This window comes from Paraburkholderia sp. GAS348 (assembly GCF_050434205.1).
In the GTDB taxonomy this organism is placed as follows: Bacteria; Pseudomonadota; Gammaproteobacteria; order Burkholderiales; family Burkholderiaceae; genus Paraburkholderia.
Genome location: NZ_JBNPVT010000001.1, coordinates 57,672 through 115,342 on the forward strand (window position 1 = coordinate 57,672; position 57,671 = coordinate 115,342).

General features: G+C 61.6%; 45 protein-coding genes (2 of these 45 cut by a window edge). 16 read left to right on the forward strand and 29 right to left on the reverse strand.

Features of this window, described 5'->3' with window-relative positions; genetic code table 11:
• Positions 1-984, reverse strand: the 5' portion of a protein-coding gene (locus tag P3T22_RS00250; protein ID WP_429323884.1) for a sugar ABC transporter substrate-binding protein. Its footprint begins 66 nt before the window's first position; the window shows 984 of its 1,050 coding nt (coding positions 1-984); its start codon is at positions 982-984; the stop codon falls past the left edge of the window.
• Between the two features lie 411 nt (positions 985-1,395).
• Between P3T22_RS00250 and P3T22_RS00255 the strand changes: the two genes are divergently transcribed.
• Both P3T22_RS00255 and P3T22_RS00260 read left to right on the forward strand, forming a co-directional pair.
• Positions 1,396-2,181 (forward strand): IclR family transcriptional regulator, encoded by a 786-nt coding sequence (locus tag P3T22_RS00255; protein ID WP_063498363.1) that lies wholly within the window; start codon positions 1,396-1,398, stop codon positions 2,179-2,181.
• A 76-nt stretch (positions 2,182-2,257) separates the two neighbouring features.
• Positions 2,258-2,803 carry a hypothetical protein gene (locus P3T22_RS00260; RefSeq protein WP_063498362.1) on the forward strand — a complete coding sequence of 182 codons (546 nt, stop codon included), beginning with the start codon at positions 2,258-2,260 and terminating at the stop codon, positions 2,801-2,803.
• A 124-nt stretch (positions 2,804-2,927) separates the two neighbouring features.
• Here P3T22_RS00260 and P3T22_RS00265 read toward each other — a convergent pair whose 3' ends face one another.
• Positions 2,928-5,432 carry a GNAT family N-acetyltransferase gene (locus P3T22_RS00265; protein WP_429323885.1) on the reverse strand — a complete coding sequence of 835 codons (2,505 nt, stop codon included), beginning with the start codon at positions 5,430-5,432 and terminating at the stop codon, positions 2,928-2,930.
• 353 nt (positions 5,433-5,785) lie between these two features.
• On the opposite strand from P3T22_RS00265, the gene P3T22_RS00270 reads away from it, so the two are divergent.
• Complete coding sequence (locus P3T22_RS00270) at positions 5,786-6,721, forward strand: LysR family transcriptional regulator (RefSeq protein WP_429323886.1); 936 nt, start codon at positions 5,786-5,788, stop codon at positions 6,719-6,721.
• A gap of 59 nt (positions 6,722-6,780) precedes the next feature.
• Here P3T22_RS00270 and P3T22_RS00275 read toward each other — a convergent pair whose 3' ends face one another.
• A complete protein-coding gene (locus P3T22_RS00275) occupies positions 6,781-7,650 on the reverse strand; it encodes a nucleotidyl transferase AbiEii/AbiGii toxin family protein (RefSeq protein WP_063498360.1) in 870 nt (289 codons plus the stop codon).
• Entirely contained in the window at positions 7,638-8,702 is a 1,065-nt protein-coding gene (locus tag P3T22_RS00280) for a type IV toxin-antitoxin system AbiEi family antitoxin (RefSeq protein WP_236721055.1), read from the reverse strand. Before P3T22_RS00280 ends, P3T22_RS00275 begins: the two co-directional genes overlap by 13 nt.
• A gap of 473 nt (positions 8,703-9,175) precedes the next feature.
• Here P3T22_RS00280 and P3T22_RS00285 point away from each other — a divergent pair, with 473 nt between their 5' ends.
• The 5 genes from P3T22_RS00285 (at position 9,176) to P3T22_RS00305 (ending at position 12,494) form a co-directional block, all read left to right on the forward strand.
• The gene (locus tag P3T22_RS00285) at positions 9,176-9,382 is read left to right on the forward strand and encodes a hypothetical protein (protein WP_063498358.1); all 207 of its coding nucleotides are present in this window, start codon (positions 9,176-9,178) and stop codon (positions 9,380-9,382) included.
• 52 nt (positions 9,383-9,434) lie between these two features.
• Entirely contained in the window at positions 9,435-9,659 is a 225-nt protein-coding gene (locus tag P3T22_RS00290; protein WP_429323887.1) for a helix-turn-helix domain-containing protein, read from the forward strand.
• Between the two features lie 373 nt (positions 9,660-10,032).
• Entirely contained in the window at positions 10,033-10,494 is a 462-nt protein-coding gene (locus P3T22_RS00295) for a hypothetical protein (protein WP_429323888.1), read from the forward strand.
• A gap of 227 nt (positions 10,495-10,721) precedes the next feature.
• Positions 10,722-11,111 (forward strand): helix-turn-helix domain-containing protein, encoded by a 390-nt coding sequence (locus P3T22_RS00300; RefSeq protein ID WP_429323889.1) that lies wholly within the window; start codon positions 10,722-10,724, stop codon positions 11,109-11,111.
• A gap of 114 nt (positions 11,112-11,225) precedes the next feature.
• The gene (locus tag P3T22_RS00305; protein ID WP_429323890.1) at positions 11,226-12,494 is read left to right on the forward strand and encodes a type II toxin-antitoxin system HipA family toxin; all 1,269 of its coding nucleotides are present in this window, start codon (positions 11,226-11,228) and stop codon (positions 12,492-12,494) included.
• A 70-nt stretch (positions 12,495-12,564) separates the two neighbouring features.
• On the opposite strand, the gene P3T22_RS00310 is transcribed toward P3T22_RS00305, so the two are convergent.
• From P3T22_RS00310 to P3T22_RS00330, 5 genes are all read right to left on the reverse strand, one after another.
• Complete coding sequence (locus P3T22_RS00310) at positions 12,565-14,166, reverse strand: peptide chain release factor 3 (RefSeq protein ID WP_063498353.1); 1,602 nt, start codon at positions 14,164-14,166, stop codon at positions 12,565-12,567.
• Positions 14,167-14,491: 325 nt separating this feature from the next.
• Entirely contained in the window at positions 14,492-15,625 is a 1,134-nt protein-coding gene (locus P3T22_RS00315; protein WP_429323891.1) for a fimbrial protein, read from the reverse strand.
• A complete protein-coding gene (locus P3T22_RS00320) occupies positions 15,622-18,342 on the reverse strand; it encodes a fimbria/pilus outer membrane usher protein (RefSeq protein ID WP_429323892.1) in 2,721 nt (906 codons plus the stop codon). Before P3T22_RS00320 ends, P3T22_RS00315 begins: the two co-directional genes overlap by 4 nt.
• 131 nt (positions 18,343-18,473) lie before the next feature.
• Positions 18,474-19,217 (reverse strand): fimbria/pilus periplasmic chaperone, encoded by a 744-nt coding sequence (locus P3T22_RS00325; RefSeq protein ID WP_429323893.1) that lies wholly within the window; start codon positions 19,215-19,217, stop codon positions 18,474-18,476.
• Between the two features lie 78 nt (positions 19,218-19,295).
• On the reverse strand, positions 19,296-19,844 hold the full coding sequence (locus P3T22_RS00330) for a fimbrial protein (RefSeq protein WP_429323894.1): 549 nt from the start codon (positions 19,842-19,844) through the stop codon (positions 19,296-19,298).
• Between the two features lie 690 nt (positions 19,845-20,534).
• Here P3T22_RS00330 and P3T22_RS00335 point away from each other — a divergent pair.
• Positions 20,535-21,083, forward strand: a complete 549-nt coding sequence (locus P3T22_RS00335) for a fimbrial protein (protein ID WP_429323895.1) — start codon at positions 20,535-20,537, stop codon at positions 21,081-21,083.
• A gap of 882 nt (positions 21,084-21,965) precedes the next feature.
• A complete protein-coding gene (locus P3T22_RS00340; protein ID WP_429324161.1) occupies positions 21,966-22,433 on the forward strand; it encodes a fimbrial protein in 468 nt (155 codons plus the stop codon).
• Positions 22,434-22,519: 86 nt separating this feature from the next.
• Here the strand turns inward: P3T22_RS00340 and P3T22_RS00345 are convergent, their stop codons facing one another.
• The 9 genes from P3T22_RS00345 to P3T22_RS00385 form a co-directional block, all read right to left on the reverse strand.
• A complete protein-coding gene (locus P3T22_RS00345; RefSeq protein WP_429323896.1) occupies positions 22,520-23,905 on the reverse strand; it encodes an MFS transporter in 1,386 nt (461 codons plus the stop codon).
• The gene (locus P3T22_RS00350) at positions 23,902-24,045 is read right to left on the reverse strand and encodes a hypothetical protein (protein WP_429323897.1); all 144 of its coding nucleotides are present in this window, start codon (positions 24,043-24,045) and stop codon (positions 23,902-23,904) included. Before P3T22_RS00350 ends, P3T22_RS00345 begins: the two co-directional genes overlap by 4 nt.
• Positions 24,046-24,090: 45 nt before the next feature.
• The gene (locus tag P3T22_RS00355; protein WP_429323898.1) at positions 24,091-25,530 is read right to left on the reverse strand and encodes an NAD-dependent succinate-semialdehyde dehydrogenase; all 1,440 of its coding nucleotides are present in this window, start codon (positions 25,528-25,530) and stop codon (positions 24,091-24,093) included.
• The gene (locus P3T22_RS00360; RefSeq protein ID WP_429323899.1) at positions 25,527-26,564 is read right to left on the reverse strand and encodes an aldo/keto reductase; all 1,038 of its coding nucleotides are present in this window, start codon (positions 26,562-26,564) and stop codon (positions 25,527-25,529) included. The genes P3T22_RS00355 and P3T22_RS00360 overlap by 4 nt, the downstream gene beginning before the upstream one ends.
• 81 nt (positions 26,565-26,645) lie before the next feature.
• Positions 26,646-27,170, reverse strand: coding sequence for a formaldehyde-activating enzyme (gene fae / locus P3T22_RS00365; protein ID WP_429323900.1), 525 nt, complete (start codon positions 27,168-27,170; stop codon positions 26,646-26,648).
• A gap of 663 nt (positions 27,171-27,833) precedes the next feature.
• Positions 27,834-28,124 (reverse strand): H-NS family nucleoid-associated regulatory protein, encoded by a 291-nt coding sequence (locus P3T22_RS00370; protein WP_063498344.1) that lies wholly within the window; start codon positions 28,122-28,124, stop codon positions 27,834-27,836.
• Between the two features lie 404 nt (positions 28,125-28,528).
• The gene (locus P3T22_RS00375; protein ID WP_429323901.1) at positions 28,529-28,774 is read right to left on the reverse strand and encodes a hypothetical protein; all 246 of its coding nucleotides are present in this window, start codon (positions 28,772-28,774) and stop codon (positions 28,529-28,531) included.
• A 507-nt stretch (positions 28,775-29,281) separates the two neighbouring features.
• Entirely contained in the window at positions 29,282-29,542 is a 261-nt protein-coding gene (locus P3T22_RS00380) for a hypothetical protein (RefSeq protein ID WP_429323902.1), read from the reverse strand.
• 87 nt (positions 29,543-29,629) lie between these two features.
• The gene (locus P3T22_RS00385) at positions 29,630-31,111 is read right to left on the reverse strand and encodes a sigma-54 interaction domain-containing protein (protein WP_429323903.1); all 1,482 of its coding nucleotides are present in this window, start codon (positions 31,109-31,111) and stop codon (positions 29,630-29,632) included.
• A gap of 311 nt (positions 31,112-31,422) precedes the next feature.
• On the opposite strand from P3T22_RS00385, the gene P3T22_RS00390 reads away from it, so the two are divergent.
• Complete coding sequence (locus P3T22_RS00390) at positions 31,423-32,823, forward strand: GntP family permease (RefSeq protein WP_429323904.1); 1,401 nt, start codon at positions 31,423-31,425, stop codon at positions 32,821-32,823.
• A 97-nt stretch (positions 32,824-32,920) separates the two neighbouring features.
• Here the strand turns inward: P3T22_RS00390 and P3T22_RS00395 are convergent, their stop codons facing one another.
• On the reverse strand, positions 32,921-36,547 hold the full coding sequence (locus P3T22_RS00395; protein WP_429323905.1) for an ATP-binding protein: 3,627 nt from the start codon (positions 36,545-36,547) through the stop codon (positions 32,921-32,923).
• Positions 36,548-37,084: 537 nt separating this feature from the next.
• Between P3T22_RS00395 and P3T22_RS00400 the strand changes: the two genes are divergently transcribed.
• The 5 genes from P3T22_RS00400 (at position 37,085) to P3T22_RS00420 (ending at position 42,205) form a co-directional block, all read left to right on the forward strand.
• A complete protein-coding gene (locus tag P3T22_RS00400) occupies positions 37,085-37,336 on the forward strand; it encodes a hypothetical protein (RefSeq protein ID WP_007178686.1) in 252 nt (83 codons plus the stop codon).
• Positions 37,337-37,680: 344 nt separating this feature from the next.
• Positions 37,681-38,673: a DedA family protein/thiosulfate sulfurtransferase GlpE gene (locus P3T22_RS00405; RefSeq protein ID WP_063498187.1), complete on the forward strand. Its 993-nt coding sequence runs from the start codon at positions 37,681-37,683 to the stop codon at positions 38,671-38,673.
• A 93-nt stretch (positions 38,674-38,766) separates the two neighbouring features.
• Positions 38,767-40,479 carry an FAD-dependent oxidoreductase gene (locus P3T22_RS00410; protein ID WP_063498186.1) on the forward strand — a complete coding sequence of 571 codons (1,713 nt, stop codon included), beginning with the start codon at positions 38,767-38,769 and terminating at the stop codon, positions 40,477-40,479.
• A gap of 130 nt (positions 40,480-40,609) precedes the next feature.
• A complete protein-coding gene (locus P3T22_RS00415; protein WP_429323906.1) occupies positions 40,610-40,891 on the forward strand; it encodes a hypothetical protein in 282 nt (93 codons plus the stop codon).
• Between the two features lie 90 nt (positions 40,892-40,981).
• Positions 40,982-42,205 carry a winged helix-turn-helix domain-containing protein gene (locus P3T22_RS00420; protein ID WP_429323907.1) on the forward strand — a complete coding sequence of 408 codons (1,224 nt, stop codon included), beginning with the start codon at positions 40,982-40,984 and terminating at the stop codon, positions 42,203-42,205.
• Positions 42,206-42,303: 98 nt separating this feature from the next.
• On the opposite strand, the gene P3T22_RS00425 is transcribed toward P3T22_RS00420, so the two are convergent.
• The 10 genes from P3T22_RS00425 to P3T22_RS00470 all read right to left on the reverse strand — a co-directional run.
• On the reverse strand, positions 42,304-42,561 hold the full coding sequence (locus tag P3T22_RS00425; protein ID WP_063498183.1) for a hypothetical protein: 258 nt from the start codon (positions 42,559-42,561) through the stop codon (positions 42,304-42,306).
• Positions 42,562-42,691: 130 nt separating this feature from the next.
• Positions 42,692-44,737 (reverse strand): hypothetical protein, encoded by a 2,046-nt coding sequence (locus tag P3T22_RS00430; protein WP_420488528.1) that lies wholly within the window; start codon positions 44,735-44,737, stop codon positions 42,692-42,694.
• 393 nt (positions 44,738-45,130) lie between these two features.
• Positions 45,131-45,742, reverse strand: a complete 612-nt coding sequence (gene tssJ, locus P3T22_RS00435; protein ID WP_429323908.1) for a type VI secretion system lipoprotein TssJ — start codon at positions 45,740-45,742, stop codon at positions 45,131-45,133.
• 42 nt (positions 45,743-45,784) lie between these two features.
• The gene (tssG, locus tag P3T22_RS00440) at positions 45,785-46,864 is read right to left on the reverse strand and encodes a type VI secretion system baseplate subunit TssG (protein WP_429324162.1); all 1,080 of its coding nucleotides are present in this window, start codon (positions 46,862-46,864) and stop codon (positions 45,785-45,787) included.
• Between the two features lie 89 nt (positions 46,865-46,953).
• A complete protein-coding gene (gene tssF / locus P3T22_RS00445; protein WP_429323909.1) occupies positions 46,954-48,753 on the reverse strand; it encodes a type VI secretion system baseplate subunit TssF in 1,800 nt (599 codons plus the stop codon).
• Between the two features lie 38 nt (positions 48,754-48,791).
• Positions 48,792-50,369 carry a type VI secretion system protein TssA gene (gene tssA / locus P3T22_RS00450; RefSeq protein WP_429323910.1) on the reverse strand — a complete coding sequence of 526 codons (1,578 nt, stop codon included), beginning with the start codon at positions 50,367-50,369 and terminating at the stop codon, positions 48,792-48,794.
• A gap of 25 nt (positions 50,370-50,394) precedes the next feature.
• Positions 50,395-54,114, reverse strand: a complete 3,720-nt coding sequence (locus tag P3T22_RS00455; RefSeq protein WP_429323911.1) for an ImcF-related family protein — start codon at positions 54,112-54,114, stop codon at positions 50,395-50,397.
• Positions 54,107-55,390, reverse strand: coding sequence for a hypothetical protein (locus P3T22_RS00460; protein ID WP_429323912.1), 1,284 nt, complete (start codon positions 55,388-55,390; stop codon positions 54,107-54,109). The genes P3T22_RS00455 and P3T22_RS00460 overlap by 8 nt, the downstream gene beginning before the upstream one ends.
• A 9-nt stretch (positions 55,391-55,399) precedes the next feature.
• Positions 55,400-55,654, reverse strand: coding sequence for a PAAR domain-containing protein (locus tag P3T22_RS00465; protein ID WP_429323913.1), 255 nt, complete (start codon positions 55,652-55,654; stop codon positions 55,400-55,402).
• Positions 55,655-55,709: 55 nt separating this feature from the next.
• Positions 55,710-57,671, reverse strand: partial view of a hypothetical protein gene (locus P3T22_RS00470; protein WP_429323914.1) — the 3' portion only. It continues 297 nt past the right edge of the window; the window shows 1,962 of its 2,259 coding nt (coding positions 298-2,259); its start codon lies off the right edge, out of view; it ends in the stop codon at positions 55,710-55,712.

The window sequence follows — 57,671 nt, forward strand, 5'->3', positions numbered from 1 at the left end:
CAATTGATCTTCGAGAATGCCTGGCGCCAACTGGATGATGTTGCTGCCGTGATCCGTCGGGCCCGGCTTGAAGGTCTGCCCGGCCAACGCGGCCTTGATATAGAAGAGACCGTATTTCGCGTAGGAATCGGCGGGCTGGGAAACAGTAGCGTCGATATCACCGCGACGGATTGCGTCGAACTCCTGAGGAATGCCATCGTTACTGACGATCACGACGTGCTTTGGATTGCCGGCAGGAAACAGCATCTGCTTGCGGCGCAGGGTCTGCAGCGTGGGCGACAGATAGACGCCACCCGCCTGCATGTAGATTGCCTTCACGTCAGGATTCGCAGTGAGCAGACTGTCGAGCGCGGTGGCCGCGACATCGCCCTTCCAGGCTGCCGGAATTTCCAGCAGCGACAAACCCGGAAAGCCCTTCAAACACGAGCGGAATGCCTCAGACCGGTCACGCCCATTCACCGAAGCCAGGTCGCCCATGATCTGCACGACTTTGCCCGACTTCACGTGCTCGCCGATGTACTTGCACGCCTTCTCGCCGTAGGCATGGTTGTCGGCGCGCACCACCATCGCGACCTTGCCTTGCGTCGGCGCGACGTCGACGGCGACCACCGGCACGTTCTTCGCGGCGGCTGCATCGAGCGCGCGGCTGATCGCCGCCGAATCCAGCGGGCCGACCACGATGCCCTTCGCACCGAGGTTCAGCAGGTTGTTCATGTCGGTAATCTGCTGGGCGGGATCGCCGTTCGAATTGACCGGCGCGAGGATATCGATGCCCATGTCCTTCGCGTACTTCGGCAGATAGTTGTTGTACGACTGCCAGAACGGCGACGTGAGGAGCGGCAGACCGAGGCCGATCTTGCCGGCTTCGGCGGCTTGTGCCGCACCGCTGACGGCGAGACCGGCTACGCAAGCTGCTGCCGCAATGGCAAATAGCGAACGCTGGAACAGACGGCGAGCCGCGTGCGGCCCTTTTGCGAACGACATGGTGTTGTCTCCTTTGTCGGTCCGGAGTTAGCGCTTTAGCTGTCGATCGGAGTTCGCGTGCCGGCTGGAGTTAGCGCTTTAGCGCTTACTCCAGCCCCATAGCGCGCTACTCCGATTCCATGCAAAGCACTTACTCCGGCCCCATGCAAGGTAAGGCGTTATTGAACTGCATGAACCCGCCATGCGAGTGGCGGGCACTTCGTCCGGCGCTTTCTTATCGTGTTCGTGTATTGGCGCGATTCAATTCACCAATGAACGCATTATTCATATACGAACTTTACGAAGTCAAGGAATGTGCACTGCACCATGCGTCAGTGTTTCCCCTAGACCCGCGCCATCTCGCACTAGATTCACCCCGCACTTACACTCATGCGCCAGATAATGAGAACAACACCCGGAACCTCGCCCACGATGGACGCAGAAGACAAAGACGACGACCGTTACCGCGCCCCCGCGCTGGACAAGGGCCTCGACATCCTCGAACTGCTCGCCGAGCAGAAGGAAGGGCTGACGCGCGCCGAAATCACCAAGCTGCTGGGACGCAATGCGAGCGAGATGTACCGGATGCTAGAGCGACTGGTCGCGCGGCAGTACGTCGTGCGCTCGGCGGCAGGCGACCGTTTTTCGCTGAGTCTGAAGCTCTATGCACTCGGGCATCGTCATCCGCCGATGAACCGGCTGATTTCCGAGGCGCTGCCGCTGATGCAGCGCTTTGCCGATACAGCCGAGCAATCCTGTCATCTGGTGGTGTACGACCGCGGCAATTTGCTCGTGATCGCGCAGGTGGATGGACCGGGCACGTGGGGCATGTCGGTGCGGCTCGGTTCACGGGTGGGCCTGATCGATACGGGTTCGGGCCGCGTGATGCTGGCGTTCCAAAGCTTCGAGCAGCGCGAACGGATGCTGGCCGAGCACACCAAGGTGAAGGGCGAAGTCACGATCGACCGTGATGCGTTGGAACAGGCCTGCGAGCGGATTCGTGCGGCGGGTTTTTCGCAAAAGGACAGTCAGCAGACGTTCGGCGTGACCGACGTCACGGTTCCGATCCAGGGACCGTCCGGTCAGGCCATTGCGGTGCTGACCTGCCCGTACTTGCGGCGCATCGACGAATACGTCGCGCCGACGTTGGAAGCGGCGACGGCGTTGCTGCGCGAGACGGTGCAGGCGCTGTCGATGTTTCGGGAAGAGGCTGTCTAGCGCACATGGTTTAGAATGGCGACCCCCTCAAAAATCACGCCGCATGGGTCCCCTCATGCGCGCCCATCGATAAGCAATGGCGAAACTTCTGACCGATTCCGAATTCCAGCGTTTTTCCGAACTCCAGCAGAAGCAGTCGAGCTTCACGATCACGCCTGAAGAAGCCGACGAACTGCGCGACATCGTCGCTCATGCGCAAAAGCGCCGCGACGACCGCGCTGCGGCGATGCAAAGCATCGAGACCTTCATTCAGCAATTCGACATCAGCCCGGACGAGCTGTTTTCGGCCGAGCAGATCGGCGACGCCGCGCGCACCTTCGGCCTGATTCCGGCCGCGAAGAAAGAGCGCGTGCTGCCGCCGTCGTTCACGTACAACGGCAAGCCGTATCAATGGACGGCGCGTCCGCTGCCTGACGACATTCGCGTGCCGCTGTTCGACGCTTTCAAGGCAGGTGAATCGGTGAAGTCGTTCATCGCGACGCTGAAGGACGCGAACCGTTGCGCCGCGACGATTGCACGTCTGGAACGCGAGACAGGCGCTGTCTACGCTGAAGCGTTGCTGGAAGAGTTGTCCGTGACCCGCACGCAGGTGGATGAAGCCGCGGCGAAGCTACCGGCCTGAGGCTCAGGTCCTGGCATCGAGGTGCGCGAATCGCCGCGGACACTCGTCGGCGCGGATGGCCTTGCATTCGGCTGCGGCTCATACCCATGAAGGCTGAACGTGGCAGCAAGGGGCAATTCACCGTTTACCCCTGCGCCGGTTCATCCAGCGCCATTCTGAAACCGACCACGCCCGGATCTTCCGTCGGCGTGATGGTGAAGCCGCAAGATCTGGCTAGCGCGATCATGGGCGCGTTTTCCCGCAACGCCTCGCCGACCAGCCAATGGGTGCCGCGCGCCCGCACGTACTTGATGATGCGATCCATCAGCAATTGCCCAAGGCGCCGGCCTTTCTGGTCGGAGCGCACCGCGGCGGCGAACTCTGCGGTCTCGTTGTCCGGATCGGCCACGGCGCGCACCACGCCTAGCGTGCGCGTAAAACCGTCTTCGCTTGTCACCGTCGCGATCAGTGCCATTTCGCGGTCATAGTCGATTTGCGTCATGCGCGCGAGCTGCGAGTGATCGAAGCTGCCGACCGCGCCGAAGAAACGCAGCCGCAAATCTTCCGGCGTCATTGATTCGACGAAATCGTGGTGCGCGGCTTCGTCTTCCGGACGGATCGGCCGGACCGTCACACGTATGCCCTGCCAGTCGAGCGTCTCCTCGAAGCGGCGCGGATAGGGCACGATCGCAAGACGGCTACGCGTGGGCGCAATGCTCAGGGTCGGCTCGACCACCACGACGTGATCGCTGAACAGGCGCAGCGTCAGCGTGAGCGCGACCAGTTCCTTGACGTCGCAGACTGCTTGCGACAACGCCGTCAAAGCGGCCAATGCCGGCTCCGGCGCGGCCAGCCGCGCGTAGCGCGAGCGCGTGACGATGTCGCGCGCCAGCATTGGGTTGAGCGGCGGCAGGCCGTAGACGCGCAGCGGGTCGGACACGCCGTCCGCGGACGGCGTGGTGAAGCGGAAGACCGGGCCGAAGTTGTCGTCGTCGTGAAGCTCGACGGCGATGTCGACAACCGGCTTACGCGACTGCGCGGCGGCCAGTTCCGCGCAATCTGCTGGGGTCGGCGCTGGCGTTGACTTCAGCGTCGATCCTTGCGCGGCGCCTTGTATTGGAGCTTCCGTCAACCTTTCCGCAACGCCTTGCGCCGACGATCCTTTCGCCAGATCCCCCTCTTGCGTTTCAACACGCAGTCCAAAACGCTCAAGAAATCGCGCCGCCGCTTCGCCGGTTAGTTGGTGCTCACCTGCGGCGATGGCGGCGCGCGCTTGCGCCTGAGCGGCGTCGATCGCTTCCGGAATCTGTGACGGCAAGCCCTCCGGGGTTTGCATCAGCAACTCGCGCCCCATCCGGTAGTCGACCAGACGCGCAAAGGCGCGCGCAAGCCGCTGCGGCGTCGTATGAACCGGAATGCCTTGCGCATGCAGCGCGTCGCGCGTGTCCGCATCCACGCCGCCGAAAAAGCACGCCAGCAGCCCGCGATACGCAAAGCGCTGATTCGCGATCAATGCCTGCGCGACCTCGCCGACCGGCGCGCCATGCGTCGACGCGTGAACCACGAACGCCGTACCCGTGCTGCGATGCTCAGCGAGCAGCTTGAGCGCGGTGCCGAAATGCTCGGGACGGGCATCGTCGCCGAGCCTTAGCGGGTTGCCGGCCACCGCGTGCGGCAACGCTTCGCTTAGCGCCGCATCCGCTTCGGCGGGCCACGGCGCGAGCGTGTCGCCAGCGGCGGCGAAGGCGTCGCAGGCGAGCGTGGCGAGGCCGCTGTCACTGGTGATCAGCGTCGCCGTCGCGCCCGCCGCCACCCTGCCCACGCCTAGCGTTTCGATTTCATCGAGCAGATCGTCGAGCGAATCGACGCGCACCATGCCCGCGCGGCGAAACGCAGCGGTGTAGAGCGCGTCGGCCGGATCTGCGCGGCCCGAGCGTAATGCCAGCACCGGTTTGTTGCGCGCCGCAGCGCGAGCCGCCGACATGAACTTGCGCGCCGCGCGCACCGTATCCAGCTCCAGAAGGATCGCGCGCGTGCCGGGATCGCTCGCCAGATAGTCGAGCACGTCGCCGGCATCCACATCGGCTTCGCCACCTAACGCCACCGCGTGCGAGAAGCCAAGCCCGCGCGCGTGCGCCCACCCGAGCACCGCATTGGTCAGCGCATTCGATTGCGACACCCATGCCACGCCACCCGCCTTCACCGTGCACGACGGCGCGCCGAAATGCGCATGCAGCGCCGGCGACACCACGCCGAGACTGCCCGGCCCGACAATGCGCAGCAAATGCGGCCGCGCCGCCGAGAGCGCGTGCCGGAGCTGCAAGCGGTCCTCATCGCACCGCACCTCGCCGACGATGATCGCCGCGCGCGTGCCCAAGCCACCGAGTTTATGGATGATGCCGGGCCAGGTATCGGGCGGCGTGCAGATCAGCGCGACGGTAGGCGCTTGCGGCAAATCGCCGACATCGCCGATGACCTTGCGTCCGCCGAGCGTCTCGTATTTCGGATTGACCGGCCAGATGGGGCCGTCGAAGCCGCCTTCCAGCACGCGCGCCCACACCATTGCGCCGGTGCTGCCGGGCCGCTCGGAGGCGCCGATCACGGCGACGGATTTGGGGCGGAACAAGGCGTCTAGGTTGCGAACGGTCACGGGCGCTCCGCAGAGTGGGGAAAGCGCACCGGCGGCGAGGTGCGCGTCTTCGTCAGGATAGGCGAAGTCGAGGGCTTGCGCGGCGGTTCCGAATCTGCGGCGTGACGTAGGCGAGTTTCCACTTGATCCGAGCCAACGCGTTTCGGAATTTTTTTAGCGCACTTAAGCAAAATAACGAGCCGAAATGCGACAATCCTACGGATGCCGAACAGCCCGTTTGCCTTGAAATGAACGGGCTGATGAAGGTCGGCACGGCGCGTCGGAGACACAACGCGTGCTACGAACTTGGGTTCCGCGTGCGCGCGAGAACCGTCGCACTTGCTCCGGATGAACAGAGAGACAGAAGGTGATTTATGCGGCGCCTGCCCTCGCTGATCGCGTTGCGCTTCTTCGAAGAAACCGCCCGCCACATGAGCTTCAATCGCGCCGCCACTGCGTTATGTGTGACGCAAGGCGCGGTGAGCCGGCAAATCAAGCTGCTTGAGGAATCGCTTGGCGCGAAGCTGTTCGAGCGCGATCACAAAGGTATCCGTTTGACGCAGGCCGGCCTGCAATTCCTGCCCTGCCTCTCTGAAGCCTTCGACACGATCGAGCGCGGCTTCCGTCAGATCAACGCGGCCAAAGGGCGGCGACGTCTCGTCGTCGCCGTGCCGCCCACCTTTGCGACGCAGTGGTTCTCTCCGCGGCTCGGTTCGCTCGGTGACGAATTGCCCGATGTTGAACTGTCGGTTCGCACCTCGCCCACGGAAGACTGTCACTGCAACATTCGTTTCGGCCGCGACGCGCTGGCGAGCGGGCATTCCGAATTGCTGATGATCGAGCGCCACGTACTGGTCGGCGCACCCCATTTGCTCAGCGAATCACTCGACATGCTGCTCGAGCATATGCCCGCGCTGCACGTGCTGCATAACGATGCCCGGCTGGACCTGTGGCCGAACTGGCTGGCGAAGGCGCGCCTGCCCGCACGCTACGCGGAAAACGGCATCGAATTTTCTACACTGGAACAGGCGATCCGCGCCGCGCGCAAAGGTGCGGGGCTGGCGGTGGTCGATCGGAACATGATCGTCGAGGAACTGGCGGATGGGAGTCTGGCGCGGTTCGCGGAGATCGAAGTAACCGGGCCCTTCGGGTACTGGCTCGACATCCCGCAGCAGCATGTGGGGCTTGAATATGTGCAGGCGTTTGCCGGGTGGATGCGGGAAGAGGTTTTGCTCCCACAGGTCTCGCACTCGGCTAGCGCTAAGTCATCGCAGTCGAAGGCCGTAACTTCGTCGTCCGGCCTGGAATAATCTCTTGGTCCCGTGGCATGCGTGTCAGCTACGGGTACTCGACAAGGCCGCAGTGGCGCTTACTCACGCAAGTTCAATGCGCGCAAGAGCGCCTCGACCTGCCCAAAAGCGTCCCGTTGCCATTGCTCTGGCGTGCGATCACCGAGGATTTGAGAGTCTTCGACGAATCGCCGGACCGAGGTAGGTCCAAAACCATCGAGGACATCAAACTTCGCTGCGATATACCCGAACCCAACCGCACCGCTTGCGTGGTCGAGAAGAGGGTAACAGGCATCTGCCAAGGCCTCCACGCCTCCCGGATAGTTTCGCACGCAGAAGTAGACGTCATAGGCGTCTTTTTGTTTGAGCCGTCCGTTCAGGGCATACCCCTTCATAGCCAGCAAGGCGGGAATAGAACACACCGCGATTTCGACTTTGTTGGTACCGCCGTTTGGCATCGGACCTGAAATCGCCACCATTTGATAGAAACGCGTCGCGAGGTCGGCGCCGTCTGCGCGCTGGACCGCGAAGTTGTCAATCAGCGGCGGAATGTTCTTTTCGATATCGGCCTGACGCGGCATGAGGAAGTCGACAATGACATCGATCGCCGGACCTTCGTCCGTGGGCGGGACCTGACGAACGAGCTGGAAGCGCCTGAGTCCGTCGCGTTGTTGATACCCGTGACCCATCAGCGCTGCGACGAGGGTGGCGTATTCCTTATCGGCAAGGGCCTCGGCGTTCAGGCTCAAATCGACGTCAATCGTGCCGACGTGTCGCATCTCTTCGCTGTCGAGCAGCAGCCAAGGCACCGCGCCGCCAATGACCGCGAACTTGCCTCTAAAGCTGCCAAGTACCTGGCCAATCTCCACCAGCACGGATTTCACGGCATGGGTGGTGCGATCGTCGTAATCAGCCGCCGACTGCGGCTCCTGTGGAACTAATTCGGCCATGTCATCCTTTCCTGGCGGAGATATTGAGCGGCCTCTTCGCCACGCTCACCGGCAATGCTCAGATCAAGATAGGTCTGAACCGGGCTGGTGCAGATGGCGCCGGGTGCCGGTTCAACGGTGTCCGACAGCACGCCTTCGTCTTTAGGGAGCGTGATCATAACGTTCTCTCCCTTCGCCGAAGGCTCCAGTTTCAGAGCCGTCTTGAGCTTCTCCAGCCCTGCGTGGTTTGCATAGAAGTAGTGGGTACTGGTTCGCGCATAGGGTGCCAACCACTTGGCAGCGGAAAATGAAGCGAAGGCCGCCCAAAGATCCTTCTCGCCATTCCCACTCAGCACGTTGCGCGCGGCATCCTCAAGGGCACTGCCGTGAAGTGTCGTGTAGAAACGCTTGTGCTCGCCGGCTGGCGCTTCATAGCTATCACGCCATGCGTCCAGCAAGAGGTCGGGCTGTGACAAGTAAAGTCCATCGCTGCTCGCCGTGGCCCATTCACGATCCAGCAATCCTGTCCGCACATTGCTGACGTGGCCCAGACTGACGCCCGAGGCTTGCGCAAGCTCGGCAACGCGCCAGATACGTGCAGGCGCGCGCAACATCACTCGAAGCACTTGCGCCGACCGAGGCCTGAATAGGGACTTGAGTTCGCGACGTTCAACGACGGGTTTGACGGAAACTTGACGGTCAATGAAGACACTCCCGAAGGAAATCCGCGCATTGCCCTCCAGGTCGAGATAGCCCACATGGTTTTGTTGACAGGCCTCCCTCGTTGCTGGCGAGAAATAGGGGGCAATGAGAATCGGCACAACCTCTGGTCCGCCCCGGGTTACTTCCTCACGCATCTTCAGTAAGGCGTGGTTGACATATCGCGGCTGCCCGCTGGGCAGGATGTCGCAGAACAACTGGTAGGGTTGCTCTGCAGTTTGCAGATGCACGATGAGGTCGACTTCGTGACTGGCGAGCGGGAACTCCCATTGCACGTCACGGATGCCGATGACGGGTATTTGCGAGAGCAAGCTCTCCAAGGCCTCACGACCCTGAAGTTCGGTCCTGTTCATCAATTTGTCCACTTTCAGCATTTGTTGAAACTAGCCTAAATACTGAAATCTGGCAAATTTTTCAATAAAAATGACATTTTCAGCAAATGTTGAAATTGATTATTTTACTGAAAATTTGTGCGAGCATTTGCCGGGCGGCTTTCAGCCCCCCCGCCCCGCCAATACAACCGCTGGGTCACAGGCTTTCTCGCTCATGGGTTCGCTGCGCGGGGTTCCCCCATCCTTGAGCGGCCGAATCTTGCTTAACAGCCCATAGATAGGCTGTTAAGCCGCTTAGTGGCCCATATGATGGACATTAGACGCATCATCTAACGCGCCACGATCGAACGCCAACGAGCGCAAAAGCAACCGACGTCTGCGACCCTTTCCGGGTGCCATCCAGCCGCTGATTCGACCAAAAAACACTTATAAGAAGCACATAAGCCATCCATCGCCTTATCGTGCTACATCTATGAGGCACAAGGAGTTGCCTCATGGATTGCACCCTGCAGATATTCCTGGACGATCGTTGGGTCGACTGCGCGCAGATCGAACGCCTACCCGACATAATGGAGGCACAGGGCGTCGATCACGACATCATCGAGTTCCTGACGCAGTCCATTGATACGCAGGTCCGACAACTGAAAGCCCTTCAACCACAAGAGGCGCATCATGCCCCGTCGGATTCGACCCACCCGTGAATAGCAGAACGCCCTGCGCCGCGCTTTCTACGAAAGGATCGCCCGGGGTGATATGAACATTCCTGAAGCCATGAAAGCGATGCGCAAGATGACGGGCCTGACCCAGGCGGAATTCGCCGCACACCGGGGCGTCAGCCGCCGAGTCATCCAGGACATCGAGCGCGGGACCGGGAATCCGACCGTCGACTCGCTCAACAGCGTTGCGAAGCTTTTCGGCCTGCAGGTCGGATTCGTCCCAATCAGGCGAAACGAACCCGCTTCACCGACCTCAAGCTAGCCGTTATCAATGTCGCATTTATTGCGGCGCCCTACGACGTCGATTGAGACACCTACCTTATCCGAATGGCCAAAGTCGACGATTTAGCCCGAACAGGCGACAGTCGCCACGCTGCGCTGATTTATAATCATCAAGCTGTCGGGAAACACCCGGCGGTCAGGGTTGGAAGCCTGCTAGCTAAATCCGCACACCCGCTCACGCGGGTCGTGCGTCTACCTCTGCACGTCTATATTCCAATGGGCGGGTCGTGGTGGGGGAGCCGCAAGGCTCGCCGGTTTGGTTTAGCGCCGGTCTTCCAATCCCGCTTCGTGCCCGCTCACCCACTTTGCAAGCGAGTGTCGGGCGATCCGAGATGTACCAGGGCGGTCGCACCATGAGCAGCAAGTCTAAAAAACAATCTCAACCCGATTCACGCCCGCCAGTCGACGCACTCCAGTACGAAAAACTTGCGCTGTCCGCCTTCAATCTTTGCGACCGGCAGTTGAGCCATCTCAACACATTGATAACACTTGCGTCCTCAATGTATAGGAATCCTGCCGTTACGAGCGACGAAAGACGGCGTCAACAGACCATGCTTGAACTGCTTGTCGACACGGCAGAACAATATCAGCATGAGCTCGAGTGTGACCGTGAGTTATACCAGGTGATCGCGCTCGATGCGAAGGGAATCCCTCAAAGCCGCATCACCGCGAGCCGTGCGGCGCGCCTTCTTGCAGAGGCAGCAAAGATCAAGGGGCAAGCTTCTACGAGGGCCGCAGAGCGAGAACAAGCCCGGACTGAAAGCGCGACAGACCTGGATGCAGATGCAGAAGAAATGCCGATGGTGCGACACTAATTCATCAAAGGGCTCTGCCGCAGAACTGTATAGGGGAGGACCGCTTCACCTCGGGTAGGACCAGAACTCAAGCAAGGCACCGCAAGGCGCCTTGTCATATTCATAGCGCAATCCCGCCGTCCGCAACATCGTCATGATCGTAAAATCGAGGATTATCTGCTTAATACTCGATTTAAGATACATTTTCGATGGCTGGTAGTTTGACGTCCGGTGGCCCGCAGGCTAATATGCTCGATATATCGAGCATTAAGCTCATAATGAGCGTTTTAACGAACATGAAAGTGACCCAAGCTTCCGCCCTTGCGCCGCCCCTCCTCGAGCAAAGCAGGCACCTCGGAGAACTGCTGGCACGACTGCGCATTGCGCGCGGCGTCAAGCAGACCGACGCGGCGTTGCGTGCCGGTCTGTCGCGCAACACCGTGTACCGCCTCGAACACGGGGACCCGGGCCTCGCCATCGGACAAGTTCTGCGGTATCTGGATGCCATCGCACCCGGCACATCACTCGAAAACCTGTATTCGGAAAGAGACCCTGCGCTGGCTGCGTTGGCGGCGCGCGAGCGCAGGTCCCGGGTTCGCGAAATGAGCGCAGCCGAGCGTGACGAACTGAATTTCTAATCGTCCGCTTTACCCAACCCAGCTGAAAAAAGGATCTCGATGGCGACTCGCGAATCAAGACTGATAGCTTTCGCCAGTATTGGCGCGCAATGGGCGCCATGCGGACAACTCGTCTTGACCGAGGAGGGCTCGAATCTTGTCGCATCGAGCTTCGCCTATGGTCTGAACTACCTCAAGCGCGACGACGCACTGGAGGTGGACCCGGTCAGCCTGAGCATTGCGGACCGGACGTCCATCTCAGGCAAATACCTGCTGCCGGTCAATGCCCTTCATTTCTTTGGTGGCATCCGCGATGCAGCGCCTGACTCATGGGGGCGGCGCGTTATCGAGGCCAAGCTCAAGGCGCCACCGAACAGCCTCGCTGAATCGGAGTATCTCCTGCACGCGGGAAGTGAACGCGTGGGGGCGCTCGACATCCGTTCCAGCCGAACGGAATTGCCAGCGGCGGGCGTGAGCAGCTGGCACACCCTGAACCACCTGATGGAGGCTGCAGAGCGCATCGAGGACGGCCTGCCCGTTCCGGCCCATCTGGAAGCCATTTTCGTAGAGGGCACCGCTCTGGGTGGCGCGCGCCCAAAGGCCTCCGTCCGCGACGATCAAGAGGTGCTGTGGCTCGCCAAGTTCGCGAGCCGCCATGACCGGTTTGATATTCCGGGCATCGAGTACGCCGCGCTCAGGATGGCAGAGAAAGCAGGGTTGACAGTGCCACCCGTGAAAACGCTATTGCTTGGCGACCGCCGCATCATGCTCATCCGCCGATTCGACCGCTACTGGATGACGCCGGGCGGCGCGCCGGCGCACGCCGATCTCCTGAAGCTCGGGTCTGGCGATGGGCGAGTTGAACATCGCTCAGGGTTTGTCAGCGGCCTCACGCTTGTGGCCTGCGATGAGGCTGAGTCGCGCGACAAGTCATATGCAGACCTGGCCGCCGCCATTCGAAAATATTGCCACCCGAGCGTAATTCGCGACAACAACGCGGAGCTCTTCAAGCGCATGGTCTATAACATCTTCGTTAGCAACGACGATGACCACCTGCGCAATCACGGCTTCATCTGGGATGCCGCGTTACACGGCTGGCGGTTGAGCCCGCTTTACGATGTTCTGCCTCGCGCCAGCAATGCCACCGAGCGCTATCTTCACCTGAGCATAGGCAATGACGGAAGGCTGGCTACCTTGGACAACGCTCTCAGTTGGCACGACAAGTTCACGCTATCCCAGCGCGCAGCCAGCCAGTTGATTGCAGACATCTGGCGCGTGGTGCGGGAGTGGCGCATCTACTTCGAGGAGTTCGGTGTCGACGCGGCGGAGATGGATAAAGCCGCACCAGCATTTCGCCACATTGACGACATCTCGACGCCGGAGATGCGCAAGCTGTTGCCGTGAAGTGAAAGACTGCTGTGGCGAAAGTACTCGCACGGACCGGGTCACCCGTGTCCGCGCGACATACATACGCTTACATCGCCTTCTTGAACGGCGCGCCGGAATGCTCGCGCAATTCGTTAAAGACAATCTTCGGCCAGGCCTTCTGCGCGACTTCGATCTCCGACACATGCGATGCCAGATACGTCGGTGCATCCGATGCATCGAGCGCGATCCGCGCCGCGTACGAATCGGTGAAACGGCGCAATTCGGCCGCATCGTCGCAGGTGACCCAACGCGACATCCGATAGCGCGCCGGCGCCATCCGCACGTCAACCTTGTATTCCGTCGACAAGCGGTGCGACACCACTTCGAACTGCAGTTGACCAACCGCGCCAAGAATTATCAAACCGCCCACTTCCGGACGGAACACCTGGATCGCGCCTTCCTCGCCGAGCTGCTTCAGCGCTTCGCCGAGTTGCTTGGCGCGCATCGGATCGACCACTTCCACCGTCTGGAAAATTTCCGGCGCGAAGAACGGCAAGCCGACGAACTGCAACAACTCGCCTTCGGTCAGCGTATCGCCGAGGCTCAGCGTGCCGTGGTTCGGGATACCGATGATGTCGCCCGGATACGCCTCGCTGACCGTCTCACGACGCTGCGACAGGAACGTCACCACGTTATTCGCGCGGAACGTCTTGTTCGTGCGCGTCACCTTCACCGCCATGCCGCGTTCGAAATGCCCCGAACACACGCGAATGAACGCCACGCGGTCGCGGTGCGCCAGGTCCATGTTCGCCTGCACCTTGAACACGACGCCGGTGAACTTCGGCTCGTCCGGCATCACCGGACGTTGCACGGTCATGCGCATCGACGGCGGCGGCGCCAGATCGACCAGCGCGTCGAGAATTTCCTTCACACCGAAGTTATTGATCGCCGAACCGAACAGCACCGGCGATTGCTGACCCGCAAGGAACTGCTCGCGATCGAAATCAGGCGAGGCGCCGGTGATCAGGTCGATTTCTTCTTTCGCCTTGACCCAGCTATGGCCGAAGCGGCGTTCGCCTTCTTCGTCGCTGAGCGCTTGCAGCGTTTCGACCGCGCCGCCCGCCTTATCCTGCCCGGCGCGGAACAGGCGCACCTGGTCGTGCTGGATGTCGTAGACGCCCTGGAAGTCCTTGCCCATACCGATCGGCCAGGTGAACGGCACGGCGGCGACGCCCAGGTGCTGCTCGATTTCGTCGAGCAGTTCGAGCGGCTCGCGCACTTCGCGGTCGAGTTTGTTGATGAAGGTAACGATCGGCGTCTTGCGGCTGCGGCAGACTTCGAGCAGCTTCAGCGTTTGCGCTTCGACGCCGTTGGCGCCGTCGATCACCATCACGGCGGCGTCGACCGCCGTCAGCACACGGTAGGTATCTTCGGAGAAGTCCTCGTGGCCCGGGGTGTCGAGCAGGTTGATGACGGCGTCGCCGTACTCGAACTGCATGACCGAACTGGCAACGGAAATGCCGCGCTGCTTTTCGATCTCCATCCAGTCCGAGGTCGCGTAGCGGTTGCTCTTGCGGCCCTTCACGGTACCGGCGATCTGAATCGCGCCCGAGAACAGCAGCAGCTTTTCAGTGAGCGTGGTTTTGCCCGCGTCCGGGTGGGAAATGACCGCGAACGTGCGGCGGCGTTTGAGTTCGGAGACTGACATCGGGTCTGGCGGTCACGGATAGGGGTTCGGGCGGTGTCCGGAAGCTTGTGGCCTCGGGTCTGCCACGTCTGGCGCGGCGGCGTCGAGCTGCGGGAGTTGGGTCGGAGACCCGCGTCACAATGGCAACTCCGCCGCACCGCAACCAACCAGGTTACGAACGAACGTTTGGAAATACGGGAATTGCCGGCACAGAACAGCGCAGGGAACGAATGATACACGTCATGGGGGCGGACGTATGGAAATGGGGTTTGGGGGCCAGATGTGACCCTTGAGCGGAAGCCGCCCGCTCAAGGGTTTGCAGCTAAACGAATCATGCTTGCCGAGGCTATTGATACGACATCGTGAAAGTCGCCAGGCCCTTCACGGTCCCGGGATTCACCGTGCCCGTTCGAATGAATTGGGCCGTCAGCGGAATACTCATCGGACCGCCAGCAGCGGGACTCGCCATCACGGAAAATTGGTGGAGAGTGCCCCTCGCCGCCGAATCAGGGCCGAACGACACCGGAGAACCGTTGTATACAATCTGATATCCAACTCCACTTGCCGTAGAGTCCGGCGCCAGTGACAAGGTATTGCCTGTATTGGACGGTGTCGTAGCGTCAGTAAGCGTTATAGCGACGTTGATGCCAGGATCGCAGTTCAATCCAATGTTAAAGGAGGTTGTGCCGTCCGTCGATCCGACCGACGGTAACCGATTCGTATTTGCCTGACGCATTGTCACTGGGATCGATGGCGTCGTAACCGAGCAAGTCAGCGTGGAAAAGCTGCCGCTCGCTGCACCTGTGAACACGTTGCCCCACTCAAAATTTCCGCTTTGGTTATTGATGCCGTTCGTGACAGACAAAGATGGAATGGTCGTAACTGCGCCGACAACAGCATTGGCGAGCTTCACAAACTGGGCAGAGACGATCACCGAATAATTCCGGCCAGGCGATACAGGTTGTGAAAATTGATGGCAGACAACCTGCTTCTTACTGGTGGAAAGAGTCGTGGGTAGGGTTTGGCAGCTAGTATCCGCACCGTTGGAAATCGTATACCGTACGCCTACACCGGGGTTGTCTGTCTTGAAGAGATCCGTATACCCAGATACTAGCGTGGCGGAAGACACCTGAAACCATAAATAGATGTCACGGTCCGCATTAGGATCGCCGGAGCAAAGGAAGTTCACCGGTGTCGAATAATTCGGCGTGGTGCCTCCAACGATCGAATCTCGTCCGAAGCCCGATGTGTCCAGCACAGGTGCAAAATTGAGCGTTGATGTCAAAGAGCAACTTACAGTAGCCGCGTGAACTCTGGACGCACCGAACGTCAACTGGACAAGTGCTAAAAAAAATACACCGAATACTTTCCACATGATTTTTCGCCTCGACGGAATCGTAAGCGCCTTAGTGAAATTGATTTGCATGCTAAAAAATGCCGAATTTCTCAATCCAGTGTTGCTATTCAAGGTCTGATTCATTTTGGTAACTCCACAGGCGTACGTGAAGCCGAACCACGGTCGGCAAGATTCGCTCCTTCACCGCCCATGCAATGCCCTTCAAACGATTGATATGCCGCACCCGCCTTGCCCGTCCGCTTCGGCAACACATAATCAATCCGGCACTGCTCAGCCCCAGCCTCACCCCACTTCACGAACAACGAACCCTTGTCTTCCAGACCGCGCGCAAAAATGCGACTGTCCTGTGCAACGACACCGACCGTCTTGCCGTTCCCATCCACCACATCAACGCCGAACGGCAACGCCTTATCGCCCAGTTGCGGCGCACGAATCAACGCCGCACGCCCGCTCACCGTCTTGTACTTCAGCATCACCACTGAGCCAAGCCGCGGCACAGCCTGCTCTGAAGTCGATTGGAACTCGACATCGGTCGACGTGCCCTTCGGGTCGATATCGACCGTGTTCATGCCGTAAGGTGTCAGGTACGGCACCACCGCATAACCACGACTATTGACCTTGACACCCGACGCGCTCGACACGTTTGCGCCTTCTGCACCCGGCGCTTCGACGATCCCGAACGTATCGCCAACCGTCTGCGATAACGTCACGCCACCCGGATGCGCAACGATCGATCCACTTATGCCGGCCGACACCTGACGCGAACCCGAGCCCGCACTTGCCGAGGCGGTCATCTGCGCATACGGCGCGCGGTACGTGCCGCTCACGCCCGTATTGGACGAACTACTGCCGTTACCAGCCCCATACGTACCGTACGCGTTGTACGAATACTGGTTGTTATCACCCAGCGAGCCACTCACGTTGGCCTGCATACTGGTGCTGCCACCCGAGCTCGACAGGCTTGTCGACATCAGCGGCGCATGCTGGCTATGACCCAGCGGGATCGTCGTGCTGACCATGTACTGGTTCGACATCGAGCCGTCCGAGTTTCGCGTGCGACCTGCGGTCACGCTGTAGGTGCCGTATTTGTAGCTGTTCGTGTAGCCGGCCTGATAGAACGTATCGCTGCCGCTGTGGTTCCAGTACTGCTGCGCGGATGCGCTCAGAAACACGCTGCCGTGATCCTTGAAATTCTGATTGACCGTCAGTTGAAAACGGTTCTTCTGCCGATAGATCGAATTGATATCACCGCCCCGCATTGCCTGATCGCGCACCGATGCGGCATCCGACAGACTCAAGAAGCCAGCCGTCGAATAGCGGTACGCTGCAACCGCAATATTCGTATCGGTCGAGTCAACGAATTTGTTGTAACCGATACGCAGGCTCGTGCCGCGCATCGTGCTCTGGTTCGGAACCTGAGTCTGAGAGCCCGTCACGTCGGCGGAAACTGCACCGAATTTCGTGTTGAGCGCCACGCCGATGTCGGCCGACACGTATCCATTCGCCGCGATGCCGCCGCCGTAGGCCGTCAGCATGTTCGTCAAACCGCGCTGCAACGTGAACTGCGCGAAGTTCGGCTTGTTTTCAAGACTGTCGTTACGCAACTGTCCGGCCGTCACCGAAAAGCGCGTGGTTCCCGGTCGCAGTGACTGCGCCACCGAGGCATAAGGCACGGTAAAGGTCTTGGTACGTCCATCGGCTTCGGTGACAGTCACATCGAGATTGCCGCCGTAACCAGTCGCATACAGATCCTTGATCTCGAACGGACCCGGCGACACGCTGGTTTCATAGATCACCTGATTATTCTGCTTGACGGTCACACGTGCATTCGATTCGGCCGTTCCGCGCACAACCGGCGCATAGCCGCGCAGCGAGTCGGGCAGCATGCGGTCATCGGTGGCAATCTGCGCACCACGGAACTGCACGCTGTCGAACACATCACCCGTCGTGCTACCGTCGCCCAACGTCACCTGCGACTTCAGCGCCGTGAGGTCGTGCTGCACATACGTAGCGATATTGTTGAATTGTGTGCCCTGGCCGGTCGCCTGCGAGACAGACGACTGATGGCGGAAATGCCATGCACCAATATTCACACCAGCGTTCAGGCCCAGATAGCTCTGGGTCGAATCCATGCCCGAGCCGGAGGTGTGGTAAGTGTTCGCGTTGTAACTCACGAACCCCGCGTTCACACCGTTTTGCCACATCTCAGGCGGCACATAACCGCGTGCGGCGTTGCGCATGTACTTCTGCGGCACGCTCAGCATGAGCTTCTGTTCTGAAAAGTCAAAGTCGACCGTCGCTTGCGGCACCAGGGCGGCAAGATCGACACATTCGTCTGCATTGGCAACGGCCGACTCGCCGGCTTGCTTGCTATCCGCTCCATGAGCATCGGCGCCCGTGTCAGCAGGCACATGCGCTGCCGCCATGACGCTGCTATCCGCATTCACCTTGGCAAAATCGACCCCAAGCTTTTCCAGCATCTGCCGGCTGAGACATGCATGCGCACCTTGTCCTTCGCTTGCAGCCACGAAACGCACGTCCTGGTGTGCGACACGCATATCGTTCATGAAGACATCGACGGGATAAACGCCGGGGGACACCGCGTTGCCTTGCGAGAATCGCGAGACGTCCACGGTCTGCGTCGGGTCGGTGCGCAAAAATGTCGTGTCGAACTGGACGGCAGGGGCGGAAGTCGTCTCTGCAGCATTCACGTTCGCCGACTGGACGCCTCCCAGGACCGCGAACACCGACATCACAACCGCGGCGATAGGGTGCAAGCCGAGCGGATCGGGAACTTCACGGGCGCAAACTTGCGATTGATGGCGAGGTGAGTGCTTCATGATTTGACCGACTTCCGATGTCTTCCAACAGGCGTGCGTCATCCCTGTGCGTTGCCTGTGCAACGCACGCCGTATGCGAGAAAGGTTGAGTTGTGGGCGGAAGGCTGCCGCCCGGCGGGCAAGGCTGCGGTCTATTGACCGAGCGTCGCGTCGCCTTCGATGGCGCCGCCGTAGTCACTGATCGCGCTGTAGTGAACCTTCGCGCCTGCTGCCACTGCATTCATCTTTTCGACGGGCAATACTTCCGTGGCGTGCGGCGCAACCATGCCGCCCCGTCCGTTCTTGAACGTGTGACCGCCGCTCTCGACATCGACTTCGCTGAACGACACGTAGTACGGTGTCGGGTTCGATACGCTCACCGCCTGGCCCTTGCCATTCGGCGACGCGGCGACCTTCCAGCTCAACTGTGCCGGGGCGTCTTCGGCCTTGCCCGGCAGTTTGGCCGGACGCACGAACACTTTGATACGCGTGCGGTAGGCAAGCTGCAGCACGTTGGCATCGGCCGCGGCGGCGGCCTTCGGCGGAATATCCAGTACGTTGAGCCAATACACCGATTCGCGATCCTGCGGCAGCGCATCACCGCTATACATCACGCGCAGCGTCTGCGCTTTCTTCGGATCCATGCGGAAAATCGGGGGCGTAATCACAAACGGCACCTTGATGTCGCCCGGTTTCGCGTTCGCGTCACCGTCATCCATCCAGACCTGCACGAGCGAAGGGGCGCTGCTGTCGTTATCCAGCTTGACTGTGACTTCGCGTTGCTCAAGCGGATACACCACTCGCGTACCGCCGATCGTCACGCTTGCCTGTGCGCTGCCCGCAAGCAGCGCACAGGCGAAACTGATTCCTAACGTCATTTTTTTGAGCAGCTTCATCACAATCACCTTTAAATTTAATCTTGAAAAAGAGCCGTTAAAAAGGCGCTCACCCGCGTGAACGCCTCCGGTCAATCCTTACTGATACTGCATCGTGTATTGGACCGACGTGTTCACGGTACCGGCCGTGGCCTTGCCCGTGGAGTAGTAGCGCGCGTAGTACTTCAGGTCTGCAGCACCGCCAGTGATCGCCCCGCCGTCGGTCGCCAACTGGTTGTTCGAATTGGTCGTGATATTGATCGGGTTCATGCCCGCGTTCAGCAACTGGATCTGCACGTTCTGTGCGGTACCGCTGTTCTTCAGGTTGCCGCTGGCCTGATCGACCGTCGTGCCGTTTTCGAAGTTGGCGATTGCCTTCGTACCGGTCGTGCAACCGCTCAGCTTGAATTCCAGGTCAGTCGGGTTCGACGTACCGGCTGTTGCGCCCAGCGCAGCCAGCGAGCTGGCCGTCACGTTCGGCAGTACGATCGACTTGTTGGCGTCGCTGCCTGCCGCGATGCCATTGATCGAGCACGTGGTGTCCGTAACGGTACCGGTAATGGTGATCGTGCCGTCTGCGGCGTGGGCGCCGAGCGATGCGAGACCCAACAGGCCACCGATTGCGAGTACGGGGAGGATTGCTTTCATGTTTGCTATTCCAGTGAGTTAAGAAATTTTGCGATTCGACGGCCAGTGTCTTTTGGTTCGATCTGCCGCTCGCCCCTGCACGCTCCAACGTTCTGCGCCGATAAGCGGCGGTCTTCGATTCGAACTATTGGCCTTTCGTTCAGGCGCAAACCAATGTTAGGGTTTCGCAAGCAGCAAGTACCTAAGACGATTCTTATTTAAATAAGACCTTTCCTTGGTGATGTAGGAATTTCCAGGATGCCTACCCTTTTAATGCCGCCAGGCGAGACGGACATTTCAGATGTATTCGGAGAAAGATGCGTTTTTTAAGATCGCGCGGCAAATATAAAACCCCGCCACATCGTTGCCGATGCACCGGGGTTTCTATCGGTAGCACGCAGTCTTAAATGTCTCCTTTTCTTCCGATACCCTTGAACCGCCCGTCTCGCCTGGCGGTGACAAATAGGTGCGCCCCTCGAAATATCCCTACATCGACAAGGAAAAATCCCACATAAATAGGAATCGTCCTAAGTACGAGCTGCCGGCACAGTCTTAATATTGGTGTGCGGCTGACCGAAAGGCCAATAGTTCGAAACGAAGACCGCCGCTTACCGGCGCAGAACGTTGGAGCGTGCGGGGGCGACCGGCTGGTCGACCCACAGAGCACCGGCCGTTAACTTAAACATCTATTCATTCGCTGGAACAGCAAACATGAGAGCAATCCTCCCCGCAATCGCACTCGGCAGCCTGTTGGGTCTCGCATCGCTCGGCGCCCATGCCGCAGACGGCACGATCACCATTACCGGTCAAGTTACCGACACCACGTGCTCGATCAATGGCACCGCGGCAGGCAGCGACGCCAGCAGGACGATCGTGCTGGCGCCCGTGACGGCCGGCTCATTGGCTAGCACAGGCGCAACTGCCGGAACGTCGATCCCGGCCGACCTCGCATTCAAGCTGACCGGCTGCACGAGCGGTACTAAGGTAATCGCCAACTTCGAGAACGGCACGACGGTCGATCAGACCACCGGCAACCTGAAGAACAGCGGCACCGCACAGAACGTCCAGATCCAGTTGCTGAACGCGGGCATGAGTCCGATCAATATCACGACCAACTCGGGCAACCAGTTGGCGACAAACGGCGTGGCGATCACTGGCGGTGTCGCCAATTTGCAATACTACGCGCGCTATTTCGCCACGGGCAAGGCCACGGCCGGTACCGTGGACACGTCAGTGCAATACACGATGCAGTATCAGTAGGCGTTGACTGGAGACGTTCACGCGGGTGAGCGCCTTTTCTTAAGGCGCTCTTTTTCAAAATTGCATTTAACGAGGCGGAATTCAACCGCCCTTTCATGTTGCGGTGGGGAATTCTATGCCTCGTCATATCCTGCCCAAAAACGCCATTTCAATACGTCAGCACGCGTGAGCGTATATCAGTTGTTCCCGACATTGTTCTGAACGACCTGATCCGCAGCACAATCTTCAATTTCGCATATTTGGGTATCTCGCGGTTCCCTATTTCACGATCTACACCTCTCTTTGTCCGCTCGCTATCGTTAACCTGAGTTTCCACGTGACGGTGATGATGCTTACCGTTGTCCGGCTGATCGGTGCGGTGGTGTCGGTTACCTAGGCGCATGAGCCATCAGACATATCAGAATAAATTGCAGGAAAATCCTACACATTCGGAATTGTCTTAAGTTTTCCGACAGCGCGGGATCTTAGTATTCGCCTACGCTGGTTCGACATTGAAGGACTGGTCGCCGACAACTATCTTGTCTTGCATCCCTTGCCTTTGCGTTTGCACCGCTGGTGGGAATGTAAACATAAGGCGTTACTGTTTTGCGTGGACGTGGTTATCGGCAGTATATACACGGCCTTCCAATTATTCAGGATATCTGAATATACGCACGAAACCGATAAGACAATAGCTCGCTCCTTGTAAATTTTTGGCCGGCGACGCCAGATTGAGAACGGGTACTTCATGAAAAGGATAGTCAGTTGTATATCACGGTCAATCTGGTGACGACGGGGCCTGTCACACCGGGCTCGCTTTCGCTGAACCCTACCGGGCCTGGCGTTGCCAATCGTGTTGCTACGTTTTTTGTAGGAGGCCCTGCTCGCACACCGCTGTTCTATGTGACGTTACCGGGTAACGATTCGTACATTCGTGTACCCGCTTGCACCGTGACAACTCCATCGCCCAACGTCCCGTTGGGCACCATCCGTGCGCGCGCGCTGACCGGCATTGGCTCTACTACTGGCGAGACACCTTTTCCAATCACGCTCAATTGCCCGAAGACCGGGAGTCGGGTCTCTATTACTTTGACGGATAACGCTAACCCAGCCAATAGAAGCACTGCACTTTCTCTGAAATCAGGCTCAACCGCTAGCGGCGTTGCGCTCCAGGTACTCAACGCAGAAGGTACACCGGTCGCGTTCGGACCGGATTCATCTGCGCCGGGTAACACGAATCAGTGGCTGGCGGGCACCTCTTCCGGTGGTCCGATGACCATCCCGCTTACAGTGAGATACCTCCAGACAGCCAACCCAGTCAAGGCGGGTACCGTCAACGCCGTCGCTACCTTTACGATGTCATATCAGTAATCCAAGGGGGCGGCCTGCCGCGCTTCGGCGTGTAAGGCGGATCTGTCCTTTCCATGCAGCATCTGCCCCCTCTTTCGCACCGCGAACTATGCGCCGCTGGCTTCGTTCAACGTCAGATGCTTCGTTTCAGGCGCCCACGCAATCGACACCACCATGCCGATCAGCAGGACAACGGCAAGCACCATCATCGTCGAGTGAAAGCCCAGGTGAAGGATGCCAAGCGGCAACAGAAACGTCCCGACGGCCGAACCAAGACGGCTGCACGCAATCGCCAACCCGACGCCGCACGCGCGCACCTCGGTCGGAAAACACTCCGGAGGGAACACGCCAACAAGGTTCGAGAACGCGGACATCGTCAGCGTGAAGATCGCGAATGCGACGATCATCGCGAGCGTTGCGGACTCCGGCAGCAAACTCAACGCAACCAGTGACATGCATGTCACTGCGAACGAGCCGATCAGAAACATACGACGCGATAACTTAATCGTGAGCCAGATGCCGATCAACGCGCCAAGCACGAGGAATCCGTTCAACAGAAAATCCGTGCTGGAGTTGTTGTCCAAATGGATCGCTTTAAGAATGGTGGGCAAAAACGTGTAGATCGCGAAATAGGGAATCACGAGGCACACAAAGAACGCGCAGTTGAAGATCGTCCTGCGGATCAGATCTTTCTTGAACAGGCGCATGAAGCCACCGGGAATTTGCGCGTGTTCATCGCTGCCGCCGTCGAGCGTCACGTTGGGGCCGAAGTGTTTGAGAACGATCGCTTTGGCTTCAGCAACGCGTCCCTTGCCATGCAGCCAGCGCGGCGATTCAGGCGTGCCCATACGCAAAATCAGCACGATCAGCGCGGGAATGCCGGCCGACGCAAGCAGCCACCGCCATGCATCGGGCGACGCGTCCGCATACTGCATGCCGAGCACGTTGGCCACCACATAGCCGATGGTCCACACCACGCTGAACGACCCGAGCAAGGTGCCGCGATGTTTGCGTGGCGAGAATTCGGCGAGGATCGCATGCCCGACCGCGAAATCGCCGCCCATGCCGAAGCCGATCAACACCCGCAACAGACACAACTCGAATGGCGAACTCACGTAGAACTGCGCAAACGCCGCCGCGGTGATGATCAGGAAGCTCAGCAGAAAAATCTTCTGTCGTCCCAGGCGATCCGACAGCCAGCCGAACACCAGGCTGCCGACAAAGATGCCCATCAGCGCGGAACTGCCGATCATGCCCATCCAGAACGCGTCGAGCGGCATCTGGCGATTCAGCGACGCCAGCGCATAGCCGATCGTGCCGAGTGCGAATCCTTCAGTAAAGTGGGCACCGAACGTCAGCCCGGCGATCTTGACGTGGAACGCGTTCAGCGGAACGTCGTCGAGAGGAATGGGGCCGTGCAGGGCCGACGCTGCGGCAGACGGCAAAGTGGGGGCGAGGCCGAGAGTGGCCGCCTGGCTATCCTGATTGCTCACGCTGTCTCCTTGTAGGTATGTGTCGGTACGCGCGGCACCGGCGTGATGCCAGTGCCGCGCCAAACCGGGCAGTTCGGCTCGTTATTCGCTTCGCTGTTTATCTGGTCGTTCGCCTCGCTGTTCGCCGCATGCCTCGACATGCGATACGCCAGGCGAACGCGTGAGATGAACGCGTGGGACGAAAATCAGCGCCCGAGCCCGCCCATCATCATGTACTTCAGTTCCGTGTATTCATCGAGCCCGTACTTCGAACCTTCACGGCCGAGGCCCGATTGCTTGACGCCGCCGAACGGCGCGACTTCGGTCGACAGAATCCCTTCGTTAATGCCGACCATGCCGCTCTCCAGCGCTTCCGCAACGCGCCATGCACGCGCCAAATCACGCGTATAGAAATAGGCGGAGAGGCCGAACGGTGTGTCGTTGGCTGCCGCGATGGCTTCGTTTTCAGTCTTGAAGCGAAAGCACGCCGCCACCGGGCCGAAGGTTTCTTCCGCGGCGATCAGCATCGACTTCGACGCATCGATCAGCACGGTCGGCTCATAGAATGTGCCGCCGAGTGCGTGCGGTTTGCCGCCGGTCAGCACCTTCGCGCCTTTCTGCAACGCGTCGGCGACGTGCGCCTCCACCTTCTTCAGCGCCGCCTGGTTGATCAGCGGGCCTTGCTCAACCTCGCCTTGCAGCGCGTTGCCGATTCGCATCTTCCGCACGGCTTGTGTCAACGCTTGCGTGAACGTGTCGTAGATGCCGTCCTGCACATAGAAGCGATTCACGCACACGCAGGTCTGCCCGGTGTTGCGGAATTTCGACGCCATCGCGCCCTGCACGGCGGCGTCGATATCCGCATCGTCGAACACAATGAACGGCGCATTGCCGCCAAGCTCCAAAGACAGCTTCTTCAGCGTATCCGCCGACTGCTTCGCGAGCAGTTTGCCGACGTGCGTCGAGCCGGTGAACGACAGCTTGCGCACCACCTCCGACTCAGTCAGCACGCCGCCGATCGCGACTGCATCGCCGGAAACGATGTTGAACACGCCGGGTGGAATGCCGGCCTTCTCTGCCAGTGCCGCCAGCGCCAAGGCGGACAACGGCGTTTCTTCAGAAGGCTTGAGCACCATCGTGCAGCCTGCCGCGAGCGCCGGGCCGGCCTTGCGCGTAATCATCGCGAGCGGGAAATTCCACGGCGTGATCGCCGCGACCACGCCGACCGGTTCGCGTGTCACGATGATCTTCGTGTTCGGATTCGGGCTCGGGATCACGTCGCCATAACTGCGCTTGGCTTCCTCGGCGAACCATTCGAGGAAGCTCGCCGCATAGCCGACTTCGCCACGTGCTTCGGCGAGCGGTTTGCCTTGTTCGCGGGTCAGCAGTTCGGCGAGCGCGTCGCGGTTTTCGAGCATCAGCTGGCCCCAGCGTCTGACACGCGCGCCACGTTCTTTGGCTGTTATCGAGCGCCATACCGGAAAGGCTCGCTCCGCCGCGGCGACGGCTTGCATCGTTTCCGGGGCGCCGCCCTTGGCGACTTGAGCGATCACCTCGCCCGTTGCAGGATTCAGAACGGGATACGTGCTCGCGCTTTCGTACCACTCGCCATCTATGTAATGCCCGGTTCGAAGAAATGCGTTCACGCTGCCTTCTCCAGGTTCTCGACAAACACGCCTTGCGCAAGCCGCGCTTCGCGAGCGATGCGTTTGCCCGCGGTGTAGTCGTTGATGAGATCGCACGGTGTGTAATTGCGTTCGAGCTCGAACAGTTCGTCGGCGGAGAGCTTCGTACCCAGCGCGGCCAGCGCGCTGTCGAATTGCGCCGGCGTATCCGCGCCGACCAGCATGCTGGCGACGCCACCATGATTGAGCACCCACGCTTGCGCAATCTGCGCCGCCGACACACCGCGCCGCGCCGCCACGCGCGCCACCGACGCCGCAATCTCAAGCGACGCCGGATCGCCATACATTTGCGCGGTGAAGAAATCGGTCTGGTTACGCGTCGAGTTCGGATCGCAGGTCAGCAAACCACGCGCCAAAGGACTGAACACGGACACGCCGATGCCCTGATCCTGGCAGTACGGAATCATTTCGCGCTCTTCCTCGCGATAGGCCAGGTTGAGTTGCAACTGCATGTTGATGGGCTTATGCCAGCCGTTTCGCTCGCACACTTGCATGATCTTCGCGAACTGCCACGTGTACATCGTCGATACGCCGATGTAGCGAGCCTTGCCCGCGCACACAATATCGTTCAACGCACCCATCGTTTCTTCGACCGGCGTATTCACGTCGAAGAAATGCAGCATGTAGATATCGACGTAATCCATACCGAGGCGCACGAGCGACGCGTCGATACCGTCCATGATGTGCTTGCGCGAATGGCCGCCGGCGTTTTGATACGTGCCCATGTCGTAGCCGACCTTGGTCGTCACGACAATCTCCTCACGCCGCGCGACGCGCTTCAAAATGCGGCCCACCACTTCTTCACCCACGCCGGTCGAATAGAAATCGGCAAGGTCGATGAAATTGACACCGGCTTCCAGTGCGTGGCGCACGATCGGCTCGCTCTGCGCTTCGTCGAAGATCCACGGCTTCCATTGCGGCGTGCCCATGTTCATTGTGCCGAGGCACAGACGCGACACCTTCAGGCCCGAGTGGCCGAGGCGAATGTATTCCATAGTGCTTGTCTCCTTCCTGATCGCATTCAGTCGCGCACCCAGCAGCACGCCCCTCACGGCGCGCGACCGCATTGCGCGTGATTAACGTTGTTTCGGGGTATAGAACGGGTTCGATACGTCGCGCGCAGCGGCGAACACTTCGTCGCGATGCGGCAGACCCTTCATTGCCGCGAGAATCGCGTTCTTGCACGCGCGGCAGTTGTTCTCGAAAACGGCGTCGAGATCGTCGGTGCCCGGATTGACCCAGTTCGCCGACACCACCACCCAATCGTTTTCCGCTTCCGGCGGCAGCGTGCCGTTCTCCAGCGACTCGGCCACTGCCTTGGCAATACCAGCCTGCGAGGCGCCCCACGTTGCGTTGCCGTGGAAGTCGCTGCCGATCTGCGCCTTGTTCACATACAGCGTCAACGGCTTGGTCGGCACGCCCGGCCTCGCGATCACGACAAACGGTGCATGCCCCGCAGAAGGAGTAGCCAATGCGGTGGCGAAGGCCTGGCCCGCAGGCCCATTGCGCGGACCGACGAGTACGTTGATGTGCGCGAGGTTGACGCCGGGACCTTCGAATCCTTCGCCGATAAAGAGTTGTTTGTCAGTCGATACGCTCATGGTCTTTCCGTCGGGAGTGAGTGGATGACCGATTGTGCTGTCCGCTCTTCGCGACCCTGTATCGATGAGTTTTGATCCGGGGTATGAGGTGGACTCATCTCCGGGTTTGCCTAGGGGTGCCTTGGGTGGCGATTAAGTGGCGCAGCGAGCCGTTGACTGAGTGGCGCATTGACCTGCGCATTGGCCTGCGCATTCAGACGAACGCAAAGGTGAGCGTTTTCGGGACTCGCGATTGCGAACCTCGAATCGAGGCGAAAAGTGAAGACACGGAAGGCCGCTCACGCACCGACAGTGCGAGGATCAGCAGCCAGGTAAACTCCGCGGAAAAGGCGGCACGAGAACCGAACGAGGGGCCACGCAATCCTTCGCATAGCCTGGGAACGCCCACCAGCAAAGGCTGGCGCGGGTTTCGAGGAAAATGATGCAGCCATGAGGGACAGAAGAGGCAATCGCACCGCAAGGTGCGTCATCCGACAAAACCAGGCTCACCGAAACAACGAATTCCGGTTCGAGGCGCCTCGCGAAACTCAAGGCGCGCGTTGCAAACTCACGCGAAAGGTGAGCGTTTTCGGGACCCCTCAGCGGTGCGAAAAAAACCCGACGCAACTTCACTTCAGAAAAATTCGGCGCCTTTCGAGCGAAAGCGCCATGCACGGCGGGGCTTCAGCCTTCGATCAGAAAGCGCTCGCGATTCTTGCCCGCGAGCCAGCCAGGCGAGCGGCCACGGCCGCTCCACGTCTCGCCGGTTTTCGGGTTGCGGTACTTGGCTACCGAAGCCGTTTTGCGTGCCGTTGCACGCATGCTCGTAAAACCCAGTTCTTCCGCTGTCAGGTCGTATTCGGCGACCTTCTGCTTGATATCGGCGATCGCCTGCGCGATTTCTTTTTCGCGCGCCGCCGCGACTTCCTTGTGGAGTTTTTCGAGCTGAGCAGTCAACTGTTTATATGAGGCCATGGCGGGTACTCCGATCGATTTGACGAACTGCCGGGCGGGCACCCCGGAGGAAGTCCCCCGTGGGGGATTGGGGGACACTATCAGACGAATAAGATGCCGGATAGGGTGGCCCGCAGAGGGTGGCCCGCAGAGGATGACCCGCGCAGGGTGGTCCGCAGAGGGTGGCCTGCACAGAGTAGCCCGCAGAGGGCGGCCAGCGCAGGGTGGCCCACACGGGGCGGCGAGCGCAAGGTGGACTTCGACTGACTGCCGTTCAGGGTGAGCCGCTCACGGCCGTGGTCATCGTATTCAATCGTCGATTGCATCGTACACGCGGCGTTCGAAATCAACCGGGCGATGCGACGGCAAACGAGTCGGGCCGGCGCGCCCTCAGGCGTTTTGTTCCCTTATTTTTGCAGAAAACGTTACCCAATCAGACGGTGCGCGTCATCCTCGCCCCGCGAACGGTCAGCTTTCTTCCGCTCCTCCAATGCCGATAGGGCTGCATCTAGCCGTTTGACGCGATTGGCCTGGGCCGGCACCAGTACCGCCCCGGACACCAACGCGATACGGTTGCGCCAATATGACAGTGGGATCCAATCTTCATCGGAGATATGCGAGATTACATGTTCAAGATGTTCGATATCTTTTTCGAGTTGATGGTGATTCATTGTTTTCCCCGGATTTACTCATTGAATTCGCTTAAAAATCATGAAACGTGCCGTTATTACTCGACCCAGCACACTTAAACGGAAAATCTTTCTTGCGCCGGTAATCCGGCCCGCTGCAACCGGCAAAATCTGCGTATATGTTTTAATGTTGAGCCGGCCAGACGAGATTACTCCGAAGAATCTTCGCGCTCCGTTAGGTGCCGCACCGACTGGGCTTAATGGAGAAACCGGCGTGCTCTGCCAAGGGCGTAAACAGTATGAGTCATATTCTGGGAGCGGCTCGATAAATATCCAATACGCATCATAGCCGTTTTGGCAATGCGCATTAGAGGCGGATATTTATGACGGCCATATGCCTATTGTGTGACACCAGTTCGCCATATGGCCGGGTTTGGTCCGTTCAAACGAACTCTGCACTTGGAAGGACATGCCCGCCGTCACGCCGGGCGGCGGGATAAAGGCAGGAAATTATCAATCCCGTCATGCCAGCAGCTGGCTGGCATAACGTCATTTCTTCCGGCAGGCGTATATCAAACTGAGCGTGCCATTGTCACTGGACTGGCGCACGACATCGAAAGCGCCGCCGCAAGCCGCGCTTGCCTGCTGCGAGCAGGAGTCGGAGCCTGCTGGGCATTGAACCAGCGTAGTCGGGCGGCCGTCGGACAGAAACAGCGGTGCGCTGCTGCTGCAACCGCTCAGCACGGCGATTGCGGGAAGCGCCAGCACAGCACAAGCCCGGCGCGCGAAAGAGGAGAGACTGCGTTTCATTAGAAACCCCGATCACATCTTGTTTTTCGATCACGCGATTGTGCCACGCGGCAATTACGCTGCGTCACTCGGTGACACCGGACTTTGTCACACCTCGATGCCGTATGCCGCGATCTTCTTGTAGAGCGTCGCGCGGCCCATGCCGATCTGCACCGCCGTCTCGATCACGCGTCCACCGTTGGCGCGCAAAGCGTCGCTCAGGAAGCGCTTTTCGAACGTAGCCATGGCGTCGCTCCACGACGTCGCTTCAGACAACCCCGAAGTCGCCCCGGCAGCCGCGTCTAAAGCGTGCGCGCCAGAGACCGCGCTGGACAGGTGCGGACGATGGCCGCCGTGTGCCGGACCGATGAACGGCGCCAGCGCACGCGCATCGATTCGCTCGCTGTCCGAGAGCACCACCGCCCGCTCCAGCGTGTTGCGCAACTCGCGCACATTGCCGGGCCACCCGTACGAACACAGCAGCCGCAACGCGTCGTCCTGCAATTCGAAGTGACTGGCGCCGCGCGCCTGCATCGACAGGTCCTCGAGCATGGCGTAGGCAAGCGCTTCGATATCGGACGAACGCTCGCGAAGTGCCGGCGCCTGGATCGTCAACACGTTCAGCCGATAGAACAGGTCCGCGCGAAAACGACCTGCCGCGACCAACGCTCGCAAGTCGGCCGAGGTCGCGGCGATGATCCGCACATCCGCGCGCACGATCCGGTTCGAGCCAAGCGGCTCGAACTCCTTGTCCTGCAGCACGCGCAACAGCTTGCCCTGCAAAGGCAGCGGCATGTCGCCGATTTCATCGAGAAACAGCGTGCCGCCGTTCGCGAGTTCGAACTTGCCGACACGTCCCTTCCGGTCGGCGCCGGTATAGGCGCCGGGCGCGGCGCCAAAGAATTCGACTTCGAGCAAGGTGTCCGGAATCGCCGCGACGTTGACGGTCACGAGCGGCTGATTCGCCCGCGCCGACCCGCCGTGAATGGCATGCGCCAGCAGTTCCTTGCCCGTGCCGGTTTCGCCGAGCAACAGCACCGGTGACTCGAGTTGCGCAGCGCGGCGCGCCCGACGCTTCACTTCGAGACTGGCCGCGCTCGTGCCGACAAAACTGCCGAACGTGTACTTCGCCCGTCTTGCCTGCGCGAGCGACCGGCGGGTCGCGATCAGTTCCTCCTGCACGCGCGAGTAGTGGGAAAAAAGCGGCGTGAGCGCCTTCAATTCATCGAACAACGCGAAGCCCACTGCGCCGACCGTTTCGCCCGCATCGTCTTTAAGCGGCAGCCGCGTCACGACGAGCGGCTCGCGGTCCGTTTCGAGGATGTCGAGCAGAATCGGTTTGCCGGTGTTCACGACCTCCCGCATCAGGCTGTTGGGAATCACCTCCTCACAATCCCGGCCGATCGCCTGCTCCGGGTCCGCAAAACCGAAGCGCGCCGCGTAGCGCTTGTTGATCCACACGACGCGCGCCTCGGCGTCGACGATGAACGTCCCTTCGCTGAAGTTTTCGAACGTACGGAAAAGCGAATCCATCGCCCGGCGGAGTACGTCGCCGTAGGGGGCAGGAAGGCCCGCCCAGTCGTTCATCATGGTGTCGCTGTCTCCGGCTATCGTTTATTTATGCTTGTCTCATTTCGTAGACAAGATTATCTCATCGCGGAGATCGCCGGTAAGCACATTGCATAAGGGTTTAACCTCAATTCGATCTATGTTCCGTTGATTTACGTCCCGTTTTTGAGACGTTTGGGTACAATCGGCCGCATCGCGTTTCGAGCTTCAGCCTGCGAAATCAACGGGCAGGCTGCAGCAGCGTGCGTGGCATGGAATCTGCGTTTGCGGGCGCCGGGCCGTCGCACGCACTGGGACGGCGACACGTAGAACAACCAAGCTTTGGAGACTCAATGTCCTTTGTTATCGTCCTCGCCGCGCTGGCGTTTCTGATGTTTGCCGCGTATCGCGGCTACAGCGTCATTCTGTTTGCGCCGATCGCCGCCCTCGGCGCGGTGCTGCTGACCGATCCGGGCGCCGTCGCGCCGGTATTTTCCGGCATCTTCATGGAGAAGATGGTCGGCTTCGTGAAGCTTTACTTCCCTGTGTTTCTGCTGGGCGCGGTGTTCGGCAAGGTTATCGAACTCTCCGGTTTCTCGGAGTCGATCGTGGCCGCGGCCATCCGCTATATTGGCCGCTCGCGCGCCAATGCGGTGATCGTCGCGGTGTGCGCATTGCTCACTTATGGCGGCGTATCGCTGTTCGTCGTGGTGTTCGCCGTGTATCCGTTCGCGGCCGAACTGTACCGCCAGAGCAATATTCCGAAACGCCTGATGCCTGGCGCGATCGCGCTTGGCGCGTTCTCGTTCACGATGGATTCGCTGCCGGGTACGCCGCAGATCCAGAACATCATCCCGACCACCTTCTTCAAAACGACGTCCTGGGCCGCGCCCACGCTTGGCGTGATCGGCTCGCTGTTCATCATCGCGGTTGGCCTCACGTATCTGGAATGGCGCCGCCGCGCGGCGATGGCGACCGGCGAAGGCTACGGCACGGATCTGCACAACGAGCCGGAGCGCGTCGAATCGAAGCAACTGCCGCATCCGCTGCTGGCGGTGGCGCCGCTGGTGCTGGTCGGCGTGGCGAACTTCCTGCTGACCCGCTGGATTCCGAACTGGTACGGCGCGGCTTACACCATCACACCGGACATCCTGCCGGGCATCCATGCGCCTGTTACAACGACGATCAAAAGCGTGGTCGCAATCTGGGCCGTTGAAGGCGCACTGCTGCTCGGCATCGTGATGGTCGTGGTGACGGCGTTCGGCCGCGTGCGCGAACGCTTCGCGGTCGGCACCAAGGCAGCGGTGGCAGGCGCACTGCTGGCTTCGTTGAATACGGCGTCGGAGTATGGCTTCGGCGGCGTGATCGCGGCTTTGCCGGGCTTCCTCGTGGTCAGCGATGCGCTGAAGAGCATTCCGAACCCGCTCGTCAATGCCGCGGTTTCGGTGAGCTCGCTGGCCGGTATCACGGGTTCGGCATCGGGCGGTATGAGCATCGCGCTCGCGGCCATGTCCGACACGTTCATCAAGGGCGCGGAAGCGGCGCATATTCCGATGGAAGTGCTGCACCGCGTCGTCGCCATGGCGAGCGGCGGGATGGATACGCTCCCGCATAACGGCGCGGTGATTACGCTGCTAGCGGTGACGGGGCTGACGCACCGCCAGTCGTACCGCGATATCTTCGCGGTGACGGTGATCAAGACGATGGCGGTTTTCTTTGTGATCGCGGTGTATTACATGACCGGGCTGGTTTGATTGCTCGACAGGCTGGCGTCGCTCAACGTTCCGAATCGATCGGGGCGTTGAGCTCAGGTCTGGTGTCAGGCTCCGTGCCGAGCGTCATGCAAAACAGTCACTGCATCGACGCTTCATCCAGCCCGAAGTGATCGCATAACATCTCGTGCAGCGAGATCGCGCGTTCGTCCATCTCGGTCGTCCATTGTTCGCTGTTCTCACATAAGCGCTGCAACGCACGGCATTGCTCCGCGAATTGCGGGGTGTCCACGATCATGAACGCGCCGCCCGCGCTATGCGACCAGGCGCCCAACGCCTCCCGGTCTTCCTGCTCGACAATCGCCAGCAGCCTCGGCAGATCGGTTTGCAAATGCGCTTTAAGCATGGCCGTGTAGCGCGCTTTGTCGTCCGCGTTCAGCGTGTTCGCCGCAGCGCCGATCGGGGTCGCGTTCGTCGCGGCCACCCTGTTCTCCGCGCTCTCCGACTGCGGCTGACGCCGTGCGGCAGCGACCGCAAGCAAGGCACTCTCCAACTCTCCCAACGACGCCGGCTTCGCGATATGCCCGGTAAAACCGCGCTCGCGCCAGCCATCCGGCTGCTGATTATCGGTGACCGCGCTGAAAGCCAATACCGGCACCTCCGGGTGTGCCTTGCGCAACGCCGTCAGCAATTCGTAGCCGTCCATGATCGGCATATGGATGTCGGTCACGACCACCTCGAAGTGCGCCTGCTCGAATACCGCCAGCGCTTGCCGCCCGTCGCCGGCGATCGTCGGCAGGCAGCCGAGCGCGCCGAGCTGCTCGACGATCAAGGTCTGGTTCAGCGGGTTGTCTTCGGCGACCAGAATCGTCAAGCCTTGCAAGGCAGGATTGGCCGCCGGCGGCGCCGAGGCGAGGTCCACGGGGATGGCGGGCAGCGCCGAGGCGAGGTCCGCGGGGATGGCGGGCAGCGCCGCGACCCGGCCGGCGCCGTCTGCGCCCCCGGCCGCGAGATCGACCGCCGAGAGAATCGCCTTGCGGCTGAATTCGGTGACTTCGAGCACGCCGTCGCCGCGCGAGGCCGGACGATGCGGGCCGGTGCGGGTGATCCACACGGCGCCGACCGGCTGCACCGCACGCAACGCGGCAATCGCATCGAGGTCGTATTCGCCGGTGACCACGAGTGCGTCCGGCCGGTTCACGTGCAACCACGCTTGCGCGCTGCGCATCGACACCACCGTGTGGACGCTCCAGCCCGCCAGATGCAGGCCGCTGTCGATGATCTGTCCCGACTCGCGCTCCTGGGACAGCACCAGCACATTGCCACGGCGAGCCGGCTCGATGGCCGGTGCGCGCAACGCATCGGGCGGCGCTGCGAGCGGGATCGAAGCGCAGAATGCGCTGCCAACGCCCAGCACGCTCTCGACCGAAATATGGCCGCCCATCAACTCGCAGAGCCGCGCGCAGATCGACAGCCCGAGACCGGTGCCGCCGTAGCGGCTCGACGTGCTGGCCTCGCCCTGCACGAACGGACTGAAGATGCGCGCCACCAGCGCCTGATCCATGCCGATCCCCGAATCGCAGACCCGGATGGTCAGGATCGGGCGGCCTTGCAGATCGTCCTTCACCTCCGCATTCAGCGTGATCTTGCCGCACGACGTGAACTTGAACGCGTTGCTCAACAGGTTGTTGACGACCTGCGCGACACGCGTGCGGTCGCCGCGCAACTCCTGATCGAGCGTCGGTGAGAGATGCGCATAAAAGCGGATCGCACGATCCGCCGTCATCGGCGCGTAAGAGAGCGCGAGGTTCTCGAAGTCGTCGAGCGGACGGAACGATTCGGTCACAAGTTTCATCTCGCCGGCATCGATCTTCGAAAAATCGAGAATGTCATTGACGATGCGGCGCAGCGCATCGGCCGCGACATTCAACGCGGTGAGCCGTTGCGCGTGCGCGTCGAGCCCAGGCGTACGCGCGAACAGTTCGAGGTTGCCTAGCAGCGCGTTCAACGGCGTACGGATCTCGTGGCTCATCGACGCGAAAAAATTCGAGCGCGCCCGCATCATGGTCTCGGAGGTCTGCTGCGCAAGCCGCAACTGCTGTTCGAGCGCATGCTGCGCAGTCACGTCGAGAATCGCGCAAAACAGCACTTCCTCACCGGCGTAGCGTGCGGGTGCGTAGGTCAACTGGAGAAACTGGACGGGCGCTGCGTCGCTTTCATCCGGCTGCGGCTGCGGTTGCGACGACGGCTGTGCCTGCGACGGCGGCTGCGGTTGCGGTTGCGGTTGCGACGGCGGCTGCGACGGCGGCTGCGACGGCGGCTGTGCCTGCGCAGGCCGTGCAGGCGTGACAAACGCGGCGACCTTGGCGAACGTTGTGACGGAAGGCTTATCCGGCCCCTGGGCATGGAACGCGCCGACGATGTGCTGCGGCAAGCGACTGCTGCCCGGTTCAATATGCAGCAACGCGCCGGCGAGCGCGTTGGCGGTCAGGATCGAATAGTCGCTTTGCCGCACGATGCACAAGCCGATCGGCGTCGCGCTGACCAGAATGTGATTGAGGGTTTCGCTTTCGAGCGCGCGCGACGTTTCCGCGAAGGTGCTCCGCAACAGGCGCAGGCCCCAGAAACGGGCCGTCAGCGCGATCGCGAGCAGGACCAGCAGTGTGAGCCCGGCGAGCGCCGCCAACTGCCAGCCGAGCGCGGCAACCAGGGCGCGCCACGACATATAGCCGACCAGCGAACCGAAGCCTGGCATGAACGGCTCGCTCAGAATCATGCCGTCGCGCGTATAGCGGTATGTGTTTGGCGGCGTACGAGCGATCACGTCCTGCAGCATCTTCGCGGTTTGTCCGTCAATGGGCGCCGACGACACGATCACGCGGCGGTCCGCCGTCATCAGCAGCAGCGTGCCGGCGCCGGTGGGCCTGGCGAGATACGCCGACAGCGCGTCGAGCGGAATACTCACCGCGATCAGCGCGGTCGGCGTATCGCCGGCATAGTAGGCGCTCACCGCCGAGATCACCGGAATGCCTAGCAGCGGGTCGCGATACGGACCGAGCCAAACACGCTCGCCCTTGACCGGCACGCGTTTGCCCGTTTGCGTCAGCAGTTCGTGTTCGAGGGTCTCGCGCAAGGTACTCACGATCGCCGCTTGCATCGGTGACGAATTCGTGGCGCCGGGATCGGCGGCAGCGCCCTTCGCCGGTTCAGCGAGAGACGGCAGGATCGCGGCATAGTCTTCGTTCAGTCCAAGCAGCATGGCGCGTTGCCGCAGTTCGAAGGCCTGCTGGGTGACCAATGTGGACTGCGCCGCTGAGTACAGACGCCATAGGTTCATGCCCAGTTGCCGACCCCACGCCGCGCGCGTTGCGTCGCCCACTAGCAGATCGAATTGCGCGTTGACCCTGTCGACCGTGCCGCGCACGGCCCCGGTCCGCAGGATTGACTGCTCGACGCCATCCGGCACGCGCAACACGTTATTGGCGTCGTGATAATAGTCGAGCGTGAATTCGGTACGCCGCAGAAACGACTCCTCCCTGTGAAGAAGCAGCGAGAAGTCGGCCGCGCTCTGGGAGGCAAAGGTGCGCTGATAGTCGAGTTGCTTGCCCGCGGCAAGCACGCCCAACAGCAGCGCGAAGACCACCACGATCAGCATCAACAACGCGATGGTCGCGAGATACACCCGTTGCTGACGCTTCGCGTTATGCGCAAGCGAAGCGAACGCGTGGGCCAGTGACTCCTGTGTACGGTCGAGGATCTTCTGCATCGGCTCGCTAAAGTCGCGGATTCGCGCAGGCAGACCGCTGCGGGTGTGGAGGGAACGAGATGCGTCTGCAGGCCTTATCCGGCGCAGTGTAACCCTTTTGAAGGCACGGCGAAACGCATCCGGCACCAGTTTTCACGGCTACTCGGGGCGCATGGAAACAACCCCGTAATAACGGCGCGGCGCGGTACACGAAGTCGCGCAGGAAGAATCGACATTGATCTGATAGATCGGCGTTACTCCCACCTCGACAGCCCGGAATTGACGCATCACGATGCAAACGTCAGCGCCCAGTTGGTTGCAAGGGCAGGCTGACCCGAGTAACAACGGCGTTTAGCAGCCCGTCCCTTCAAGGACGGGCTATTTTTTTGCAGCCTGGTGCTCGCGCTGCACCCGCCCCTAACCGACGCGCGCGTCAGCACCGTGACAGCCGGAGAGAAGCGCTGCACCGCTTCGGGGCGCGAAAAATGCGACCGTCGTTGCGGGGAGTCGCGTTAAACTGGCAATGGTTCGATCAACAACGGCACAAGGACAACCTCGATGCGCACTACCGGGTCCTCCGGGTCAATGGCCCTGCTCACCGAATACGACGACGCAACGGCGCGCGAACTCCGCTCGCTGCGCCTCGAATCGACAGAAGACGGCAAAGGCATTCTTCTGATCGAGGTCGACGAGCGCAAACCAGGCATTCACCGCGAAGTGCGCTACGAAATCACGCCCGCCGAACTGATTGCGGCGATTCGCGCGCATGGCGCGGAGTTGCCGGGCGAACAGCACAATCATCGCCAGTAAAGCTGCCGCGCCCGGCATTGCGCTCACACGCGAATGCCGTGTGCCGCCCCTGCACCGCCAGCTTGGGTTCGCATACCATACTGTAGAACGTCTTACGGGCGCCCGTAGGACGTTACTCGACCACTGGCTTGCCGCCTAGGCTTCAATCCGTTTCGCTTTGTTCCATTCGCGCTGCTAATCCGCGCCTTCAGTCCATCGGGCACACCGCAGTCCCGCTTTTAACACCCGAATAACGGGCCGATTTCCCTGACGTTTGCACGTCTTGAAAATGCGTCCATAATCCTTACATTCTCCGTTGATATCCCTACCTGAGCCGCGCTCGAAAGGGCTGCGGATGTAAGCCGATGCTACATGATCTCGTCGAGCAATATGGACCGGCGCTCGTCTTCGTCAACGTGCTGGCCGCCTCACTCGGGCTGCCGGTGCCGGCGATGCCGTCGCTCGTGCTGTTCGGGGCGATGGCGGCCATGCATCCCGGCTCGGTGGGCACGCAGCTGATGCCAGTGCTTGTGTTGTCGATCTTCGCCACGCTGATCGGCGACAGCGCCTGGTATCTCGCCGGCCGAATGTACGGCGGCAATACGCTGAAAGCGATTTGCCGTCTGTCTCTGTCACGCGACACCTGTGTAAAGAAGACCGAACGCTTTTTCGGCCGCTGGGGCGTGCGCGTACTGACAGTGGCGAAGTTCGTGCCGGGCTTGTCGATCGTGTCGATTCCGATGGCCGGCGCAATGGGCGCGCGCTACCGCACGTTTCTCACTTACGACAGCATCGGCGCCGCCTTGTGGTCGGGTACCGGTTTGATCATCGGCGCCTTGTTCGCCCGGCAGATCGACATGCTGTTCGCCATGGCCGGACGCCTCGGCCGCACGGCCGCGCTGGTGGCCGTCGCGTTGCTGCTGCTGTATGCGGCCTATCGCTGGATTCGCCGGCGCCAGCTGATTGCCAAGCTCGCGACCCAGCGCATCGAAGTCGACGAGTTGGCGGCGCTGGTCGCGGCCGGCAAAGCGCCGGTAGTGTTCGATATCCGCTCGGCGGAAAAGCGCGCGCTCGACCCGTTCGTGATTCCGGGCTCGCAATTCGCCGACGAGCGGCAGCTCGATGAAATCGTCGCGACGTACCCGCACAATCAGAAAGTGGTGATTTACTGTTCGTGCCCAAATGAAATATCCGCGGCATGGATGGCCAAACAGATGAACGAAGCCGGATTCGCCGACGTGCTGCCGTTGCGTGGCGGCATGGAAGCCTGGCGCGATTCGGGCAAAACGGTGGACGCGCTGCCCGGCACACCGCCGCCCGACGTGGCGGTCGACGATATCGCACCGAAGGCCGTGTAGCGCAGCAGCGCATTCACATCGGCGCCCTCGCGCGCCCGCGCCGCTTCGCCCCCCGTGCCTGTCAATCAGGATGAACACAGAAGGAGCGGTTCAATGCTGTCGACTCAAGAAGCAGAAGGGCAACAGGCCGTCGTCGCCGACGCGCCGTTTTCGTCGCTTGCGACGCGCATGCATCAGATGTTCCCCGAACTCACGTGTGCAGAAATCGATCGCCTGCGCCGGTTCAGCGAAGTGAGCCACTGGGAAGCCGGTGAACTGCTGTTCGAGACCGGCCACACCGGTGCGGGCATGTTCGTGCTGTTGAATGGGCGCGTGAAGGTTTACCAGCGCGATGGCATCGGCCGCGAAGTTGTGATTGCAGAACATGGCGCCAGGCATTTTCTCGCTGAAGTCGGTCAACTGTCCGGGCGGCCTGCGCTGGTCAACGGCATGGCCGTCAACTCGGTCGACGCTTTGCTGATTCCGCCGGACAAGCTGCGCGCGCTGATCGTCGCCGAGGCCGAACTGGGCGAGCGCATCATGCGCGCGCTGATCCTGCGGCGCGTGTCACTGATCGAGAAGGGCGCGGGCGGCCCAATCCTGATTGGCAACAGCGGCGACGCCGGGCTCGTGATGCTGCAAGGCTTCCTGTCGCGCAACGGGCATCCTCATTCGGTCATCGACGAACGCGACGAAGACGCGCTGCGGCTGATCGAGCAATTCGGCGCGCAAAAAGACGACATGCCGCTGGTGATCTGCCCGGACGGCTCGGTGCTGCGTCATCCAAGCATGCCGGAACTCGCCACCTCCCTCGGCTTGCTGCCCGATCTCGACGATTCGCATGTGTACGATGTCGCGATCGTCGGCGCGGGGCCGGCCGGCCTCGCTACTGCCGTGTACGCGGCGTCCGAAGGCCTCTCGGTCATCGTGCTCGACGCCCGCGCGCCGGGCGGCCAGGCGGGCGCCAGTGCGCGGATCGAAAACTATCTCGGCTTTCCGACCGGCATTTCCGGTCAGGCGCTGGCGGGCCGCGCGTTCGTGCAGGCGCAGAAGTTCGGCGCGCACGTCGCGATTCCGGTCCATGTGAAGGCACTGCATTGCGCGGACTCGCCATATCGGCTGGAGCTCAAGTGCGGCGGCAAGATCACTGCCCGCACCATCGTGATCGCGAGCGGCGCGGTCTATCGGCGCCCCGCGCTCGAAGGGCTCGACCGCTTCGATGGGCGCGGCGTCTACTACTGGGCGTCGCCGGTCGAAGCCAAGCTGTGCAAACGCCAGGAAATCGTGCTCGTAGGCGGCGGCAATTCGGCGGGCCAGGCGATCGTCTATCTGGCGACGCACGCGGCCAAGGTCCACGTGCTGATCCGCCGAAGCGGCTTTGAAGCCACCATGTCGCGCTATCTGATCGACCGCATCCGCTCGCTGCCGAACGTGTTCGTGCACTCGAATTCGGAGGTCGGCCGGCTCGAGGCGGACGAAATCGGGCTGGCCTCGGTCGTGTTGAAGAAGCCGCTACCGGACGGCACCGAAAGCTTCGATACGCGGCATCTGTTCCTTTTCACCGGCGCGGAGCCGAATACCGACTGGCTGCGCACCTGCGGCGTACAGCTGGACGACAAGGGCTTCGTGCTGACCGGCGCCAGCGTGGATGGCGCATCCGTCTGCGATCTCGCTACGACTGTGGAGGGCGTGTATGCGATCGGCGACGCGCGCGCCGGCTCGACGAAACGCGTCGCGGCGGCAGTCGGAGAAGGCGCGGCGGTGGTCGCGCAGATCCATCAGTTGCTGGCGGTCTCGGCGGGAGAAGCGGTGGCTTTGGGGGCCTGAGCGCCCCCCTCGGGTAATCTGCTGTTACACACGCGGTCAACTGGTTGCACCTGCCTTGCTTTCTGTATCGTAATATTTGCGTTAGCCATTCGACAGTGAATGGCAGGCTATTTCGAAACAGGAGACAAGCATGATCCAACGTGCGATCGTTTTCGCCGCCTTCGGCCTTGCCGCCGCCTGCGCATCGACCTCTGCCTCGGCCCGGGTGGACGTCGGCGTGTTCGTCAACATGCCGGGGCCCGTGTATGCCCCGCCGCCCGTGGTTTATGCGCCCTCGCCGCCGGTCGTGTATGTGCCAGTGCAACCCGCGTATGGCTATGGGTATCGCGGCGATTACTACCGCGAGTATCGCGAGCGCCATGACCATGGCCGCCACCGCGGCTGGGATAAGCACCACAGGCGCGACTGGTGAGGCTACAGTAGCGGCTGCTGATCCTGGCCGGACCTCGTGTCCGCTTTCATTGCAGTCGCTCATTAACCTGAGCCCGTAACCGACGTCCGCGTGAAGACTCTTTCGCTATCCGCCGCGCGCACCCTGCATCTGGCCGCGCAAGGTTTGCTGACGCCCCCGCGCCGCAAGGCCGTCAAAGCCGACGTGCTCGACGCGATCCGCCGCATGGCGCAATTGCAGATCGACACGATCCACGTTGTCGCGCGCAGTCCGTATCTCGTGCTGTTCAGCCGGCTCGGCACGTATCCGCAGCAATGGCTAGACGAGCATCTCGCCGAAGGCAAGCTGTTCGAATACTGGTCGCATGAGGCCTGTTTCGTGCCGACCGAAGACTACGGCCTGCTGCGCCACCGTATGCTCGACCCGAGCGGCATGGGCTGGAAATACGCGGCCGAGTGGCACAAGAAGCATCGCAAGGACATTGAGACGCTGCTCGCGCATATCCGTGCGACCGGCCCCGTGCGTTCAGCGGACTTCGCCCGCGAGGCGGGCAAGGGCAACGGCTGGTGGGACTGGAAGCCGGAGAAGCGCCACCTGGAAGTTCTATTCGCAATCGGACAACTGATGGTGGCCGAGCGGCGCAATTTTCATCGCGTCTATGATTTGACCGAACGCGTGTTACCGGACTGGGACGACGCGCGCGACCTGCCGCCGCGGGAAACGGTCACCGAGGAAGCGTTGCGCCGGACCTGCCGCGCGCTCGGCGTCGTGCGCGCCGATTGGGTTGCCGATTACTACCGGCTGCCGCGCCGTCCCTATCGCGACGAACTGCGTGCGCTCGCCGACCAGGGCGAACTGATCCCGGTGCAGGTGGAAGGCTGGAAGCAGGACACCTTCGTCCATTACGAATTCGCGCCGATGATCGACGCCGCCGCGGGTGGCAAGCTCGCTTCAACCGTCACCACGGTGCTGTCGCCGTTCGATCCGGTGGTATGGGACCGCAAGCGCGCCGCCGCGCTCTTCGACTTCGACTATGCGATCGAATGCTATACCCCGGCAGCGAAGCGCAAATACGGCTACTTCGTGTTGCCGCTTTTGAGCCGGGGGCGCCTGGTGGGCCGCGTGGATGCGAAAGCGCATCGGACCAGCGGCGTGTTCGAACTGAAATCGCTGCACATCGAACCCGGCGTGCGACTCAGTGCGAGGCTTGCCGGCGATCTGCGCCGCGCTCTGCAGCGCTGTGCGGATTGGCACGGCACACCGCAACTGGAAATCGCAGCCGCGCCGCCGGAATGGCTTGAGGCGTTGAGCTTGGACAGCAGTCAGGAAGCGTGACTGCTCCGCCCCAGACGCTTTCTTAATGGAGCGCCGCGCGAAACGCGACGGCGATTGCGATGCGAACTACGCCGCCCGCGGGCGGCGCGGGATTGCCTTCAGTGCTCCAGCTTCGCGCGCAATTCGCGAGCGGCTTCCAACAGCCCTTCGTAACCCGAACGGGCGTGCTCCGGCAGATCGGGATCGCCGACGAACGCGCCGAGCGTTTCGATCAGGCTATACAGAATGCCCTTTGCGGCACCCGAAGCGATGCTGCCGGACGATACCTGCTGATTCACGTGACTGAGCGCGGCGTCGAGGTGTTCCAGGTCGGGCCGGTCGCCCGTGGGTGGCTGAGGCGTTACGTCTTGCGTCATGATGAAACTTCTCTCCTGTCCCATGCATCGGTAAACAAAGCTATCCTTTCATGTTGTTATATACCGATCGTGCGCTGCCGTCCATTGGTGATCGGACCCAGCGCGATCCACCTGATCCACCTGATCCACGTTAAGGCGTCCATCGATACATCAGGATTTTCGCGCGTGCGTCGTCTTCCAGCAGGACGACGTATTCGCCATTGTCGCGCTGCACCGCGCTGATGCCGAGGTAAACATCCACCCAGCCGCTGGTGTTGCCGACGCTCGCACCCGGCGTCATATAGCCGATCGCCTGACCGGTACGCGTGTCGTACACATCCACCTTCGCGGTGTACAACTCGGCCACGAAAATGTAATTACCGGCTACCGCGACGCCGACCGTCGTCGTCTGCGGATTGCTCTGCGTGTTCCAAGGCAACGAGATCGAGTATTGCTGCGTCGGCGTGCCGGTGCTCCAGTTGTCATAGCGCGCGAGCACCGGGCCCGCCTCCTTCCAGTGCGTCGGATCCCATGGGATCGCGCTCGTAAAACCGGTTATGTACATTGTGTCGGTTGCGGCGATATAGACGATCCGCGCAATCCGCGTGAACGGTTGCGGCATCGCGAACATCTTCGAACTCGCGTACGTGTAGATCGGATTGCCGGCCGAGTCGAGACCCTGCAGCGGCATCTCGCGGATCCCGCTCGTCGGTGTGGCGAGCCACACGTTGCCGGGTGTATCGACCCACCAGAAGCCGTTGCCGACCGTGCTGCCCGTCGACGGATTGCCGGTGATCTCGCTCGCGTCGACGGTGCCGTTGCCATTGCTGTCGCGCCACAGCCATTCGCCATACGTCGGCTGCCCAGCGGGCCACGAGCCCGGCAGCGGATTTTGCGCCAGCAAACCGGACGGAATCGCCACTTCGCCATGCGCCGCGTCGAAGCGATACACATTCAGGTAATGCGCGCCGGGATCGAGTGTGTAGAGATAGCGCCTACCGTCGATTCGCCGCACCATCGGTTCGCCGCGCACGCCACGCGGCTCGTGAAATGCCGGATCGTCGGGATAGTCGAAACGGTCGAGCGTGAAGCCCGCGTACGACCATTCTTGGCCGACCGGCCGGCGGTAATCGAGCGTGAAGCGCTTCGAGCCGGTGTAGACCGAATTCGGCGTCGCCGGATCGAACGCGGCGCTATCGACAAAGGTCAGTCCGTACAGGCGCCAGTTGAAGGCATGCGTGCCGAGCACATAGCTTTCGAGCACGGCCCCCTGGCCGACCGACGCCGAGCCGAGCGGCCGCGGACCTTCGCCATTCTGCGCGACGTACAGATTGCCGGCCGGATCGACACCAAGGCCTGTGATGCCATTGAAGCGCCAGTTGCCCGGTACACCCTTGACCATATGGAAGAGGCCATCGCGTGTGCCGATCGGCGCAACGGCTCGCGGCTGACCGCCGGCATGCCTGTCGAAGACGAGGATCTGCTGCGCCGGCCCGTTGTCGGCGACCAGGATTTGCCCTGACGGTGCGATGGCGATATCGGTCGGCACCGTGCCGGCGGGCAACGCCAATGTGCCGGAGAGCGCGGCGCCATCGGCGGCGTAATGCAGAATGCTTAGGTTTCCCGACGAGACACCGCTTATCACCCACAGCGTCGAATCGGTGTCCAACGCGATTCGCCCTGGCGAGGGCACATTCCATGAACGCAGGCGCCGCATCGATGCGGCATCGAGCACGACGATCCGGCTGTTGTACGTATCGGCGACATACAGTTCGGTATCGGTAGCGGCCATCCCGCGAATCCCCGCATCGGTGCCAGTCGTCACCGCGTTCAGTCGCAGAAAACTGTTCCTGCTCGCATTGGCGCTATTGCCCCTGCCGCCGTCGAACGGCGCACCGGTCGCAAGATTGGCGAGCGTGCGGCGCGTAATGCCGAACCACGTCTGGTTGGCCGGCGGATAGTCCGCGCCGACCAGTCCGTTGCTCTCGTTGCCGATCGACATCGCCGCGTACAGGTAAGTATGGTTTGTCGCGACCGCATCGCCGCCGGTATTGCCCCAACCGTGCGTCGAGCCGGCGACTGCAATTTTGCCGCCCGCGCGATACGCGGCAATCTCGCTGCCGCTTTCGTCCCAGGGTGCATTGGTGTACACGGTGCCATCGGCGCCGACGCTAATCGCCTGGATGTCCTGCTGCATCCACTTGCCGTCGCCAAAGCCGAAACTGTTGCCGATCCATGAGGTGGTGTAAGTCAGTTGCGTTTGCGCGAGCGCGCTTTGCGATACGAAACTGTGAAGGAGAAGAACAGCGACGCCGATGCGGGAGACAAATTTCACGACGGTATTTCCTTGCGAGATGCGAAGCGCGCACGGCCGGCGTGTCGGGCGCGCTGTCGCGTGTATGCGGACCGGTTAACGATCGCGCATACGTGAACGTTGGCTTTTTATCCTCGCATAGAAAGGACGGAAATTAATTCACAAAAAATTCGCGGTAAATAGTCGATCGTCTAAACCATTCGACGCGCATAAACATGCGTGGCGATGGCGATGGTGATGGCGATGTTCGGAGTCGTAGCTTGGGCCACTTGCGGATCATCCTGTCTGTGTCCCATATTCCGTCACCGTATCCGGCGTTTTCTTCGGTGGGTTCGGCACACTCTGCTGCGGCTCGTTCTGCTTAATCGCTTCTGCCGTCGCCCCAACGAGTTGCAGGGTGTTGCCCTGTACTTCGATCTTCACCGGATCGGTCTTCTTCCACTGCTTCTTGGGTATGACCAACTTCCACGTCGCCCCCTTGCCGACTTCCCGGAAAAATGCGACCACACCGACATACTCCGCGTCGCTGTTCATCGGCTCGCCAATACTTGCGCTGGCATCGGGCCGCAGCACGACGTCTTTGGTTGCCAGCAGATCCGCCTTGAGTGCGTCAATGTCACTCGTTTGCAGTTGCGCATAGCCGAGTTGCTGGAACGTTTGTGGCGATTTCAGCTGGTAAATCCGCACGACGGTCGACAAGGATTGCCCGGCGCCATTCGGATTGATCGACGACCGGCTGACAAGATCCACATTCATCGTTTTGACCTGCGTCGTGAACGCCCATTTCGCCGCATCCACCGTGCTGTCTTTCATAGACTGCCCTACGCCACATGCTGTGACGGCAAGAACGGTCAACGCCGTGGCGCCCATTCGAAGTACGCGCATCATTCTGTTAATCCTCTTCATATTCAATATCCGCGATTTGCCGCGTCAGTGCGTTCGGCACTGTTGAGCAGCGTATCGGCCACTGCCTCCTGTCCACTCGCCCAGGTGGACTCGTGTGACAGGCAGGTGCTGGTTTGGGCTACGAGGCAACGCAAGCTGGGTGGTATAACCGAGACTGACCTGGTCCGAGTTCAGTACCTGCTCGGGCATGAGCTCGGGACGGACGTGCAGTTCCAGTCGCGCGCATGCTTCGTAACCCAGGTAAAAACGCAGCAACGCCATCACTTCACGATGGTTCGCACGCCCTGGAATCAGCCCGAGTACCGATTCACGCGTCTGCGGGGTGATGACGATGCGCACCGTGTTGGCCCGGTCGTAAAACCCGCGGCCAAGCAGGCAGCCCTCGCCAAGCGGGCTGCGCGGGTAGTCTGCCGCGCCGATCCACGCGGGGTAAAACTCTTCCACCGTGATTTGCGCATCCGGTACCGCATGCTGCAACACGCCTGCCAGCCCCTCGGCGGTGCGGGTCTTCTGACTCACCAAACCCAGCATCGACAGCAGCTTGCGAGTGTCGACGACCAACGGAAGTCCCTGTGGGGCGCCCACAGGATGTCCCCGTGGGGCGACCGCGGCAAGTCCCTGCGCCCCGGAAGCATTTCCCTGTGACAGTGAGGCGGTCCGTGCGATCGCTGGTGACGCCATGCCAAGGCCGGCGAAACTCAGCAGGCAACGCGAAATGGCATCTGTGCCGTCTTTCCTGAAACCGGCCGGATATCGATACTTGCGCCACACGCGGTAGTACTGCGTGACGACCCGGTGATGGAACATGTCGAGGAACGCCGCCATCGACTCGGCACCCTCGCGATTCTGCGCAATCTCGTCGACGAAGTACGACGGCATGCATGCATCGACACCGTACAGCCCAAGGAAGGTCGTGCGTACGGCGGGCGGCGTCGCCGGGTTATCCGGGTCGTATTCGACCGCATCGATTTCGCGGTTCGGAAAACCGAGTCGCGCACGGGAGCGGAAACGCACCGGCTCGACACCAGGCGAATCGGTCGTACCGATGGACGGCCGATCCGGGGCGGCAAGTTCGATCAACTCGCAGAAGCGGAAGAAATTCATCTTTGTCGCGTCGACGAGCAGCGCGGGCAGCAGCGACCGGTCTGCGTAGTGAGCGAAGTCCCGCTCAGAGACGTTCCAGTGCGGCCCGTTCAAAATGGCGCTCCTTCACCTTTCGTATCGGGCCACTCGATGCGGCGCCCAGTGGGCTGCGATACGACGACTAGCCTGGTGTACAGGTTCAGCGTCGCGTACAGGCCAAGAAAGCGACTCAGCATGCCGCCGAACAACTCAATATCGCCATCGCCGGCGAAGGCGGCACTGTCGAGCGTCACTTCGATCTCGACACCGCGTTGCAGACCGCCCTTGACGAGTTTCTGCAAAAGCCGGTGTTGTACGTCGGTGATCGCATCGATCCTGCGCCGGTTCAATTCACCGTCGGTCCAGTCATAGAGTGCAAGACTGCCGCGCAAGATTTCCGCATCGAGCAGCGACAGGTAGTTAGGCGCCAGATGCGACAGGACACGCCACTGGAAGCGATCGCCAGTCGGCGGATACACAGGCAGGGTGGGCGCGGTCAGATTGCGCACCGCGCCGATGTTCGTGAAGCCCCCGCGCATGCGGTCGATGCCTGCTTCGCGCAGCCCTTTGCGCGGCAGCGTGCCGTTCGTGCCGGTGACGGATAGTGACAGCGTTTCCTTCGGCAGCGTGTCCTGATGTTCCCACGCATGACCGCCCAGTATGACCCATGTGTCAAAGCGCCCGGATGGGCCGCGCCGCGCGCGCGTATGGAAATACCGTTCCGGCATTTCATGGCGAAGCATGCCGCCGCGGTGCCGGAACGCGGCGAACGGCGCATACTCGAAGCGCTGGCCGGTGCCGGACTCGAAGCCACGGACCGTGTCCACCGAATACACGTCGATATGGTCGCCGCGTTCTTTGAGCGCTTGTACACGGTATTCGGTCTCATGCTGGGTTGCGCTGATCGGCTCCGCTTCCAGTGCGAACAGGTTGACGATCGGCGTGCAGAACAGGCGCACATGGTCGGCGGAGAAACGCATGTCGTCCGGATATGGCTTTGTCAGCACCACTTCGACGTCGAAGTATTCCGCGCTCCGAGGAATCGCGTGCATATCGAGTCCGACGATGTCGACGAACATAAACTTTTCGGGGAACGTAAAGTACTCGAGTAGCAGCTGGTAGCCGCCGAACGCGTTATCGGCCTTTGGCCACAAGCGTTCGTCTGCTGCGAACCCAGCAGCCTCGATACGCAGGCCGGGCATCGGCTGCGGCATACCGGGCCTGTGCTCCGGATAGCCGGGCACGCGCACCTGCGTCGCTAGCGGTTCTGCTGTGAGCGCCGCATACAACGCGAGCGCCACGGGTCTGTCAGCGTTCAGGAAAAGGCGCAGGCGCGGCACCTCCAACTGTTCGCGCCGTGCCTGCTGCTGCAGTTCGAGCCGCAAACGGATCACCGAGCGGCCATCCTCGCGCGTGTAGGCGCCTGCTTCGGCCAGCTGCAGCGGATACAGGTCGACCGCCTGGGTCGTCCGGTAAATGCATTCGACGCGGTCACCGCCAATCGGCGCCGACATCACCTCGAGGCCCGGCTCCAGCGTTTCATGCCTTTGCAGCGCGCCTTCCGTCGGCTGCAGTTCGAGAATCGACAGCGACGGAATCATGCGCAGATAGTGTGGCCACAACATGCTGACGAGGCCTTCGGTCAACTCCGGCAGTTCGTCGTCGAGCTTGTGGCGCAAGCGGCCCATCAGGAACGCAAAGCCTTCAAAGAGACGTTCGACGTGCGGATCGCGCTCGCCGATGCGGTCAATGTTGAGCATGCGCGCGCGGTCTGGAAATGCTTGCGCGAATTCTTTGCCAGCCTCGCGCAGGTAGCGCATTTCCGCCTCGTAATAGCGGAGGAAGTCGTTGTCTTTGGTGGGATTGTTCATGGGCTGATTTTTTGATATCGGATGGCGCGTGCGATCACTCAGGCGAGCGTCACAGTTCTGGCGGGGTCGATGGCAGTCAGTTCGCCCAGCAGGACGTCGATGCGTTGTGCGAGGGCGGATCTGTCCGCGTCCTTGCGGTTCGCGCGAATCTTCAGGAGACGCAGCAGGTGCTGCTTGGCTTCGAAGGCCAGCGACGGCTCCCAGACCGAGAGCTGGAAGCGCTGCGCTGCGGCGTCGAGCGCCGACAGCAGGTGCAGCGTCGTATCCGGCCGTTCGGCGCGCTCGGCCACGCGCGCCATGACCAGCTGCCGGACGAACCGATCGCGTTCACCCTCCTGCGCGGGTAAGCATTGCAGCCATGCGAGCGCGGCATCGAGCCCCTGCTGAGCGGCCAGATCGGAGGCCTGCGCTTCGGTTTCGGCCCAGTCCGTATGCGTGGAAGAAACGCTCACAGGCGCGACGGCCTCGCCCCGTTCGACATCGCGCACGGTGGCGTAACGCGCGATCCATTCGAGCGTGGCATCGTCGGCGAAGGGCGAGCCGTCGGAGAACGCGAGGTGGTCAAGGCCCGGCAAACGTTCCAGCATCAGCGCGCAGTCGGTCGCCACCAGCTCGCGGATCGGCGCATACTCGCCGCCTGCCTGCTCTTGCGCAACGAACGCGTAATACTGCAGGTCGAGCCAGAAATGGTTCGCGCCCTCCGCAAACGCTGCCTCGACGCGGTCGAGTAGTTCCGGCCATTGCTTTTGCAGCATCAACCGTTTGAGATGCGCGCGCAGCTCGGCGCGTGGCGCGACCAGTCGCGTCTTGCCGCTCGCTTCATGGGGCGGCACTTCGGTCAACGTATCCCAGCGCACACATCGCATCAGACGGTAGGCCGCCAGATAGCCCTGCGGCTGCTCGCGCAGAAACTGCGCCATCTGGCGCGCGCGATCGAGCAAGTCCCGCGTGGATGAAACTTCGGTCGCCGCCGGTAGAGCGGCCGCGAGCGGTGCCGCGGCCGGCGACGTGTCCGGGCGAGCAGGTTCCGACGCTGGCGGCATCTCCATGCGTCCCTCGAAGCGGCGGAACAGCGGGCTCAGTTCAGGTCGTGCGGCTTCGGGCCACGAAGCGGCATGCTCCGAGATCAGCGCGAGCGCCGACAGCGTGCGTTCGAGCAGCGTGTCGGTAAGGCCTTGCACCCTGTCGAGCCGGTCCGCAAACGTGTTGCCCGCGAGCCATTCGAATGCGGCCTTGCGGGCCTCGGCGCGCGCCGGCAACAGGGCATCGCCGAAACGGTCGATCAACGCCGACAGCAGTTCGAAGCCTGACGCCACGCCTTCGGCGCCATCGCGACGCATGCGCCCATAGACGTAGTAGACGGCAACGCGCACGTCCTTGGCCGTGTGTTTCAGCAAGCGCTCGGCAGTGTCGACGATCAACGTATCGTCCACCTCGGAAAGCTTCGCGACTTCGTCCTTGAGGGCGAGAAAGTCGTCGTCATAGCCGGGGTCGGTGCCGGCCGGCGCGGCATCGCCGAACGGCTGCAACCAGTCGTCCCAGCGCCCCTGCGTCGAACGTGCGAGGTCTGATGGCGTGCGTGTGCCGAACAGCGCATTAAGAAGTTTGGTGAACATGGTCATGACCCGGTCGAAGCAGGTTTCATAGCGGTGACATGCCGCCAGGCAGCGGCGTTTCGGCGTGCTTCGCCGCGTCGAGCATCGCCCGTGGCAAGGGCGGCGGGCCGTCGGCGCGCGCGTTCGGTTTCGCTGCTGCTCGTGCCGCACCCGGATTCCTGGCCACGAAGATGCGCGGAGGCAACACGAACCCCCTGAGCGCAAGCAGTTCGAGCGGGCCCTTCCCTGCGTCGGTGCGCATCATGTAACTCAGGGGGTAGGGGAGGTCCGCCGAGGTCGGCGTCAACGGTCCGTGCGCCGTCAAAGGGGTGCTGCCCCTGGCCTCGTCCCATTGATCGTCTTCGGCATTGGTGGCGTTCGTCGCCACAGCCGCGCTGGCCGCACTGGCCGCAGGTGGCGCCGGAGCCGGCCGGTTCGGCTGCGCCGGTTTGAGCGGCTGCGTGTCGGCGCTGCCTTGCCAGGTCAGCTGATACGTTGCGCTGTCGATCGGCTCGACCCGTGCCCGCTCCAGCATCCGCACCAGTGCCCAGCGTCCGCCAAACTCGAAGTTCTTGCTGGTACCGGCTCTCTCCGTTTGCCATTCCAGCCGCGTACCGACGTCCTGGGGACTATTCGACGGCCATGTCAGCGCCTGCCACGTCTCCTGCTGGTTGTAGTAGTGCAGCTTCTGGCTATCGAGCGTCAGCAGGGTATCGGTAACGCCGGGTGCCGGTACCGGCTTGAACTCGAAGCGGTATTGCGGCTCGCCCTGCAAGAGCAGATGCCCGGCGATGCGCTGCAACGTGTTCACCGCTTTCAGGAACGCCGGATCGAACGCCAGAGCCTGGCTGCCCGTGGTCGCCGGCATCCATTGATCACCCTGCAACTCGAGCACACCCGCCAGTTGCGCAGCGAGGAAGGTGGCAATCAGCCCGCCTTGCGGACGCAGGAAGCGCGCGAGCTCGGGCAGCGACGCATCGTTATCCGTGTTCGCAAAGGGATACCGTCCGGCGAACGAGCGGTTCCATGTCGCCACGATCGCTTGTCGCCACGCATCGTTCAGGCTTGCCTGCGCCGGTTGCAGGACCGTCTGCGTGGCCTGGGTGACCGGCCGCACGAACAGCGCATCGCCCATGCCCGCCCATTGGACACCGAGGCTTGCGGCAATCAGCTGTGCGTAGGCCTGCGTATCGGCCAGCGCCGAACCCTTGCCCTGGAACAGCGACTGCGCGACCCGCTTCGCCTCGGCCTCGGCGTCGGGGCTGTCGCTGATCTGCTGCAGCTTCAGGCGCAAACTGGTAACCCGGTCCATGAAGCGTTGCAGGCTCAGGTCGCCGTTTGCCGCTGCGCCGGCATTGCCCTGCACACCCGGTGCTATCACGCGCAGCACCGGGCCGAACGACGCGCCAAGCGGACCCGCGGGATCAGGCCTCGCGATCGCCAGCGTGTCAGCTTTGCCGCCGAACATGTTCTGCGCTTTCGTCACCAGCGTGTCGGACAGCGATTCCGTCAGCGCGCCGGCGCCGCCCTGATACTCGAGCGACTTCATCAGCGCGATGACGGGCGACTGCCGTGCATCGGCCATCAGCTTGAGCTGTTCGATCGCGGACGGCAGCGTGGGAGCAGGCTCCCATTGCAGCGTGTTCATGAAGCCCTGCCAGTGTTCCGCGTAGTCGGTGAAGTAGCGGTTGAGCAAGTCCGCTTTCATGCTGTCGGCCGATTGCGCGGCTTGGGCGGCTTGCGGGCCTGTGTTTTGCCCACTGTTCTGGCCGCTGCTCCGGTCATGCTGGCCACTCGGTCTATCGGTCAGCACCCAGTCGTGCGCCACCTTGCTGCGCTTTGCGGCTTCATCGATGGCGGGCGCTATGGTGCCTTCGTACGCCTGACGAGTGAAGACACCGGGCACCGTGGCCGTCGAGCGGATCAGGCCGCGTGTATCCGTGCCGGCCGTGAGCGACGCGAGCGTCTGGTTCGGGTATTTGTTGCCCACCGCATCCAGGATGCTCTGGTAAATCGTGTCCTCGGAGTTCTTCACGCCGATCACCGCAAGCAACGTCTGGCGCGAGGCGTTGACAAGGTCGGGGCTTGGCTGGATGCGCCAGTCCGGATGCGCCTTCAGGTGTTGCGCGTAAAAGCCGAGCAAGCGTTCTGACAGATCGAGTTTCTCGCCGCTCGCGAGGCGGGCATCCGGGTTCCAGTAGCGCGGCAGCAGCGGTGTCATGAACGCGGCGTCGGCGCGGCCCGGATCAGCCATCATCAGGTACGTCTTGAGCGCCTTGTGGCCGTCGAGCGCGAGGCGGCTGGTCTGGTCGTCGAGCTGGGCGGTCTGCATCTGGCCGAGGTCGGCCAATTGTGCTTCCAGGTTCTGCTGGAGCGGCGTCAGCAAGACGCGTTTGCTCGCCTCGGCGTAGGAAGTCCACAGGGCCGCGAGTACATCCCGATCATGGTTCAGGCCGAAGCGCGTCAGGAGCGGCGCATGGTGCTGCGTGCGGTATTCGTACAGATCGATTCGCTGTTGCAGGGCAAGCAACGCTCGCAGCCGGGCGGCGGAATCCGTGGCCGTGCTGTTGATCCGGACAGCCTGCGCCGTGATATGCAGATCGCGCGCGTTCGAGAGGCCAGAGACCAGCATGCCTGCGGTCCACACACCGATTGTGGTCAAGGCGCACAGGGTGAACACCGTGACTGGGTGCCAGCCGGTGCGGCGGCCAGTTGCACCACGAGATGCTTCGCCGAGGTAGTGCCACAGTGGCAGATCTACGCTGCTTGCGCCGTCATCGTCGTCGCCGGTGGTCAGCGGAAACGGTGCGAAGAACGCGCCGCTGACGGGCTGGTGGCGCGAGCGTTCGGCTAACCCTGCAATCCAGCTGGCTAATGGCGCGCTGCGTGTATCGAGGCGTTCGGAGAGTTTCGCTGCATAGTCGTCGCGGCGGTTGCTGCCGAGTTGCGCGACGCTGCGATCGGCGAGGCGATCGCGCAGGGTAAGCAACGCGGCTTCAATTGAGGCAGCACTGGCTGTGCGGGGGAATTCGCAGCCAACGACCGGCGTGGCGCCTGGGGCGACCTCGTCGGTCTGCGCGATGTCGAGCACGAAAACGGGCGCGGACCAGTGCAGCGCCTCGGCGATGCGTGCGAGGTTGATGCTGTGGGCGCTCGTGCCGCGGCGTTGCGTGGGCAGGTCTGCCGTGCCGTCGAGCGTCAGCACGACCGCATCGACTGGGCGGCGGCGGCGCAGTGTGGCCAGTTGCTTCAGCCAGCTCTCATCAGGGCGGCCATCGGGACCGGCTTTACTCCATAGCAGCACGGCGTCCTGTGTAACCAGCCAGCTTCGTTCAGCCCGTTCCGGCAGCAGGCGCCCGATCGCCGAGTCGTCGCCAGTCAAAAGCAGCCACGGCTGCCGATAGCGCCAGCGCAAGCCGTGCTCGTCTCGAAGATGCTCACGCAGACGCTGGAGCGCATCCGACCTGCCCTTCGATTGCGCACCGGCATCCTTGGGTGCCAGCAGCCCCTGCGTGGTCCCCGTGAGGCGCTCGACGTTCCAGTGCAGTAGCCTGCTCAAGCGCCGAGCCGCGTCCGCCTCCTCACGTCTCGGCTCGAAGCCGAAGTAAAGCGTGATGATGACGAGGCACGCGCAAAGGGCAATGATCGCCAAAGTCCTTTTCGTTTCGGTATCTAGCCGGAACAGATCTCCTTTGAACCAGATCAGGCCGCCGGCAGCGATCGCAACGAGCAGATACGAAAACACTTCTACACGGAATTTAGGCATCTTTTTGCCTGTCTTGCTGCATGTGATTTTCTGCCGGCGCGAGAACCGCGAGCAGGATCCGCCCCTCGCTCTGAACTCCCGCGATGTACGGCGCGGCGCACGCATTGGCCCGACCGAGTGCGAGCACCGTCGCGAGCCACGATGCAGTTGGCCCCGTGTTGCCGGCAAGCGTCTCGAGTGCGAAGTCGGACGACGCCCCGTTGCCTGAGCGGCCCGCCGCTTGCAGTCCGATGCGCAACTGCGCCGCGCTACGTTCGTCGAATCCGGTCTGAATCGTGCCCCCCACCGCGGCGCCTGCCGTGCCTCCCCACTTCAGCGCGTAGTGCAATACGCCTCCGGGCTGGATACTCGTGTCCACCTGCGGGCGATGCAGCCAGCCGGCTACGGGAAGCTGCTCCGTGCGCGCGAGTGCAGCTGGACAGAGCAGTATCATGGCTGCCGCCTCGGCACTACCGGGTTCAGGATCGGCTGTGCGAAGCCGATTCAGCGTCACGCTGATCAGTAACGTCACGACGTCGCGTTGCACGGGGTTTGCACGATCGAGGATCGTGTCGGCGAGCCACGGGCCGCCGCTGGGCTCGATCACGGGTTGCACGTTCAGGCGTTCCGGCCATACACGCGCGGCTATTCGTTGCCAGATCGCCTGAATGGCTTCGCCCGAAAGCACGGCACTGTTGATGTCCAGGTAAACCTCAACCGGAACCCGCGCCGGGACCGCGTCCAGCCCCTCCGCCACAGCCGGAGCAAACGAGTGCAGGATCCAGCCGAGTACGATGCCCTGGCGCTCCTCGTCGTCGAACGTCAACGCCGCCGCCACGGGCTCGAGGCAACTCGCGACAATCATTTCGTGCGAATCCCTTGCCTGGCGCGTTGGCGGTTTTGCACTGCGCGCGACAATCGCTTCGAAGGTGTTTTCCTGCTCGTCGGCGTGCAGGCGGTATCCGGCAGCAAGCACGGCGAGCGGCACGCTGGCCACCTCGAACACCGTGTCGGCGTAGACCTTGCTGAGCCTGTTGTGGGTAAGCGCCTCGCTCCGTCGTTTGTAAAAATGCGAAAAGCGCCGCAAAACGATTGCTCCCGACAGACACACGGGAATCACAACGACACAGAACCAGAACCACACCGTCTGCGTCTTCTCATTGCGCGGCCATGACCAGAGCGCAAAAGCAACGCCGCACAAAGCCAGCACAACGAAGACAATCGACGAGAGAAACGGCGACGGCGCTTTGTCGGGAACCGGATACTCAGGCGGCAGCAACGAGAAGTTCACGGCCATCCGGGTAACCTACCGCGATCCGCTGTTGGGCAACGACGAGATCAGTGCGCAGCCGCACTCACACAGATAACCGTCCTCGGCCACTTCAAGCTCACCGTCACGAACATTCGGATTGCCCTCCGCAATACGGTTCGGACCGTGTACATCGCAGCGCACAGGGTCCGTGCGCCGGGCCAGTGCGCGGCCCACGAACATACGCGAACCACCACGCAGGACTTCTCCCCCGCGGCTCAGCCTATCGCCTTCTCTCACCACACCTGTCATTCCGTTTCTCCTTGATTCACTCTGGCAACCCTCGCCGCCTGTTGCCCGTTTTCATTCAGGAACCTGCAGCCGCTCGCGTATTGGCCTTATTGGCCTCTCTCAATAGCTCATCCACGCGCTGCGCATTGCGCTCATCTTCAGCACGCTGTTTCGCTTCCTTTTCCAAGTCGCTCTTTCCGAACGTATCCGTCGCCCGCGTCTGGAAGTACAGCGTGGATGACAGAACGTGGTCGTGCCAGCTGGTCAGCATCGTGTCGTGCACCAGCAGGTCGAAAAGCGCCATGACCTGCGGAGGAAGGGGCTTCTTGCCACTGGCGCCCTCCTGCCATGCCCCGACAAGCGCGACCTGCTCGGGGGTGAGCATCTCCTGCCTGACGATGCCTTCGGCCGCGCCCGTAATGTCCGGGTCGTAAGGAAGATCCATGCTCGTATCGCGGGACTGGACACGTTTGAGCCTCGCTTCCAGTTCGGGCTGCCTGGACATGCGCTTGACCAGGTCGGCCGATTCGCGGTCAATGCGCTCCCAGACGTGCACCACCGGTCTCGCCAGGGCCTCGTCGGTCGGAATCAGATCTTGCTGCCGGCGCGCTTCGAGTTGCTTGTAGCGAGCAAGCAGGCTCTCGAAGCTGGCGCGGTTCGCGGGCTTGCTGCGTTCGCTTTCCGGCAGGCTTTCCAGCCGTTCGTGCTCGATACGCAGTTTCTGTTGGGTATCGGCTTTCTCGGCCAGCAACGCCCGCCAATCGGCCAGCTTCTGCTCGGCAGGGGCGGTGATCGAGGCGCGGAATGCGGGATCCTGATAGCGTACTGCGAGCCAGCGCAGGAACACCTGCATGTGGGCCTGGAAGTTGAGGCCTTTGTCGCGCGGCACCAGTGCGCGGTAGGCGGCAATCAGGTCGGGGAGCTTGTAGGAGGCCTTGCCGTCGGAGATGGGGGAGGCGAGGGTGAATTTATCGTAGGTTCGAGGTTTGTACTTGCTGAGATCTTCCATCATGTCCACCGCTGCGCCGGCCATCAGTGCCTCGTTCAACATGTCACGCAGCGCAACGCGCTGGAGTTCCGCGCGAAATCCCATCGCCCCCTCCGGCGCGCCGCCCGTGATGTCTTCGCTGGTGCCCGGATACAGGTACTGGTCGCCACGTGTCTTCTCGAGGCTGTCGAGCCGCTGATAGAAGCGCAATTCGTGCGCGGCGGCGAAATGAACGCACTTCTGGACGGCCTGTGGCACACCCAGAGGCCGGTCGCCATAGTTCTGCTTGATCATGTTCACCAGCGGCAAGAAGTCGAGCAGCTTGTTCTCGGCCATAATCGACGACACCGCGTCGAGCAGGCCAAGAAACCGGATCTCGATCGCGTCGCCTTCAATTGCGAGATCGTCATCCCGGCGCCGCTTGTACCGGCGCACCAGTTCGTTGACGAACACACGCGCCAGCACGGCACCGCGATCGGCGCCGAACACGGAGACCTCGATGCGCTGCACCGTGGACATCTTTGCCTTCGCATCGCGATACGCCGCCTCGAACTGCTTGAGCGCCGCGTGAAGCCGGTCCTCAACGCCGGTACCAAACAAGCTCGAAACCGCCGCGTTGTCGCGTACCTGTGGAATCGAATCCATCGCGACGCCGACAAATACACCCTTCGCCACTGACCAGCCGGCCTTGAGCGGGTTCTTCTTCAGGTCAAACAGTGTGGCCCGAACCGCCGCCTTCCCACGCGTCACCCAGCGGTCGTCCCACGCCATCGTCAGCACGCGGCCAACCTTGGCCGGGGCCTTCTTCGCTTCAGCAACCAGTTCGGCGTATGCCTTGGCTACCGGCCGCAACGACATTTCGTCCAATGCCTCCAGCGCTGCGCTCTTCGCGGCTTTTCCGGGTGCATTTTTGAGGTCCAGCACCTTGTCGACCCCGACGACTTTCTGCGCAGTGGATTTCGCCGAGTTCGCTGCTGATTTGCCTACTGCGGTTGCCGTCTTTACAGCTGCGGAGATAATCTCGTTGTTGGCCGCGTCTTTGTTCAGTTC

Excerpts from the sequence above, each read along its gene's own strand:
- P3T22_RS00360 (WP_429323899.1), bottom strand. The coding sequence starts at position 26,564 with ATGGAATACATTCGCCTCGGCCACTCGGGCCTGAAGGTGTCGCGTCTG.
- P3T22_RS00415 (WP_429323906.1), top strand. The coding sequence starts at position 40,610 with ATGATCCAACGTGCGATCGTTTTCGCCGCCTTCGGCCTTGCCGCCGCC.
- P3T22_RS00380 (WP_429323902.1), bottom strand. The coding sequence starts at position 29,542 with ATGAAACGCAGTCTCTCCTCTTTCGCGCGCCGGGCTTGTGCTGTGCTG.
- P3T22_RS00390 (WP_429323904.1), top strand. The coding sequence starts at position 31,423 with ATGTCCTTTGTTATCGTCCTCGCCGCGCTGGCGTTTCTGATGTTTGCC.
- P3T22_RS00320 (WP_429323892.1), bottom strand. The coding sequence starts at position 18,342 with ATGAAGCACTCACCTCGCCATCAATCGCAAGTTTGCGCCCGTGAAGTT.
- P3T22_RS00275 (WP_063498360.1), bottom strand. The coding sequence starts at position 7,650 with ATGGCCGAATTAGTTCCACAGGAGCCGCAGTCGGCGGCTGATTACGAC.
- tssF (WP_429323909.1), bottom strand. The coding sequence starts at position 48,753 with ATGAACAATCCCACCAAAGACAACGACTTCCTCCGCTATTACGAGGCG.
- P3T22_RS00400 (WP_007178686.1), top strand. The coding sequence starts at position 37,085 with ATGCGCACTACCGGGTCCTCCGGGTCAATGGCCCTGCTCACCGAATAC.
- P3T22_RS00325 (WP_429323893.1), bottom strand. The coding sequence starts at position 19,217 with ATGAAGCTGCTCAAAAAAATGACGTTAGGAATCAGTTTCGCCTGTGCG.
- P3T22_RS00430 (WP_420488528.1), bottom strand. The coding sequence starts at position 44,737 with ATGCAGCAGGACATCCAGGCGATTAGCGTCGGCGCCGATGGCACCGTG.
- P3T22_RS00370 (WP_063498344.1), bottom strand. The coding sequence starts at position 28,124 with ATGGCCTCATATAAACAGTTGACTGCTCAGCTCGAAAAACTCCACAAG.
- P3T22_RS00290 (WP_429323887.1), top strand. The coding sequence starts at position 9,435 with ATGAACATTCCTGAAGCCATGAAAGCGATGCGCAAGATGACGGGCCTG.
- P3T22_RS00315 (WP_429323891.1), bottom strand. The coding sequence starts at position 15,625 with ATGAATCAGACCTTGAATAGCAACACTGGATTGAGAAATTCGGCATTT.
- P3T22_RS00395 (WP_429323905.1), bottom strand. The coding sequence starts at position 36,547 with ATGCAGAAGATCCTCGACCGTACACAGGAGTCACTGGCCCACGCGTTC.
- P3T22_RS00260 (WP_063498362.1), top strand. The coding sequence starts at position 2,258 with ATGGCGAAACTTCTGACCGATTCCGAATTCCAGCGTTTTTCCGAACTC.
- P3T22_RS00280 (WP_236721055.1), bottom strand. The coding sequence starts at position 8,702 with ATGAACAGGACCGAACTTCAGGGTCGTGAGGCCTTGGAGAGCTTGCTC.
- P3T22_RS00410 (WP_063498186.1), top strand. The coding sequence starts at position 38,767 with ATGCTGTCGACTCAAGAAGCAGAAGGGCAACAGGCCGTCGTCGCCGAC.
- P3T22_RS00460 (WP_429323912.1), bottom strand. The coding sequence starts at position 55,390 with ATGGCCGTGAACTTCTCGTTGCTGCCGCCTGAGTATCCGGTTCCCGAC.
- P3T22_RS00465 (WP_429323913.1), bottom strand. The coding sequence starts at position 55,654 with ATGACAGGTGTGGTGAGAGAAGGCGATAGGCTGAGCCGCGGGGGAGAA.
- P3T22_RS00295 (WP_429323888.1), top strand. The coding sequence starts at position 10,033 with ATGAGCAGCAAGTCTAAAAAACAATCTCAACCCGATTCACGCCCGCCA.
- P3T22_RS00285 (WP_063498358.1), top strand. The coding sequence starts at position 9,176 with ATGGATTGCACCCTGCAGATATTCCTGGACGATCGTTGGGTCGACTGC.
- P3T22_RS00335 (WP_429323895.1), top strand. The coding sequence starts at position 20,535 with ATGAGAGCAATCCTCCCCGCAATCGCACTCGGCAGCCTGTTGGGTCTC.
- fae (WP_429323900.1), bottom strand. The coding sequence starts at position 27,170 with ATGAGCGTATCGACTGACAAACAACTCTTTATCGGCGAAGGATTCGAA.
- P3T22_RS00385 (WP_429323903.1), bottom strand. The coding sequence starts at position 31,111 with ATGATGAACGACTGGGCGGGCCTTCCTGCCCCCTACGGCGACGTACTC.
- P3T22_RS00455 (WP_429323911.1), bottom strand. The coding sequence starts at position 54,114 with ATGCCTAAATTCCGTGTAGAAGTGTTTTCGTATCTGCTCGTTGCGATC.
- P3T22_RS00330 (WP_429323894.1), bottom strand. The coding sequence starts at position 19,844 with ATGAAAGCAATCCTCCCCGTACTCGCAATCGGTGGCCTGTTGGGTCTC.
- P3T22_RS00405 (WP_063498187.1), top strand. The coding sequence starts at position 37,681 with ATGCTACATGATCTCGTCGAGCAATATGGACCGGCGCTCGTCTTCGTC.
- tssA (WP_429323910.1), bottom strand. The coding sequence starts at position 50,369 with ATGTTCACCAAACTTCTTAATGCGCTGTTCGGCACACGCACGCCATCA.
- P3T22_RS00375 (WP_429323901.1), bottom strand. The coding sequence starts at position 28,774 with ATGAATCACCATCAACTCGAAAAAGATATCGAACATCTTGAACATGTA.
- P3T22_RS00310 (WP_063498353.1), bottom strand. The coding sequence starts at position 14,166 with ATGTCAGTCTCCGAACTCAAACGCCGCCGCACGTTCGCGGTCATTTCC.
- P3T22_RS00255 (WP_063498363.1), top strand. The coding sequence starts at position 1,396 with ATGGACGCAGAAGACAAAGACGACGACCGTTACCGCGCCCCCGCGCTG.
- P3T22_RS00425 (WP_063498183.1), bottom strand. The coding sequence starts at position 42,561 with ATGACGCAAGACGTAACGCCTCAGCCACCCACGGGCGACCGGCCCGAC.
- P3T22_RS00350 (WP_429323897.1), bottom strand. The coding sequence starts at position 24,045 with ATGTCGAGGCATGCGGCGAACAGCGAGGCGAACGACCAGATAAACAGC.
- P3T22_RS00270 (WP_429323886.1), top strand. The coding sequence starts at position 5,786 with ATGCGGCGCCTGCCCTCGCTGATCGCGTTGCGCTTCTTCGAAGAAACC.
- tssG (WP_429324162.1), bottom strand. The coding sequence starts at position 46,864 with ATGAATTTCTTCCGCTTCTGCGAGTTGATCGAACTTGCCGCCCCGGAT.
- tssJ (WP_429323908.1), bottom strand. The coding sequence starts at position 45,742 with ATGATGCGCGTACTTCGAATGGGCGCCACGGCGTTGACCGTTCTTGCC.
- P3T22_RS00300 (WP_429323889.1), top strand. The coding sequence starts at position 10,722 with ATGCTCGATATATCGAGCATTAAGCTCATAATGAGCGTTTTAACGAAC.